Origin of the sequence: Neolewinella aurantiaca (assembly GCF_008014675.1) — a bacterium.
GTDB lineage: Bacteria > Bacteroidota > Bacteroidia > Chitinophagales > Saprospiraceae > Neolewinella > Neolewinella aurantiaca.
In genome coordinates, this window is record NZ_VOXD01000024.1 from 57,672 (window position 1) to 106,399 (window position 48,728).

The 48,728-nt window shown below is 52.9% G+C and carries 38 protein-coding genes (1 of these 38 only partly in view); 19 read left to right on the top strand and 19 right to left on the bottom strand.

Going from position 1 to position 48,728, the window contains the following annotated elements:
* On the bottom strand, positions 1-474 hold the 5' portion of the coding sequence (locus FUA23_RS15225; RefSeq protein WP_147931617.1) for a DUF2461 domain-containing protein. 219 nt of this gene lie to the left of the window's left edge; 474 of the gene's 693 nt are visible here — the first part of the coding sequence; the start codon lies at positions 472-474; its stop codon lies beyond the left edge, outside the window.
* Positions 475-676: 202 nt separating this feature from the next.
* Here FUA23_RS15225 and FUA23_RS15230 point away from each other — a divergent pair, with 202 nt between their 5' ends.
* The 4 genes from FUA23_RS15230 to FUA23_RS15245 all read left to right on the top strand — a co-directional run bounded on the left by FUA23_RS15230 (position 677) and on the right by FUA23_RS15245 (position 8,366).
* On the top strand, positions 677-2,554 hold the full coding sequence (locus FUA23_RS15230) for an ABC transporter ATP-binding protein (protein WP_147931618.1): 1,878 nt from the start codon (positions 677-679) through the stop codon (positions 2,552-2,554).
* A 318-nt stretch (positions 2,555-2,872) separates the two neighbouring features.
* Positions 2,873-5,737, top strand: a complete 2,865-nt coding sequence (locus FUA23_RS15235) for a DEAD/DEAH box helicase family protein (RefSeq protein WP_147931619.1) — start codon at positions 2,873-2,875, stop codon at positions 5,735-5,737.
* Between the two features lie 209 nt (positions 5,738-5,946).
* Positions 5,947-7,014 (top strand): ATP-grasp domain-containing protein, encoded by a 1,068-nt coding sequence (locus FUA23_RS15240; RefSeq protein ID WP_222707043.1) that lies wholly within the window; start codon positions 5,947-5,949, stop codon positions 7,012-7,014.
* Between the two features lie 179 nt (positions 7,015-7,193).
* Entirely contained in the window at positions 7,194-8,366 is a 1,173-nt protein-coding gene (locus FUA23_RS15245) for a M23 family metallopeptidase (RefSeq protein WP_147931620.1), read from the top strand.
* A 142-nt stretch (positions 8,367-8,508) separates the two neighbouring features.
* On the opposite strand, the gene FUA23_RS15250 is transcribed toward FUA23_RS15245, so the two are convergent.
* Both FUA23_RS15250 and FUA23_RS15255 read right to left on the bottom strand, forming a co-directional pair.
* Positions 8,509-10,293, bottom strand: coding sequence for an ABC transporter ATP-binding protein (locus FUA23_RS15250; RefSeq protein ID WP_147931621.1), 1,785 nt, complete (start codon positions 10,291-10,293; stop codon positions 8,509-8,511).
* 333 nt (positions 10,294-10,626) lie between these two features.
* Entirely contained in the window at positions 10,627-11,100 is a 474-nt protein-coding gene (locus FUA23_RS15255) for a DUF2059 domain-containing protein (protein WP_147931622.1), read from the bottom strand.
* A 374-nt stretch (positions 11,101-11,474) separates the two neighbouring features.
* Here FUA23_RS15255 and rfaE2 point away from each other — a divergent pair, with 374 nt between their 5' ends.
* From rfaE2 to FUA23_RS15285, 6 genes are all read left to right on the top strand, one after another.
* On the top strand, positions 11,475-11,963 hold the full coding sequence (gene rfaE2 / locus FUA23_RS15260; RefSeq protein WP_147931623.1) for a D-glycero-beta-D-manno-heptose 1-phosphate adenylyltransferase: 489 nt from the start codon (positions 11,475-11,477) through the stop codon (positions 11,961-11,963).
* 60 nt (positions 11,964-12,023) lie between these two features.
* Positions 12,024-12,686 carry a hypothetical protein gene (locus FUA23_RS15265; protein WP_147931624.1) on the top strand — a complete coding sequence of 221 codons (663 nt, stop codon included), beginning with the start codon at positions 12,024-12,026 and terminating at the stop codon, positions 12,684-12,686.
* 91 nt (positions 12,687-12,777) lie between these two features.
* A complete protein-coding gene (locus tag FUA23_RS15270) occupies positions 12,778-13,566 on the top strand; it encodes a Nif3-like dinuclear metal center hexameric protein (protein WP_147931625.1) in 789 nt (262 codons plus the stop codon).
* 211 nt (positions 13,567-13,777) lie between these two features.
* On the top strand, positions 13,778-14,530 hold the full coding sequence (locus FUA23_RS15275; RefSeq protein WP_147931626.1) for a zinc ribbon domain-containing protein: 753 nt from the start codon (positions 13,778-13,780) through the stop codon (positions 14,528-14,530).
* Positions 14,531-14,722: 192 nt separating this feature from the next.
* On the top strand, positions 14,723-16,057 hold the full coding sequence (locus tag FUA23_RS15280; protein WP_147931627.1) for a saccharopine dehydrogenase C-terminal domain-containing protein: 1,335 nt from the start codon (positions 14,723-14,725) through the stop codon (positions 16,055-16,057).
* 215 nt (positions 16,058-16,272) lie between these two features.
* A complete protein-coding gene (locus FUA23_RS15285) occupies positions 16,273-17,523 on the top strand; it encodes a polysaccharide biosynthesis protein (RefSeq protein ID WP_147931628.1) in 1,251 nt (416 codons plus the stop codon).
* Here the strand turns inward: FUA23_RS15285 and FUA23_RS15290 are convergent.
* The 6 genes from FUA23_RS15290 to FUA23_RS15315 all read right to left on the bottom strand — a co-directional run bounded on the left by FUA23_RS15290 (position 17,502) and on the right by FUA23_RS15315 (position 30,054).
* Positions 17,502-18,458: a class I SAM-dependent methyltransferase gene (locus FUA23_RS15290; RefSeq protein ID WP_147931629.1), complete on the bottom strand. Its 957-nt coding sequence runs from the start codon at positions 18,456-18,458 to the stop codon at positions 17,502-17,504. The genes FUA23_RS15285 and FUA23_RS15290 overlap by 22 nt on opposite strands.
* A gap of 135 nt (positions 18,459-18,593) precedes the next feature.
* Complete coding sequence (locus tag FUA23_RS15295; protein WP_147931630.1) at positions 18,594-20,171, bottom strand: FG-GAP repeat domain-containing protein; 1,578 nt, start codon at positions 20,169-20,171, stop codon at positions 18,594-18,596.
* A 304-nt stretch (positions 20,172-20,475) separates the two neighbouring features.
* Entirely contained in the window at positions 20,476-21,711 is a 1,236-nt protein-coding gene (locus tag FUA23_RS15300; RefSeq protein WP_147931631.1) for an acyl-CoA dehydrogenase family protein, read from the bottom strand.
* 892 nt (positions 21,712-22,603) lie between these two features.
* Positions 22,604-23,182: a DUF2911 domain-containing protein gene (locus FUA23_RS15305; RefSeq protein WP_147931632.1), complete on the bottom strand. Its 579-nt coding sequence runs from the start codon at positions 23,180-23,182 to the stop codon at positions 22,604-22,606.
* 302 nt (positions 23,183-23,484) lie between these two features.
* Positions 23,485-28,827: a choice-of-anchor I family protein gene (locus FUA23_RS15310; protein WP_147931633.1), complete on the bottom strand. Its 5,343-nt coding sequence runs from the start codon at positions 28,825-28,827 to the stop codon at positions 23,485-23,487.
* Between the two features lie 396 nt (positions 28,828-29,223).
* A complete protein-coding gene (locus tag FUA23_RS15315) occupies positions 29,224-30,054 on the bottom strand; it encodes an alpha/beta hydrolase (RefSeq protein ID WP_147931634.1) in 831 nt (276 codons plus the stop codon).
* Between the two features lie 179 nt (positions 30,055-30,233).
* Here FUA23_RS15315 and FUA23_RS15320 point away from each other — a divergent pair, with 179 nt between their 5' ends.
* Both FUA23_RS15320 and FUA23_RS15325 read left to right on the top strand, forming a co-directional pair.
* On the top strand, positions 30,234-30,935 hold the full coding sequence (locus FUA23_RS15320) for an alpha/beta hydrolase-fold protein (protein ID WP_147931635.1): 702 nt from the start codon (positions 30,234-30,236) through the stop codon (positions 30,933-30,935).
* Positions 30,936-31,064: 129 nt separating this feature from the next.
* On the top strand, positions 31,065-31,673 hold the full coding sequence (locus FUA23_RS15325) for a DinB family protein (RefSeq protein ID WP_147931636.1): 609 nt from the start codon (positions 31,065-31,067) through the stop codon (positions 31,671-31,673).
* Here FUA23_RS15325 and FUA23_RS15330 read toward each other — a convergent pair.
* Positions 31,670-32,440, bottom strand: a complete 771-nt coding sequence (locus tag FUA23_RS15330) for an SAM hydrolase/SAM-dependent halogenase family protein (RefSeq protein WP_187271082.1) — start codon at positions 32,438-32,440, stop codon at positions 31,670-31,672. The two genes, FUA23_RS15325 and FUA23_RS15330, sit on opposite strands and share 4 nt — an antisense overlap.
* A 282-nt stretch (positions 32,441-32,722) precedes the next feature.
* Between FUA23_RS15330 and FUA23_RS15335 the strand changes: the two genes are divergently transcribed.
* Entirely contained in the window at positions 32,723-33,358 is a 636-nt protein-coding gene (locus FUA23_RS15335; protein WP_147931638.1) for a porin family protein, read from the top strand.
* A gap of 195 nt (positions 33,359-33,553) precedes the next feature.
* On the opposite strand, the gene FUA23_RS15340 is transcribed toward FUA23_RS15335, so the two are convergent.
* The 4 genes from FUA23_RS15340 to FUA23_RS15355 all read right to left on the bottom strand — a co-directional run bounded on the left by FUA23_RS15340 (position 33,554) and on the right by FUA23_RS15355 (position 37,048).
* Positions 33,554-34,240, bottom strand: a complete 687-nt coding sequence (locus tag FUA23_RS15340; RefSeq protein WP_147931639.1) for a coiled-coil domain-containing protein — start codon at positions 34,238-34,240, stop codon at positions 33,554-33,556.
* Positions 34,241-34,413: 173 nt separating this feature from the next.
* Entirely contained in the window at positions 34,414-35,787 is a 1,374-nt protein-coding gene (locus FUA23_RS15345; protein WP_147931640.1) for a hypothetical protein, read from the bottom strand.
* Positions 35,788-35,789: 2 nt separating this feature from the next.
* On the bottom strand, positions 35,790-36,386 hold the full coding sequence (locus FUA23_RS15350) for an RNA polymerase sigma factor (protein WP_187271083.1): 597 nt from the start codon (positions 36,384-36,386) through the stop codon (positions 35,790-35,792).
* A 203-nt stretch (positions 36,387-36,589) separates the two neighbouring features.
* Positions 36,590-37,048, bottom strand: coding sequence for an SRPBCC family protein (locus tag FUA23_RS15355; RefSeq protein ID WP_147931642.1), 459 nt, complete (start codon positions 37,046-37,048; stop codon positions 36,590-36,592).
* A gap of 295 nt (positions 37,049-37,343) precedes the next feature.
* Between FUA23_RS15355 and FUA23_RS15360 the strand changes: the two genes are divergently transcribed.
* The 3 genes from FUA23_RS15360 to FUA23_RS15370 all read left to right on the top strand — a co-directional run bounded on the left by FUA23_RS15360 (position 37,344) and on the right by FUA23_RS15370 (position 39,622).
* On the top strand, positions 37,344-38,243 hold the full coding sequence (locus FUA23_RS15360; RefSeq protein WP_147931643.1) for a hypothetical protein: 900 nt from the start codon (positions 37,344-37,346) through the stop codon (positions 38,241-38,243).
* Between the two features lie 271 nt (positions 38,244-38,514).
* Positions 38,515-38,883, top strand: a complete 369-nt coding sequence (locus FUA23_RS15365) for a TraR/DksA family transcriptional regulator (RefSeq protein ID WP_147931644.1) — start codon at positions 38,515-38,517, stop codon at positions 38,881-38,883.
* A 97-nt stretch (positions 38,884-38,980) separates the two neighbouring features.
* Positions 38,981-39,622, top strand: coding sequence for a lipoprotein signal peptidase (locus FUA23_RS15370; RefSeq protein WP_147931645.1), 642 nt, complete (start codon positions 38,981-38,983; stop codon positions 39,620-39,622).
* Between the two features lie 37 nt (positions 39,623-39,659).
* On the opposite strand, the gene FUA23_RS15375 is transcribed toward FUA23_RS15370, so the two are convergent.
* Both FUA23_RS15375 and FUA23_RS15380 read right to left on the bottom strand, forming a co-directional pair.
* Positions 39,660-40,001 (bottom strand): ArsR/SmtB family transcription factor, encoded by a 342-nt coding sequence (locus tag FUA23_RS15375; RefSeq protein ID WP_147931646.1) that lies wholly within the window; start codon positions 39,999-40,001, stop codon positions 39,660-39,662.
* 234 nt (positions 40,002-40,235) lie between these two features.
* Positions 40,236-40,574: an ArsR/SmtB family transcription factor gene (locus FUA23_RS15380; protein ID WP_147931647.1), complete on the bottom strand. Its 339-nt coding sequence runs from the start codon at positions 40,572-40,574 to the stop codon at positions 40,236-40,238.
* A gap of 595 nt (positions 40,575-41,169) precedes the next feature.
* Between FUA23_RS15380 and FUA23_RS15385 the strand changes: the two genes are divergently transcribed.
* From FUA23_RS15385 to FUA23_RS15395, 3 genes are all read left to right on the top strand, one after another.
* Positions 41,170-42,069, top strand: a complete 900-nt coding sequence (locus FUA23_RS15385) for a hypothetical protein (RefSeq protein WP_147931648.1) — start codon at positions 41,170-41,172, stop codon at positions 42,067-42,069.
* Positions 42,070-42,075: 6 nt separating this feature from the next.
* Positions 42,076-42,324 carry a preprotein translocase subunit SecG gene (secG, locus tag FUA23_RS15390; protein ID WP_147931649.1) on the top strand — a complete coding sequence of 83 codons (249 nt, stop codon included), beginning with the start codon at positions 42,076-42,078 and terminating at the stop codon, positions 42,322-42,324.
* A gap of 257 nt (positions 42,325-42,581) precedes the next feature.
* Positions 42,582-45,437: an ATP-dependent Clp protease ATP-binding subunit gene (locus FUA23_RS15395; RefSeq protein ID WP_147931650.1), complete on the top strand. Its 2,856-nt coding sequence runs from the start codon at positions 42,582-42,584 to the stop codon at positions 45,435-45,437.
* Between the two features lie 28 nt (positions 45,438-45,465).
* Here FUA23_RS15395 and gldD read toward each other — a convergent pair whose 3' ends face one another.
* From gldD to FUA23_RS15410, 3 genes are all read right to left on the bottom strand, one after another.
* Positions 45,466-46,059 carry a gliding motility lipoprotein GldD gene (gene gldD, locus FUA23_RS15400; protein ID WP_147931651.1) on the bottom strand — a complete coding sequence of 198 codons (594 nt, stop codon included), beginning with the start codon at positions 46,057-46,059 and terminating at the stop codon, positions 45,466-45,468.
* 166 nt (positions 46,060-46,225) lie between these two features.
* Entirely contained in the window at positions 46,226-46,645 is a 420-nt protein-coding gene (locus FUA23_RS15405; RefSeq protein WP_147931652.1) for a hypothetical protein, read from the bottom strand.
* A 377-nt stretch (positions 46,646-47,022) separates the two neighbouring features.
* Positions 47,023-47,592 carry a UbiX family flavin prenyltransferase gene (locus tag FUA23_RS15410; protein WP_147931653.1) on the bottom strand — a complete coding sequence of 190 codons (570 nt, stop codon included), beginning with the start codon at positions 47,590-47,592 and terminating at the stop codon, positions 47,023-47,025.
* Between the last annotated feature and the right edge of the window lie 1,136 nt (positions 47,593-48,728).

Sequence of the window (48,728 nt, forward strand, 5' to 3'; positions counted from 1 at the left end):
TTCCCCCTGGAGCGTGCCGAAAATGCGGACGAAGTCTTTATCGTTGATAATCTCGCGAAGTTCCGTGGCATCGATGGCTAACTCTTCGCGCATTCGCTTGAGATCGTGCTTTTCCATGCCGTAAAATCCGCCGCCGATAAAACTGCGCCAGTCGCCTACGGGAGAGATGTTGTAGTAATAGCCGCCACGCCGCAGTTTGCCATCGCGGACAAACTGGCCGGCAAAGTTGGTTTTATACGGATCCTTATTCTTGCTGAAGCGGACATCGCGGTAAATCCTGAACATCGATTTTTTGCCGTTCTCGGTAGCCAGTACATCGGTTTCGGACAGGCGATCCAGCAGGGCCTGAGCAAATTCAGCTACGTTCTCGCGGCCGGCTTCGTACTTGTCTTTGTTCTCCTTGAACCATTCTCGGTCGTTGTTCTTCGCGAGTTGGTTGAGGAAGCTTAGGGTGGATTTTTTAATTATGGCCACTGGTTATTATTTTGGTTCGTTGGCAAAGTCTCTCTTAGGTCACCGTAACAAAGGTAGTACCTTTGCTACCTCTAATGTGCGGCAGGTGAAATCCCAACGAATCAAAAGACGAGAGCGTTCATTCAGGTGAGCCGGAGGCTATTCAAATACCAACGCTCCAAAACCCCAACGAACCAACGCTCCAACCGACCAAAGTAAAAATATGACTTCCTTTCGCCGCTTACTCGGCTATATGGCCAACTACCGCGGCCTCGTCGCGCTGGCTATTGTATCCAACATTCTTACGGCGGTATTCACGCTGGTGGCCGTGCCTTTGTTTCAGCCTTTTCTCAACCTTTTGTTCGAGCAGGTGGACCTGGTGAACACCGCTCCCGAGCGCATCAGTTCGATGGCCGATTTTGAGCACCAGATGAACTACATGCTCAGTCAGTGGATCATCGACCTGGGGAAGGAAACCGCGCTGGCGTACGTCTGTGGCTTCATCCTGTTGAGCTTTTTGCTGAAAAACCTTTTTCGCTACTTGGCCTTGTTCTTCATGTCGCCGGTGCGGAGCGGTGTTATCCGCGACCTGCGCAACGAGCTCTATGCCCACCTCTTACACTTGCCCCTCGGCTATTTTTCGGAAGAACGGAAGGGGAATTTGCTGAGCCGGATTACCTCTGATGTACAAGAGGTGGAGGCAAGCATTCTCAACGTCCTCGAAGCGATTTTCCGGGAGCCGTTTATCATCGTGGGAGCCCTCACGTATATGATCGTGCTCAGCCCGGGCCTGACGGTTTTCGTCTTCGGTCTGATGGTATTTACCGGCGTCGTGATCGGAGGTGTCGGTAAACGGCTGAAGCGGAGCAGCACGGTGGTTCAGGAAAACCTGGCTGACATTGTCAGCCGTACGGAGGAGAGCCTTGGTGGGCTGCGCATCATCAAAAGTTTTGGTGCCGAAAAATTTCAGGGCGAACGGTTCGCCGAACTCAACGATACCTATCGGCGTAGCCTGATTCGTTTGCTTTGGCGTCGTGATCTGTCGAGCCCGCTGACCGAATTCCTGGGCATAGCAACGGTCGCGCTTTTGCTCTGGTACGGCTCGCGGCAGGTGTTTGGCGGAGAGATGAGCGGGGGAGCTTTCCTCAGTTTCATTTTCGCTTTTTATATGGTTATCGATCCGGCCAAAAACCTCAGTAAGGCCTGGTACAATATCCAGAAAGGCCTGGGCGCACTGGGCCGGGTAGAGGAGGTACTGGACATCGAAAACCCGCTGCAGCCAACACTCAAACATTTCGAAGAACCAACAGCCCAGCGAAACAAAACTCCAACGAACCAACCAGCCAATACGGCGCGGACGCAGGATGCAATGCAGGTTGGACTGCGCATCGAAGACGTCAGCTTTCGCTACACACCCGACGCTCCGGATGTACTGAGAAACATCACCATCGATCTGCCGAAGGGCAAAGTGGTTGCCCTGGTGGGCAACTCCGGCGGCGGGAAATCCACCATCGCCGATTTACTCCCCCGCTTCTATGATCCTACCCTCGGCCGGATCACCCTCGATGGCAAAGACCTCCGGGAATACAGCCTCGAAAACGTCCGCAGGCACTTCGGCATCGTATCGCAGGAGGCGATCCTCTTCAACGATACCATCTACAACAACATCGTCTTCGGCCTGAAGAACATAACCGAGGTACAGGTACACGAAGCCGCCCGTATCGCCAACGCTCACGATTTCATCATTGAAACCCCGAATGGCTACCAGACCAACATCGGGGACCGGGGCAGCAAGCTCTCCGGTGGGCAACGCCAGCGCATCACGATTGCCCGTGCCATCCTCCGGAATCCCGACGTACTCATTCTCGACGAAGCCACCTCCGCCCTCGATTCCGAATCCGAACGCCTCGTTCAGGATGCGCTCCAAAAACTGATGAACGGCCGCACGGCCCTCGTTATCGCTCACCGACTGAGTACCATCCAGAAAGCCGACGAAATCGTTGTGCTCGATCACGGCCGCATCCTCGAACGGGGAACCCACGCCGAATTGCTGGCCCAAGACGGAGCCTACCGCAAACTGGTCGAATTACAGGAAGTGTAAGGATGGAAGGGGGGGCAGGGCTGACGCATAGGATTCGATTTTAAGCTTTCAGCTCGAGGTCATAGTCACCACCTAAGAGCTTGCAACCCAAAACGCGTAGCGTTTTCACTAGCCCATTCCCCGTGGGGAGGGGTTGAAGTGTAGGGTTAACACGGCTTAACTAGCCTATGCGTTAGCCCTGAAGGGGAGGCTGCCGACCTGTCTGTAGCCAGACTGTAAATTCTTCATTAAAAGGATCCGTGGAGTAAAACTCCTCCACCAGAATAGCGGTAGTGTTTTACTCCAATTAACAGATTCCTCCAGTATCTTGCCCGTACCATGGCAGCAAACTCCCCTCAGTTCCAATACCCCTGGCGGGCCTACCAGGCCCGGGTGCTGGAGAACCTGCACCTGTACAGCGAAGACCGGCGCGTTCACATCGTGGCTCCTCCGGGAGCAGGGAAAACGGTACTGGGGTTGGAGATCGTTCGTCGTATGGCGAAGCAATCGTTGATCCTGTCGCCCAGCCTCACCATCAGAGAGCAATGGGGACAGCGGTACCGCGACGATTTCTGCGCCGACGCAAGCCTGATCTCCAACGATCTCGATCAACCCGCAACCCTCACCATCGTAACCTATCAGGCCGTTTTCGAATACTTTAAGCGCAACGGTACTTCTGGCCTCGAATGGGTGGAAGTGCTCGTTGTTGACGAGTGTCATCACCTCCGGAACGAATGGTGGAAAGTGCTCGACGCATTGACGAAAACTTTCCAACCGGAACTCGTAGCGCTCACGGCTACCCCTCCTTACGATGTGAGCGGCATCGAATGGCGGCGCTACAACAATTTTTGCGGAGAAATAGACGAGGAAATCTCCATTCCGGAACTCGTCAATTCCGGAGACCTCTGTCCTCATCAGGATTATCTCTATCCCGTTCTGCCCCCCGTAGGCGAAGCAGGAAGGATCAAAGACTGGCAGGAACACAAAGCAGAACTACTCGCCGCAATGCATGAGCGTTCGGGCCTCGCGCTTCTCCTTCAGGAGCATCCCTGGCTGGCAAATCCGGAAGAGCACTACGCCGCTATCTTCGAGGAGCCGGAGTACTTCACCGCTCTCCTGAGTGTTATGAAAGCACAAGGATCTGAACCTCCTGCCTCCGCGCTCGGTGTCCTGCACGGTGAGGCTACCATCGCTCCGGACCTGGACGATCATTGGGTGAATATCTTTTTACAGAAGGCGCTGCGCAACGATGAATACTTCGACACCACACAGGGGAAGGATTGTCTGCGCCCCTACCGCCGCATCATCACAGCGATGGGAGCCTGGAGCCAGGGCAAACTCCTCTTTGAAGGAGATTTGCCACCCGGAGGTAAAACGAAAGCTGAACTCGAAAGTCCCGGTGCCAAGCTCGCCGCGCTCGTCGAAATTGCCAGGTTCGAGGCCGAAGACCTCGGCGCTGATCTCCGGATGGTAATGCTGACCGATTACATTGACCAGGAGTTCTTGCCCACTACGGAGCATGACCGGACGGAAATCAACAGGCTTGGCACCATCCCCGTCTTTGAAACCCTCCGCCGCCAAAACAATGAACTATACGATGAAGACCTTGCCGTCCTGACCGGAAGCCTGGTCATCATCCCAGCAAAGGCAGAAAGCCGCCTCCTCGAAATGGCTTATGATGAATTACCCGCCAAGCGGGTAATCCGAACGAAGCCTCTCTTCGAAAACAGCAAATACCTCTTGGTGAATACCGGAGGTTTAGCCAATAAGTATAGTGTAGGTTGGATCACCCAACTGTTCACCGAAGGGTTCATTCGCATCATCGTGGGTACCAAATCATTACTTGGCGAAGGGTGGGATGCTCCGGTAATCAACAGCCTGGTACTCGCTAATACGGTGGGTAGTTTTGTGCTCAGCAACCAGATGCGCGGCCGGGCCATCCGGACGGTCAGGGGGAATCCTGATAAAACGGCAAATATCTGGCATCCGGTGGTGGTCCATCCGGGCGTACGTCAGGGTGGCCCTGACGTTGATCGGCTGCGGAGAAGAATGCGGGCCTTTCCCGGCCCGCGCCTCGACGGTAAGCCCGTCATCCAGAACGGAATGGCCCGCTTCGGAATAAACTGGGACAAGACTTCGCAGCAGGCAATGGAACTCGTCAGGGACCAAACGCTCCGCTTAGCAACGAAGCGTAACGATCTGATCGAAAGCTGGAACACTGCGCTTGCGTCCGGTGCCCAGCTGGTGGAAGCCATCAAACCTCCCGAAGAGCAGTACTACGAAAAAAAAGACCGGCTTACGCTGCACTACAAAGAGAGTATTGCCCGCTATTTCAAAAACGACTACCGGTCTTCTTTGCGGCAAATCCGAAACGCTACAACTGTCGCTTTGGCTGGTGTTTATCTGCTGCTGATACTTTCCCCTGATAAAGTTGAATGGTTTGGCTTGGTCGCATCGTTGCTGGCGCTGATTCTTGGCGGGCTTACGCTGAGGCGGTTCATCCCGATGTACCAAAGATCGAAGAAGCAGCAGCTGGCTGCTCAGGATGAGCAGATCAGGGAACTGGAGTCGGGGATGCCCCGGTACCTGCTTTACTTTATGTTGCTGATTTTGATTCCGGTGATAAGCAACATCTGGGTTCTGTCGGCTTTCGGTTTCATCTTCTTTGGCTGGATGTTTGCCTTCCTGTTTCTGTATGCCGGCAAGGCAATGGCTGCTGCCGCCCGGAGTTACGAGTCACTGTCGGATACCGGCCTGCGCCTGAAAACCTACGGTCGTGCGCTGGCCGAAAGTATGCAGGCCGCCGGTTTGTTCCACAAGGCAACACCCGACCAACTACGCCTGGAAGAGGACGATGACGAGATGTACCTCTACCTCTCCGGAGCAGAACACCACGATACCCACCTGTTCGCCGCAGCACTGGCCGAAATGATGAGTCCCGTTGACAATCCGCGGTACCTGCTGCGCCTCAACCAACCGGAGGGCTGGGCCGAAGGTGAATATTACCTCGCAGTGCCGTCTGTACTGGGCAACAAAAAAAGAAGCGGAGATCTCGCCAGCCGAATCACCAAAGCGATGAAACACGATTTTCAGCCCGTCTATACCCGTGAACCCTCCGGCAGACTTCGGTTACTCACCGCCAGGTTGCAAGCCAGTGGCATGGGGGAGACTGCGATGGCTGAGCGTGACATGCTCTGGCGGTAGCCTCAGGACCGAACAGACCATAAGGGAGAAGCATTATACCTGAACCAAAGTGGTGCGGAATTATTTCATGCTGTCAGCGTAGTGGCTGGACAGATGCAATGAAAACGAGTGGTAAAATTCCCGATCACCTTGGTTCAGATATGATTTACTAATCATCCTTAAAGTGCTGATCGATCTGGCATACAAGGAGGCATCAAAAATTTGATACTGTGAAAACGCAAACAGCAATTCTCTACCAAAGTGGACCTCCGCCCGAAAAAGACGGGGTGCAGAAGCCAATGAAACCAGGAGGATATTCCGACAGTGGTGCTGATGTAGCCTACTGTCTTTTCTCAAATGAGCAAGAGGTCGTCGTTCCTGCGGCCTCTCCTGATCCGGCAAATGATTACGACTGGGTTTTTCCGGATTCCGAAGCAGGCATCACCGCTGCGCTAAGCGCAGGCGCAAACGTCTTTTGGTTGAATACGGTTTTGTATACCGGGCACCCAATAGAAACGTTTTTCTCTGAGGCAATCGAAATAATAGGCCAGCACCCGGACATGGTCGACCTTTTTGACGACAAGGTTTTTACGAATAAGCGGTTAGCGGAAAATAAAATCGACATACCCGAAAGCTACCTCATCGAGGAGAGCAATGACCTGGCGCTGCTGAAGGATAAGCTGCAATACCCTGTAGTAATAAAACCCATAAGAGGACGGGGGAGTCAGGGAGTTGCCCTGGTGAGGAATAAAGAGGAGTTATCGGTAAGAAGTGAAGAGCTGTTGACCAGCCAGAACTTCGGCAATGCTTTCTACCTGGAACGCTACCTCCCCGGGAAGGAAATCACCATTACGGTAATGCCGCCGGGGAAATACCGGATCAGAGAAGAAGAAGTTGTTTTTGAAAAGCACTGGTCGCTGCCGCCAGTCGAAAGGTTCAACCACGAAGACGGCATTGCGCCCTACAATGGCACCGTTGCGGTGGTCAACAACAGCAAGGTGTTGACGGGGGATGAGCTCAAAGATGAAGCAGTCGGCAGGGCAATGTCTCAATGCGAAGAGGCGGCCGCTTTGGTTGAAGCCAGGGCGCCCATCAGAATTGATTGCCGTGCGAGCGCTGCGGGGAAGTATTACCTGTTCGACCTGAACATGAAACCCAACCTTACAGGAGCATCCCGTAAACACCGGGCAGACCAGGACAGCCTCACCACAATTGCAGCGCGTGGCATAGGGTGGTCCTATTTCGACCTGCTGCGGAACATCGCTGCGCAGAAATGGACGCCGGTAGCAAAAAGCTAAGCACTCAGGCCAGCGGCGACTTCCCCGGAAAACCCGCGCTGCACCTGCGGCCCCGCCCCAATATTCTGATGTTGCAATACTGCGAATTGAGGAGGCGCGAACGCTGGTGCAAAGAAGGTTGAAGGAGCAACGAAGCGACCTGTCGACCTTATCTTGGCGGTGAACGTTCTCTTTACCCTATGCGCCTTTCTTCTCAATCCAGGTTTAATCTGTTCATCTTTATTGTATTTGGGCTTCTCATGACCTACGCCGGCTGTGGCGGACGGGACCTGATGGGAGACACGAAAACGTTCTTCGAGCGCCTGTTCGGCCCGAAGACCCCGCGCACGGCCTACCGGAAAACGATGCTGAAAGAAGGTTGGGCCACCGATCTGGAAGTTGAGGTGTGGGACGCAGCCTACGAGGTCGCTAAGTCAACTCCTCTGATGGTCGGTTTGCCTCATCGCGAGGCTGTTAGCCTCGATAGCCAGTTGACACTTTCCGCGCAATCATTTCGACTGAGGCTCCCTGCCGGACGGACGCTGGAGATCAATGCTCGTGGCTCCGGGCCTTTATTCGGCGAGCTTTTTCGCTTCAAGGGAGGGGAGCCCAACAGCCGCCCCGCCGAATATTTCCCCGAAGGCGGAGGGCCGATTACTTACGAAACGCCCTGGCTCCACGGCGAAGATCTCCTCTTTGTACTGCAAATACCCATTGGCGAACCGGTGGATTACGAACTGCAACTCACGACCAGGCCCGTTCTGCTTTTTCCCGTAGATGGCAAAGACGAAAGGGCTATCCAGTCTTTCTGGGGCGCTCCGCGCGACGGTGGCCGTCGTAAACACGAGGGCAACGACATCTTCGCCCCAAAAGGAACCAATCTCCTGGCCACCACCGATGGCGAAATTACCCGCCTGAACAATACCGGAATTGGGGGCAAAACGGTCTGGCTCTACGACCGGGAGCGGGGCCTGAGGTACTACTACGCTCACCTCGATCAGCAACTGGTTCGTAAAGGGCAGCGGGTACAGAAAGGAGAAATTGTCGGTACGGTAGGCAATACCGGAAACGCCCGGACGACACCACCGCACCTCCACTTCGGTATCTACGACAATGGCGCGATTGATCCTTTTCCTTTCCTGCAATCAGCGGATGAACTGCCTGCGGTTTCCCCCTTGTCTTTGTCCGGTCCCGCCGCCGCAATGAACGTGCCCACGCGTGGAAATCATTACCTCCGCTTTACACCCGCGCGGGATGGAGAGGTGATCCGGCAACTGGAAAACGGTGAAGCGGTTACCGGCCTGGCGGTTACCGGGCGGTTTTACCGGGTCAAGACGGAGCGGGGGGAAGTTGGGTATGTGAATTTTGACTGACCAAACCTCCCCGGACGACGCAGCCTCCGGCTGCGAGTTTTTTGACTTCCCACTGTGTTATACGGGCTACCCGGAAATGGTTAGGAGAAGAAGCAAAAAGAAGGCCGGTATCAAAACATCAACGAACCAAAACACCAACTTACTAATCCACCTCTTCGACCTGCCGCTCCACGATCTCAGAGTAGTACCCGCCATTGGCCAGCAACTCCTCGTGTGTTCCCATTTCCGCAACGTGACCGTCTTCGAGCACCATGATTTTGTCGAACTTGAGGTGGCCGTAAATACGGTGGGTGATGATCACCGCCGTTTTATCGCCGAGAGCTTCGTTGAAGTAACCCAGGATTTGCTGCTCGGTATTGGTGTCGACGGCGCTGAGGCAGTCGTCCAGCAAAATAATATCAGGTTTTTTGATGAGGGCGCGCGCGATGCTGACGCGCTGCTTCTGCCCGCCGGACAGCGTAACACCCCGTTCTCCAACCAGGGTGTCGAAGCCCAGGGCAAGACCCTCGATGTCTTCGCGGACGGCGGCGTAGCCGGCGAATTCCTCGATTTCGGCCCGGGTAGGGGTGGTGCTGGAGCCAAAAGCAATGTTATTGTGAATGTCGTCGCTGAACAGGAAGATGTCTTGCGGGACGTAGCCGATCTGCTGGCGCAAGTTCGCCAATCCCTGCTCCCTGATGTCTTTGCCATCAATCAGGATGCGACCTTCGGTAACGTCGTACATCCGGAGCAGAAGGTCCGCGATAGTGGTTTTACCCGACCCGGTCCGACCGATTATAGCCAGCTTCTCGCCCGGCTTGAGGTGGAAACTCACGTTGTCGATGGCTTTGATGCCCGTATCGGGGTAGACAAACGAGACATTCTCGAAGGTGATCTCCCCTTCGATGTCGTGGCGGTCTTCCGGTTTAGGGTCTACGATGCTGGTTTTAGTTTCCAGAAACTCGTTGATCCGCTTCTGGCTGGCCGCCGCCTGCTGCACGATGGAGGCGATCCAGCCGATGGCCGTTACCGGCCAGGTGAGCATGTTGACGTAGATGACGAACTCGGCGATGTTACCGGCCGAAATGCTGCCGTTTACCACCTGCAGGCCACCAACATAAACCGTCAGAATCGTTGAAGCACCAACCATGAAAACCATTAGGGGGAAGAACCAGGCGTCGATCTTGGCCAGGTCCATACTCATGTTTTTGTACTGGTCACTTTCTTTAGCGAAGTAATCTACCTGCTGCTTTTCGCGAACGTAAGACTTCACTACCCGTACACCGCTAAACACCTCCTGTGCCGTACTCGTGAGCTTAGACAGCTGCTGCTGAATGAAGGTGGATCGCGTATGGATGATGTTGCTGACGTAGTAAATACTGATGGCCAGCAGCGGTAGCGGAATCAGGGTGTAAAGGGTGAGGGTAGGGGATACGGCCAGCATGGCAAAGATTACCAGCGCGATGGTCGAGATCAGGTTGGCGAGATACATTACGGCGGGGCCGAGGTACATCCGGACCTTGTTCACATCTTCCGTGATCCGGTTCATCAGGTCACCGGTGTTGTTGCGCTTGTAAAAATCGAGGCTCAACTCCTGGTAATGATCGTAGATCAGTTCCCGAAGATCATACTCTATCAGGCGGCTCATCACGATGATCGTCTGCCGGGTCAGATAAAGGAAGAAACCCATCAGGATGGCCAGAAGCAAAACGATCGCCCCGAAAATCATGAGACTATGGCTCAGTACGCCGAAATACTCGTTGCCAAGCTCGAAGCCTTCGTACATCCGGTAGGTACTCACCTGTTCAACTACAAGATCGAGTGCCTCACGGATCACCTGCGGCTGCAGCACCCGAAAGTAATTGGATACGCAGATGAAGATGATGCCCAGAAGCAAACGCCACCGGTATTTCCAGAAGAAACGGTTGAGGAATTTTAGTTCGCGCAAGAGAAGATATTGGTCTTTTGGGTTTTGCGGATTTATTCCGCAGAGTTACAGGACAAACGTTTATGTGTAGTGGTAGTTTCGAATTGCGACGCTTTTCTAAGCGCAAACATCCGGCACAGGCATCAGGCCCAAACAAAACGGGCGCGTCTTCCCGTAAAACCAAAGGGCGCAACCCAAACGATGGCTCAGCTCCGACCCCGGTAATTTGTTGTGGGGTATGGGACTGAGCGACCTTTTGGGGTGCGCCCGAATGGCAATCAGTCGACCTGTCTGCCGGTGAGTTTTTTGCTGTTAAGACCGTTTATTGCCGGTCATGGAAACTATTGCGATAAATCAGTTGCGCTCTTCGAGCGCCTGTTGGAGTTTGTCGGTGATTTTTGCGGCTATTTCCTGCCCCCATTCTGCACCAACGCTCATACTGGCCTGCATAAGTGCAGGCTGCTTGGCTACAATCTTTTGGGTGAGTGGATTACTCATGTACGCAATCTGGTGGTCAAGTTCTTCTTCGGTGAAGTGTTCTTTGTATAGCTGGATCATGTCGGGTAGCAATGATTTATAACCCGTCTGGTGTACTTCTTTGGTGAACTCGTCCCAAAAATCTTTTGACAGCGCGTCACTGTACAAAGGGTTCATTTTCTGCATGTCTAGCATCTGATCGATGATGGTGGAAAACTGAGCCTCTGCACCGGACAGTTTCAGCAACTCGGTAATTTTAGCGTCGAGATCTGAATCGGATTGAGGCTTTGTGTCCTGGGCGTTCAGGCTCAGGAAAGAAAGGAATAAAAGGGGAAGGATGATGTGTTTCATAAGGTGAAGTTACGGCAAAATGTACCAGAAAAGAGATGCTTTCTTAATGGTCGTCTGACCGTTGATAGTACTATCTGTTTCGGGCAAGAGCTGCGTTGGCAGGATGAAAGGGAGGGGATTGCTTCAGGGGGTTAAATTGTTAGTATACAGGGCGCGAACGCAGGATGCAAAGAAAGTTTTTGGTGAAGTAAGCTTGCGCAAAATCCGTCTGGTTATTTAGCGAAAGCTTTACTATTAAGCAGGTTTTCAGGAGGTTAGGAACTGTAATTAGAGTAGCGAAAATTCGCTGATTAACAGTAGGTTAGCGGTGCATTCAACATATTGCTCGCCCCATATTGGATTTAGCGAAAACAGGACCTACCTTCGGCCCTGATATGACCCCTACCGAACTTGTACAGGAGCGATTACTCTCCCTTGAAGACCTGAGCCGCCGGCGTTGTGGCTGGCGCACGTATTCACAGAAGACTGTGTTTACCAACGGTGTATTCGATCTCATTCACCCGGGCCACCTGACTTACCTGGCCGAAGCGGCCGGTTTGGGGCAACGCCTCATCGTTGGGGTCAATTCCGACGAGAGCGTCAAACGCCTGAAAGGAGATGGGCGCCCCGTAATGCCCCTGGCCGCGCGGATGCAACTGCTGGCCGGCCTCTTCTACGTGGACGGAGTAATTGCTTTCGACGAGGACACTCCGCTCGAGTTAATCAAGGCGCTCAAGCCCGACGTGCTCGTTAAGGGTGGAGATTACACCGAAGACACCATCGTTGGCGCACCCGAGGTGCGCAGCTGGGGTGGGGAAGTGGAGGTGCTCACTTTCGTTGACGGGTACAGTTCTACCGGAATTATTGAGCGTTTGCGCGGCTGATCAGCCGAACCCCGACCGGATTATGCTGTTTCATTGCCGGAACGAAACTCTTCTTTCAGCATGAACCGCAACCAACTTTTTTACACTGCCGTTTTCTTCCTCGCCGTTGCCTTCTCTGCTTGCCAGGATGCACCCGCAGCAACAGACACGGACGAGACCGCCGCCCCGGCTACGTATGCCGAAACGGCTTCGCCCGCAGCCCCCGAACCTGCTGCACCTGCAGCTGCGCAGCCAGCCGCCGGGGCCAAATCAGCAACAACCAAAGAAGCATTAGCTGCCGATGATCCCTTCGTGATCAGTGGAGGTGCGGTACTGGGCATTCGTCCGGGAGACCCAATCGCTGGGGTCAACAACACCAAAAAGTCTACTGTAAAGACAGCAGAGGGGCGCCTCACAATCTATGAACTGGTGGATGAAGGAGATGAGAAACTAGGTTACCTGCAACCCGATCCGCGTGATGCTGAAAAAATAGGTAGCATCCATATTTCATCCGGGATGTTCTCTACCCCGGAGGGGATTGCGGTAGGTGACACCTACGCTGAGCTCGAGAAGGCGCTGGGGAACATCACGCCCCATGGCAGTGAAGTCACAAATAAGACGTGGGTTCAGGTGGGACAAACGCGGTTTATCCTCAATCAGGCGAATCGTACTTACGAGCTCGGTAAAGGCAGCGTTAAACCGGACGCGAAGATTGAGGAGATCGTTGTGGTAGATCCCGGTTAGAAAGGATGTTTGCTCCGGCAACTACAACTTAACGGGAAAGCCCTTGTTTTTAAACCCCTCTTTGCACCTGCGTAAGCGCCAAAAAATCAGAATGACAATACAAGACATCACTTCTTACCTCGAATCCATCGCTCCCGCTCACCTGCAGGAGAGTTACGATAACGCCGGTCTGATTGTCGGCCACTCGGATACCGAGGTGACCGGCGTCCTTACCAGTCTGGATTGTACCGAAGAAATCATCGCCGAAGCAAAAGCGCGCGGCTGTAATATGGTAGTAGCTCACCACCCGATTGTGTTTCGTGGCCTGAAGCGGTTCAACGGCAATGACTACGTGGAGCGCACGGTGATTAAGGCCATCAAAGAGAATGTGGCGATCTACGCCATCCACACCAACCTCGATAACGTTCGCCACCAGGGCGTGAACGAACGCATCGCTCAGCGCCTTGGGCTCGAAAACCTGCGCATCCTTAGCCCCAAAAATGAGGAGGAAACCATCGGATCGGGGATGGTAGGAGAGCTCCCTGCCGCAATGAGTGAGCTAGAGTTTTTGCGCCACCTGAAAACAAGTATGGAGGCTTCGGTGGTAAAACATACGCGTCTTGCGGGCAAAGACGTGAAGACCGTAGCGCTTTGCGGCGGTGCCGGAGGCTTCCTGCTGGGACAGGCAAAGAAAGCTGGCGCGGAAGTATTCGTTACTTCCGATTATAAATACCACGAATTTTTCGACGCCGATGGCGAGATTATTATCTGTGATATTGGGCATTACGAAAGCGAACAGTTTACAACCCAATTACTTGCGGAGTTGTTAACAAAGAAATTCCCTACCTTTGCGGTTCTTTGCACGGAGCTAACGACCAATCCGGTCAGTTACTTTGTGTAGAGGCCCAAACAAATGTGAGGAGCTCGGCGTAAAGAACTGTACCTTCTGATTATTAACAGGTTCGAAGTCAGGTCTCAGTATTCGGGATGCGGAATGTTACCGCTACTGCATTCTGACCTCTGTTTTCTGCAGTCTGAACAACCTTCAGTCGTGGTAATCAGTTATTTATCTTGCAAGCTTCACCTAATAAACTAAAATTAATCCCCCCCGCATGGCAGTTGCAACCGAAAAAACGGTAGAAGAAAAAATGCGTGAGCTGTTCCGCCTTCAGCAGATCGACTCTCAGATCGACGCAATTGAAATTCTGAAGGGCGAGCTTCCGATGGAAGTAAGCGACCTCGAAGACGAGATCGTGGGCCTCAATACCCGCGTAACCCGCCTCGAAGGCCAGGTGAAGGACCTTAAGCAGGAAATCGCCCGCCACGACAATAACATCAAGGAGTCCGAGCAACTCATCCTCCGTTACGAGGAGCAGATGAACAACGTGAAGAACAACCGTGAGTACGAGGCCCTGATGAAGGAGACCGAAATGCAGCGTTTGGAAATTCAGCTTTCCGACAAGAAGGCCGGATCAAGCCACCGTGAACTGGAGACCAAACAGGCTGCTCTGGACATGACGCTCGGTAAGCAGGCTGAAAAGAAAGAACTCCTCGGCGTAAAGCAGGAGGAACTAAAAGCCATCATCGCCAAGACGGAAAAAGAAGAGAAGAAACTTCGTCGGGCATCCGATAAACAGCGCAAGGAAATCTCTGAGCGCCTCCTGAAGGGCTACGACCGCATCCGCAATACTTACCGCAACGGTCTTGGTGTGGTAACCGTAGAACGTAACGCCTGTGGTGGTTGCTTCAACGCCATCCCGCCCCAGCAGCAACTCGAAATCAGCCAGCGCAAGCGGGTGATGATTTGTGAGCACTGCAACCGGATTCTGGTAGATCACAACATCGAAGAAGAAATGGCCGACTAAACGCGCTTAGTGCGTTTTAAAGCATTCTCCTTTCCTAAAACGACCCTTAGCTCTGATGCTAAGGGTCGTTTTTTGTTTGGCCTGATTCCGGAGGTCTTTTGTTCGCCGTAAAGGGGATCGTTGGGGGCTTAGAGTAAAAAGCGCGAAGCGCGTCTTACATTTGCCCTTAGCCACTAACCAAGCCAAACAAACATGTCCGCAAGAATTCTCATTATCGGTGCCGGCCGATCATCCGCAGCCCTCATCAAATATTGCCTCGATAAAAGCGAGGAGTTGTCCTGGACTGTAACCGTCGCCGATGCCGACCCCGCCGCCGCCGCCGCTAAAATTGGTGACCACCCGCGCGGAACAAGCGCCTGGTTAGACGTAACCAAAACAAACGACCGTAGTGACCTCATCAGCCGGGCCGATATTGTCGTCTCTTTGCTGCCCGCTCACCTTCACCTTGAGGTCGCCCACGATTGTATCCGGCTCAAGAAACATCTGATTACGGCGAGCTACGTTAGTCAGGAACTCTACCGTCTGGGCGACGAAGCCCGCGACCGCGAACTGATCTTTATGGGGGAAATGGGGCTCGATCCCGGCATTGATCATATGACAGCTATGCAGCGGCTCGACACGATCCGGGCCAAGGGAGCCAAAATCACGGCCTTTCGCTCGTTCACCGGAGGGCTCGTCGCACCGGAGAGCAACGATAATCCCTGGGGCTATAAATTCACCTGGAACCCCCGCAACGTTGTACTGGCTGGCCAGGGAACAGCGCAGTACCTTCAGGACGGGAAACTCAAGTTTATCCCTTATCAACGACTGTTCAGCACGGTATGGAACATCAATGTTCCCGGGCAAGGCGCATTCGAGGCGTACGCCAACCGAGACAGTCTGCTGTACCGTGAACAGTACAACCTCGATGACATCCCTACTATTTTGCGGGGAACTCTCCGCTACCCGGGATATGCTGCTGCCTGGAATGCATTGGTTCAGGTCGGCCTCACCGATGCCGACTTCCCAATCCTCGATAGCGGGAAAATAACCTACCATGAACTGATGGAGGCATTGGCGCCTTCAGGCTCAGGATCGGTCAAAGACCGTATTGCCGGTATGCTGGACGTGCCACCCAACGGAGAAGTGATGGACCGGCTCGTATGGCTGGGGCTCTTCACCAAAAAACGCATCAGACTACGCGACGCAACACCTGCATTGATCCTCGAGAGACTCCTCCTTGACAAGTGGAAACTCTCACCGGACGATAAAGACCTCATCGTTATGCAACACCAGATCGATTACGAGCTGGACGGCAAAACCTTCCGTGACGTCAGTAACCTCACGATGAAAGGGGAGGATGCTGAAGATACGGCCATGTCGCGCCTCGTTGGCCTGCCGATGGGTATCTTTGTCCGGCTCATCAGCCAGGGTTCCATCAAAGCAACCGGCGTACACATCCCCACCATGAAGGAAGTCTACGAGCCCGTTTTGGAGGAAATGAAATCCTTCGGGATGGAGCTTACGCATACGACGGAGGAAATTTAGAGGTCAGAGTACAGAAGTCAGTGTACGGAAATATGATACGGAGCTATATTTTTGCTTCGGATTCGAGGTTTCACTAGTTTAGCCTTATTCTCTGCACTCTGCACTCCAATTTCTGAACTCTGAACGCTAAAATCTTAATCCGCGCCGGCCAGTTCGCTCAGGCTGCCCGCCAGGGAGCGATAATCGTGGTGGCTCTTGCTCTCCCACGGCTTGGCATGAGCCGGGAAGTAATTGGTGACTGGGAGAGTTTACTCTATGTAGGCTATATGCTGGGCTTCGGCTGGTTAACAGGTTTGTTGCAAGCCTATTTGGTGCAGGTCCGGACGATCAGACCTGCGGAAGCAGCGGCGTTCTCACGAGTAGCCATCGTGGGGGTTGGTTTGTTTTCTGTGTGTTTACTTGGTTTTGCTGGCGGGATGCACGAGTTGTTGTTTCGTGTACTCAGTATAGGAGATGGGCCGCCCGGCTGGTGGTACTACTTTCTCTTTTTACTGACCCAGTGGCCAGGTCTCTTCTTTGAGCAGGTACTTACCATCCGGGAGAAACCACTCGTGTTGGTGCTGTTTAGCGGGTTGTCGGCACTAGGGTTCATGCTTGCGCTGTTACTTCCGATCTATTACGGTTCCGGCCTTACCGATGCACTGTTCGTTCTGGCCACCTTTGCGGGGGTGAAGGGGCTGATTATTGGAGGCTGGCTGATTTATGATCGCTTCTCCTTACGTGGCAAAGAGGGAGAGAAGAGCCAGGCATTAAATGGTGAAAAACCTTCCTTCCCTTTCTCTGCTATTACCAGTTTGCTCTCTACGGCCTGGCCTTTGATCCTTTATGCTTCTGTAGGCGCTTTAGTAACTGCCTTCGATCTTTGGTTTGTAAACTATTGGTATGAGGGAGACGAGTCTGTTTTCGCCACCTTCCGCTACGGTGCACGGGAATTACCGCTGCTGGCAGCGATAATCAACGGCGCAATGGTAGTCGTCCTGCCCCGGCTTACGGAAGCGCCTTCGGCAGGATTAGACTTGCTGAAAGAAACCTCCCGCCGGCTCTTTCACTGGATTTTCGGAGGTGCGATTTTTCTGATGGCTACTTCCGGTGTATGGTGGACGTTTGTATTTACAGACTTGTTTGTGGAGAGTCTGCCCTTGTTTCAGGCCTATCTGTTTGTAGTTGTCAGCAGGCTCTTATTTCCAATGCCAGTAATGATAGCAATGGGGAGAACCAAAGGGTTGTACTTATTCAGCTTGTCAGAATTGCTGGTGAAAATCGTGGTTTGCTCGATTGCCGCCTATTATTTCGGACTTGTGGGGATAATTCTGTCGATCGTATTCGCTGACGTGTCTAACAAGCTCATTTTAATGTTGTACGTCCACTATTACATGAAGATCCATCCACGCAGATATATGGACGTGCGGTTTTTTTTAGGCTACCTGGCTCTGATGATATTAACTTATGCCTTTGTGATTATGTAGATAAGCCGGAAAGGCTTAGGTACAACTCTATTCGCAAGGTTGTCAACAAAGGTCCAGAGGCCGTGAGGAAGATGCTGTAGCAGTCTGTAGCCTCTCAAAAAAAGAAGTGCTTTATTAGAGAGAGTACGGGTTTTCAACTGAGCTTCCTGATGAGAAGCAAGTATATCGTCAAGTGAGTTTTCTTTGAACGAATGGATGTGCGCATTGTGTGGCGTCATGCGGTTGCAATGAATACACAGCGAATGTTGTCGCTTTTCGTTGTAGGGCGTTGAAATGATGATTTTCCCTCCGGGCTTAGTCACTCGCAGTAAGTTGTCGATGTAAGCCTTGGTGTCAGTAACGTGCTCAATAACTTCAGCAGATATTACGACGTCGAAAAAAGCCTCTTTGAAAGGAAGATTCAGCACATCCCCGTTTACCGCAAAATGGTTGGGGGAAGGATGACGGGCCAGGATCTTAATGCAATTGCTCAATGCTATATCAAAGGATACCACCTTGCGTTTAAGCGGAAGTAGGCTTTTAGCCACCCAGCCGCCGCCACAGCCTACATCTAAAATTCGTGCCGCAGATTGAGGGGTTTCTTTCAAAATAGCTTCGTGGAGTCTTCTGTTTTCATCTTGGGTAGCCTCATCTTCATATTCTCCGAAATAGTCAAATTCTACTGCGTCTACTTCATAATGTTCTGCATAGTCGAAGCCTTCGTGTTTATCGGAATTAAGTGAGCGATCCAGAAAAACGGGGACGTTGTTTACAACTCGGAAGGATTGAGGAGTGTCGGGTGTCTGTTCAATTAAATTGTCTTGTCCGGAGTCAAAATTCAAGCCAAGGTGACGCTGGGGAGAAACTACGAAATCTGTTATTTTAAGCATCTTTGTAAGGATGAAAAAGCGCCAGCGGAAGAACCCGATGATGGGCGAAGTTAATTGAATTTGCATTCATTGTTCAGCGTTATGCTCGTTTCTGCTTTCGGTCTGTTGGGGCAATTGGGGCGCGGCCGCAGGTGCAATATGAGTTAATGGCTCGGTTACAGACAAATCTATTGCTGCTGCTCAATTACAGGTTCTCCGCGCCTATTGTCCGGAGGTGATCGCTGTGTTCTTCAGAAACAGGTAGGCGGGTAAGGGCGCTCCTTGCTTTACGTCAGAAACGATCCCGTTTGGGAGGTAAGCCGCAAAGTTGCCCAGCAGAAGATCAACGTCTCCATCCTGGTCAACATCTCCCTGGACCATAGTGAGGTAGTGCACTCCGTCGGGTTTCCGGAAACCGGCTGGTTTGAAGTTGTAACCGTGCAAGCTCCAACTTCTGCGCAGATAAACGAAACTGTGGGTGGGCCGGAGGTGATCGGGCACGAAATAGGCAACTGCCGCAAGGTCCATATCGCCGTCGCTATCGAAGTCTGCAACTTCTACGTTGTAAGCTCCGTCAAGATGAAAGAACATCTCCTCCGTGAAACTTCCCTCGCCGTCGTTCTCGTAAATCCTGATACCGTGGTAGTTTTTAGGAAAAGGCGGGTAATCAAAATTATCCCCGTTGGTACAGATCAGGTCCGGGTGGCCGTCGTCGTTCATGTCCGCTATCTCCAGGTCCGACGACCCGTAGCTCGGGGGGAACCGCAAGAGGATTTTTCGCTCCACGCCTCCGGGCCGGGAGAAATAGGCTACCACAGATTCGTCGCCCTGTCCGAACAGGGCTACCAGGTCTGTCCAGCCGTCCTGGTCCAGGTCCGTAGCTCGCAACCTGATGGCACCGGAACGCCCGCTCAGCGTGCGCTTCAACCTGTAAACTCCGGCTTCGTCGGGGAGGTAAACATTGAGTGCTCCCGCCATATTGCCGAATTCTGCCACTATGAGTTCGGCGGTGCCGTCCCGGTCCAGGTCTAAACGTTCCATTGCTACGGGACGGGCAAGGGTATCCAAAAGGATTCGCAGAGAATCCGATGAGTACGAACTGACTTTACCCCGTGGCAGGTCGGAAGGCACCAAACTACCCATCGTAAGAATTGTCCCGGTTGCGGGGTCAATATCAACCGGCGCAGAGTCTACCTCCCGCTCGCCGATCAAGGTGTGCTTATGATCGAAGGTCCGCAACCGCCCACCGCGCTGACCGGCGGCTCCAACAATTATTTCCTTACGTAGGTCGTCAAATTTGAGCAGCGTGGTGTAGGGCGCATCGGTTTTCTCATCGGGTAAGGTTACCGGGTTAACCGAGAACTGACGCAACTTCCTGATCGGAGCGGGTTCGGGAGTGAGGGGTGGGGTAGGCGGAGCCGCCGTGAGGTAGTAGTCCTGCAGTAGCGCCCAGTCCAAAGAATCGATCGTTGCTTTTATGGGGTACAGCGATTCCAGGTAAGGAGCCGTTTGGGTATTCTCGAGGTAGAACCTGCGGCTTCTGCTACCGTATTTACCCAGGAAAGCACCCATCTTTGGCAGCACTTCTTCTTCCCAGATGTTGTGCGGGAGGTCCTGGGGGGCGGGGACCAGATGGCAGCTGCCGCAGTAGGACAAGGCGACCTCCGCACCGGGATGATCCGAAACTGGTGGCTCTGAGGAACAATTGACCAGCATGATCCACAGCAGTCCAATGGCCAGGGCAATGCCCGGCCGTTTGATGTTGATGTGGTGGCTGTAAGTCAAATACTGGTCTTCCAAAATATTGAGAGATTTAGTTGGGACGTAACCCCACGAAAGTACCAGAATAACACGGGGTATTCCGGCTCCAAAGGAGCATTAAGGTAACTTCATATTTGCATTGCATGGGTTTGCCGCAAAAAAAAGCGTTCAGTATTCAAACTGCCGCTTAGGGCAGAATGAATACTGAACGCCGTGTTGCCCGGTCGTGAGCGAAAAGGTTGAACCGGATCCTACTGAATTTTACAATGCTCAGTACGAGCCGCGGCATATTCCCTGAAGCCGAGACAACTGACGTTTGTCGTACCGGTCTCAGATCATATTTCTAGGCGAACCCATTGAATCCTGTAACATCCATTCCCGTAATCAGGAGGTGAATGTCGTGGGTGCCTTCGTAGGTAACGACCGACTCCAGATTGGCCATGTGGCGCATGATCGGGTATTCAGACGTGATGCCCATGCCGCCGTGGATTTGCCGGGCTTCGCGCGCGATTTCCAGGGCCATATTCACATTGTTGCGTTTTCCCATACTAATTTGAGCGGGGCTGGCTTCGCCTTTGTTAGCGAGGGTGCCAAGGCGCCACGCCAACAGCTGAGCTTTGGTGATCTCGGTGATCATCTCCGCCAGCTTCTTCTGCGTGAGCTGGAACTGGCCAATCGGCTTACCAAACTGTGTCCGCTCCTGGCTATAGCGCAGGGCCGAGTCGTAGCAGTCAAGTGCCGCACCAATGGCTCCCCAGGCGATACCGTAGCGAGCTTTGCTGAGGCAACTCAACGGACCACGTAAGCTCTTGATGTCGGGGAAGACGTTCTCCTTCGGCACCTTTACGTTGTCAAACACCAGTTCGCCGGTAACGGAAGCCCGGAGGCTCCACTTACCTTTGATCTCGGGAGCACTGAAGCCTTCCCACTGGCTTTCCACGACCATGCCGCGTACTTTGCCGTCTTCGTCCTTTGCCCACACAACCGCTAGGTCAGCAACGGGGCTGTTGGTGATCCACATCTTAGCTCCGTTCAGGACGTAGTGGTCGCCGGCATCCTTGATGTTGGTAATCATACTGCTCGGGTCAGAGCCCGAGTCGGGCTCGGTAAGACCGAAACAGCCGATGAATTCTCCCGCGCCGAGCTTGGGCAGGTATTTCTTCTTTGTCTCTTCGTTCGCGTACTTGTAAATCGGGTACATCACCAGGCTACCCTGTACGGATGCCATCGAGCGCAGACCGGAGTCGCAACGCTCCAGCTCCTGCATGATCACACCGTAAGCTATCTCGTCCATTCCGCCGCCGCCGTATTCAACGGGGAGCGAAGGGCCGAAAGCTCCGATCTCAGCGAGGCCTTTGAACAAATGAGTTGGACAAACGCCGCGCATCGCGGCGTCGTCAATGATGGGCGCAACTTCGGCTTTGACCCAGTCACGGACCGCATCACGGGCCATTTTGTGCTCGTCGGTAAGTAATTCGTCAACTCCGAAGTAGTCGTGGTGCTGAAAGCGGTCCGGGCTGCTGGATTGCTGAAAGTCGGACTTGGTGGTGAAGGCTTTTTTCTTGGTGGTGGTGGGCATGATCAGTTTAATTTGGTCAGGCAAATATAAGGAAGATTGAAGTCGGAGAATTTGAGTCGGGAGTCATGAGTCTGGAGTCATGAGTCGCTGCCGCAAGTACCGTTCGCGGCGCTGCGCTTGCTCACCTCACCGGATCAGCCAAAGCGAAATGAATGATGCTCCCGACTCAAGACTCCCGACTCAAGACTCCCGACTCCCAAGCTCCTCCCTCGCACAAGGCGATTGAGCAAAGCGAAAAGAGCAGTTGCTCGCGGCAGCGACTCCCGACTCCCGACTCCCGACTCCCAAGCTCCTCCCTCGCACAAGGTGATTGAGCAAAGCGAAAAGAGCGGTTGCTCGCGGTAGCGACTCCCGACTCCGGACTCCAGACTCCCAGACTCCTCCCTCGTACAAGGCGATTGAGCAAAGCGAAAAGAGCAGTTGCTCGCGGCAGCGACTCCCGACTCCCGACTCCCGACTCCAGACTCATGAGTCGCTGCCGCAAGTACCGTTCGCGGCGCTGCGCTTGCTCACCTCACCGGATCAGCCAAAGCGAAATGAATGATGCCCGCGACTCCCGACTCAAGACTCCCGACTCCCAAGCTCCTCCCTCGTACAAGGCGATTGAGCAAAGCGAAAAGAGCAGTTGCTCGCGGTAGCGACTCCCGACTCCCGACTCCCGACTCCCAAGCTCCTCCCTCGTACAAGGCGATTGAGCAAAGCGAAAAGAGCAGTTGCTCGCGGCAGCGACTCCCGACTCCGGACTCCCGACTCAAGACTCCCGACTCCCAAGCTCCTCCCTCGCACAAGGCGATTGAGCAAAGCGAAAAGAGCGGTTGCTCGCGGTAGCGACTCCCGACTCCCGACTCCCGACTCAAGACTCCCGACTCCAGACTCTCGACTCCCGACCAGCCTATTTCACCAGTACAATAGGAACTTCGACTACTGTCTTGTCCCATCCCATTTTGAGGTGGACAGTTCCAGGTGCTGCTTCGTAGAGAGAGATGGAAAAATTCTCAATTACCTCATCCGCTTTGGCCGTAGGTACGGTGATGGTCGCAACGTTGAACTCAGGCTTGTAGGCGTACACTCCCCAGCCATCGACATCGAGGCTGAAGAAAACCTCCCATTTGTTGGCGTTAGGAATGGCCCCCATCGTGTAGCGGCCGGCAGGTACTACCTGCTCGCCAATTTTTACAGGAGCGAAGAACGTAATCTCTGTGGTTTCGTTGGCACCAAGACGGTAGGGCTCGCCGTAGGGAGCTAAGTCGCCGCCCCATACTTCACGGCCCTTCTTGTAAGGTCGGCTGTAAAGAACTCTGATCTTGGGCTCCATAGCCATTGCAGCGCTATCCGTTTTTGCGAATGCGCGGAAAGCCGCACGTGCAGGATAGTAAGCTGCATCGAGTGGAGATTTGTCTATGTCTGCAAAGTCTTGAGCAGACAGGAATACTGACGACAGGGTGAGAAGGGTAAAGAGAAAGTAACGCATAATTGGTTTTTATTGATTTAGGTTATTTGTTGTGGTTAAATCCCCCCCAGAAATATCGGTCTCTCCTGTTCTGATTGGTCCGATAAAGCGGACTGCAGAATATTCGTACTGCCTGCAGTACTGTGCAAAGCAGCACAAAACGAAGTGATAAACCGGAAGTCAGAAAAGTCCGCCAGCGGGATTCAGGCAAAGATAAAGTCTCCGGATTGGAACATTGACAAAGAAAAAGGAGAGTCGGCGCAAGCCGACTCCCCCAGGAAAATATTTGAGTAGTTTGAATCTCAAAAATCTAAAAATAAGCATTAATTTTTTACTATTCGCAATGCACCAACCCGTTCACCGATGCGGAAGCGGAGGAAGTACATACCCGCAGGTAAACCAGTAGTAGAAACCTCCAGTGTCCGTGTACCGGTTGGTTGATATCCATCAACAAGCGTACGTAACTTACGACCATTGACGTCTACAAGCGAAACACTGATATCGCCAGCAACCGGTAGATCATAACTCAGGTTGAAGTTTGTGCTGAATGGGTTCGGTGCCTGACTGACCTCGTAAACTGCAAGGTCAAGCACGTCGGTGCTGACGGGGAAGCGGTGCATGATGCGCCCTTCTCCACCTTCGGGGTAATCCTGTGCAGTAATGACTCCGTTGAGCCCGTCTTCCGCAATCAGGTAGTCGTAAAGGGCCTGTTGGTAACTCGGGCCAATATTGGTGAAGCTTACCGCGGCGAATTCATCGTAACCGTCTCCGCCTCCGGCCGAGAAGCTGTTGGTAACAACGTAAACGCTCGGGGCTCCTTCCACTACTTCGTAATCCTGAACCAGGTAAGTACCGTTGTCGAGCCTTACTTCAAAAACCCGACTTTCATCAGCAACACCCATCGTGTCATATTTCACCTCAAAGCCACCAATCTGGCTGAAGCGACCGTCTACGTTCTCAATGTTGCTAAAGCTGTTTTCCAGCGCAGATTTCAACTCTGCCGGTGTCAGTGGTTCCAGAACTGAAACGAAATTGCTGAACGGAAGGATATCGAAAGTTTTCCCTTCGCTAATGTCACTGTTGGCAGGGATGAGCTCATCGTTACGAATTCCTCCTCCGTTCTGCATGGCTACTACTGGGATTCCTGCATCGAAACCGAACTCCTCGCGGCGCTGATCAAACATGTAGAGGTAAGCATCCGCAATCAGGTTGCCCTCGTTGGTTTCCCTGGTCCGTACGCTGCTGCGGAGCCCGTCAAGTTCTACTTCTGTACGGGCAATGATGTTGGCGTTCAACTCTGCGTTGTACGCCATAATGCTGTCTTCTGTCATTGCAATGGTTGCATCGCGCGGAGCGTCTCCCAGAACTGCAATAACATCGGAGGATTCGTCGATCATGCTTACCCGACCCATATCATCGAACTGAACAACCAGGTTACCTACGTACCGGTATTCACCGGGAGTAGTTACGATGTAAACAGTATCCATATTGGCGTCGACGGTCTTAATCGGGTACTCGTCGTATACGGTAAGGCCTCCAAGTGCATTTGCAGGGTCGTTGGTCAGTAGTTCGTCTCCACCACCGGCAATGATTACATCAACGTCGGTCAGTTCGCTGGCAAGCATCAGCTCTTCATTGATGCTTTGAAGGTGAGAAATCAGAATGATTTTGTTGATGCCTTCAGCGAGGAGCAGGTCGATTTCCTGCTGGGCAATGCCCATCAGGTTACTGTCTACTTCGACACCACGGGGCGTGGATACGGTGGGCAGGCTCGGAGTGGTAAGCCCTACCAGGCCAATACGCTCACCGTCACGCTCTACGATGGTACGGGTAGCGATGCGGCCGGTATTAACGAGGTCCTGAAGGCCAGACTCTCCGGTAAAGTCGAGGTTAGCGGAAAGGAAAGTCGCCATAGAAGGAGCTGTTTCCGAAATCACGCGTTGTAGCATATCCGGGCCAAAGTCAAAGTCGTGATTACCGATCACGAGAGCGTCGTAGCCGATAGCGTTCAGGACCTCAGAATCGTAAAGCAGACTGCCTTCCGGACGTGCGAGGCTGGCGTTGAAGGCCGGCCCGGGAAGGTAGTTGTCTCCCGAAGACAGAGTGATTGTTGGCACATCATCCATGCGAAGGTCTTCGACTACGGATACAAAACGTGCGGCACCGCCAAACGCCGTTCCGTCGGTAAGGGTGTCTGCAATGATTTTTGATTCACCATCATTGTTGTGCAGGATGCGTAGTGAGAATGGTTCAGTAGCAAAGCGGTTTACTCCAAACAGAGAGATTGTCCCGCTGATTTCGTTCGATGTCACCACCAGATCCATGCCGTCGGGGCTTTGGTCTGCGGGAATGTAGATCACATCTTCCAGACCGAGGTCTCCGGCAGCAGGGTTGCTGGAGTCGTCGTCCATTTGTACGTCGACGCTGAAGTCGCGGTGGTTGGCGTAGCTGACAAACCTCGGCGCGCGCGGATCGGTAATGTCGTAAACCATGAGGCCGCCGATGCGCTCGAGACCAATCAAAGCGTATGTTTTGTCTCCTTTAGTGACTACCTCTACGGCTTCGGGCTCGGGGCCTTTGTCGTCCGAACGATTGTCAAAGCTGTCGTTTTCATCGTTGGTGCTGTTGAAGTCGGCAGGAAGGACGTCTCCCAGAATTCGCTCGAATTCATTGCCACTGTCAAAAACAAGATTGCCGTAGCGATCCCAGATTGAGAACGAACGGGCGCCATAGCTGTATATCTGATCGATGTCACCGTCGCCGTCGAGGTCGCCGGTTGCCGTGGTGGTCTGGAGGCGTCCCAGGTTCTCATCGGCCTGAAGCGCAGCTGCGTCAGGGTAGGCCACGGGGTCCAGGTTAAGGTCTCCTACGCGGGATTCTTCGCTAAAGCCATCGTAATCACGGGAGTCGCCCTCGTTGGCCGAAACGATGTAAGTGGCACCATCTACAGCATAGCTGGCAATGGCATCTGGCATGTACATGCCCAGGGTTGGGTGGTTCACGATGTTGATCGCATCGTCGCGGTTGCTGGCGTCGAAGCCGTTGTCGTCGCAGAAGTTGATAATGCCCAGGGTGCTGTTGTCCGAAACGCCCGCACCGGCAAGACCGAAGTCGTTATCGTTCAGTACTGCAATAGCGCCACCGGGGAGCACGGCGATACCTTCCGGCTTGTCGCTGGGCAGGTAGCCAATACTCGGCAGGTTGAGTACTTTCGTCTTGTGGAGGGGTTGTACACCGGCAGCAACAAGTTCGTCGGCTGTCATCTCTTCAAGGGCGCGGCCGCTGGTGCCGTCCTCGGTTGAAATGGGCAAAGAGAGTATGTTGGTCGCGCCCGTAAGCGTGATCTCGAATACGTACTTCTTGCCTTCGTTCTGGCCGGGTACACTGCTGTCGCGTTCCAGTGCCATAAATTTGCCGTTACCTGCGTAAACGACGTCACCGATCTTGTCGACACGGCCAATGTCGTAGGCGCGGTTTGCGTTGTTTTCCAAAAGGTAAACGTACTCGGCTGCCGGTACACCTTCCTGAGTTACGGCAAGTACCCTGATCACGTTGCTGGCGTTGCGTACACTGCCGCTGTTAGGGTTCTCGATCGGGCTCTGGATGAAGGCGTAAAGCAGGCCGTCGTCGGTGTTCAGGGCCATACCTTCGAAGCCACGGTTTGCGCGGCGCTTGGCGTAAACGGCAGGCAGGGTCTCGCTGCCGTAGGTGCCAACGGGCTGAGGCGTCAGGCCCAGCACGCTCGTTCCCTGAGGAACGAAACGATTGATCAGAACACCGTCAGGAGAGAAAGCGTAGATAGCCGGACGGTATTCGTCACACATCCAAAAGTTACCCGCATCATCGCGAACAATGCTCTCGAAGTCTCCGCCGAATTCATCGAATTCAAGTGCGTCGTAGGTGTTCCCGGCGTTATCGACAAAATCATTCGTCAACACGTCTGCGGTAACTACGATGTTGTCCAGTTGCCAAACCTTGCCGTCTCCGGAACCAGTACCTGTGCTGATGTACTGGAAGGCGAGGTAGATCACCTGTCCTTCAAAATCGCTCAGGTCTACGTCACCGCTCTGGGTATCTTCGAAGTTCCCGGCGCTAAGGGTCGCATCGGCAGTAATGTCTGTCCAGGTCGCAGCGTTGGGGTCGGCAGTGGCAGGGTTGTAATCCGAGGAAACCAGGACCTTGATGTCAGGACCACCAAAATTAGCCGTCGACTCGAAATTGAGCGTCGTTGACGTTGCACGGACCAGGTCGATCGCGGGGCTGATCAACCAGTCATCACTGGCCGCATCGGCTCCAAAACCATTCATCTCCGCGTAGTTGTCGGAGCCGCTAAAATTATTGATGATCCAGAAGCTGGTGCTGGACAAGTCAACTGCGGTAAAGGGAAGAAGACTTCCGTTCTCGAAATCAGCGTTGAGAAGCTCAGTCGGGGTGCTCATGGCGTCCGCAGGAACAACGGGAGTCTCATCTACGCCGGGAATATTGCCCCGCCCACTGATCGGGGTAACTCCATCCTGACGGGTAAGCATGATTTGCTCGTCGAGAGTAATGGCTCCACTGGTAGTGTTGAGCGTAAACCGGGCAATGCGTCCCTGGTAGTTCGGAAGCTTGAAGGGCCGCAGGTTGGTTGGGTTACCGCCAACAACATTGCTGCTGCTAACGGGAGCATCGTTGGGGCCACGGTCAGGAACCGCGTAGAAAACATACTCGCTTTCAGTGCTGGCCGCGGCGTCGAAGTACATCCCCGAAAAGCCACCCAGTTTCACCGGTGGCTGCCCGCCACCGTAAGTTGGCGTGCCCAGCTCGGGCATGTCAATCAGTTCGTTGATCACGTACTCTGTAAGCTTAGGTTGTCCCGTAGCGTGGTTCTTATACCCAAGGCCCTGAATGTCGACAATGGTTCCGGAGTTGATGTTGATCAACGCAAAAGCGTTGTTCTCCTGAAGCGCAACGTAAGCGATGCTGTCGTCCGCTACGGTTACGTATTCCGGTTCCAGGTCCTGCCCCACAGATGCGCCGGGGCCGAAAAACCGGATGCCTTTATTGATCAGTTCCTGACGGCGGTTGTCGTAGGCCGTAAAGTCTACCGTTGTTACCGTTGGGTTGGCGGTGCCGCCCGCAAGGTCGATGATAGACACGCTCCCGAGTGGGTCCGTCATGTAGTCATCGCTCGGCTCCCCTTCGTTGGCTGTGATCAGTTTTGTGCCGCCCTGAGCGAAGGTGATCATGTCGGGCAGAACACCCACGCTTACCGTGGAGATGACCGTACCGCTGGCGTCGAACAGGACAACGGTGCCGGCGCCGTCCACATCCTCAGCCTGAACCGCTGCTGCGATCAAGCCTTCATGTACGGCTACACTGTTTACGCCACCACCGTAGACGCTCATGTCCAGGTCCATCACTTTAGTGGGGTTGGCTGGGTTTGCGATGGAAAGTATCGTGACACTGTTTGCGTCAGCGTTGGTGAAAAATAATTGCTGGCTGGCTGCATCATAAGCAACAATTTCTGCAGCAGCTCCGTCAAAAACTCCGGTGGCGAAAGAGCTCAAATGGCTCAGGGTAAATTCATCTGAACCTGCAGGTAGCGGCGTTTCTTCGCAAGCAATCTGAGCTTGTAACGGAATGGATAATAAGATGCAAAGCATCCCCAGGTAAAGTGCTCTCATGGTATGGACTTAATGGTGTGAAACTATTAGGGGCCAAAAGAAAACATTGCCTGGAGAAGAGGAGTCTTATGCGTGTTTATTAATGCGATAATAAATAGTTACGCAAATGTTTGCTGTGTTAAGTAATTGTTTTCTATTTGCGGATAATTGTGTAAGGTAAAGGTGTACAGTCACTTACGTGTAGAAGTGAACTGGTGGAGGTAATGTTAACTGTATGTTTTTTAATCCATTCACTGCACCTGCGTCAGCGCCCATAGTCGCTCGCGGGTAATGGATGTTAACTGTCGCTTCAGTACCGGGCCGCAGCCGGGCTGTCTCAGTAAGTCCTCCTTTTTTCGCTTTTGTGTAGCGTAAAGTCTCCGCTGCAATTTTGCCGGAGTCCGCGCCAGGAGACCATTAGGCCCACCTGAGAAAATCCATAACGACCTTGCCCCAGGTCTCGGGTTCATGCCGTCCGCCCTCTACTTCCACGTAGGTGAAGTCTTCCTCTTCTTTCTGTCCTTTCTCTTTCAGGATCTGGAGGAGCTGCAGGGTGTCGTCGATGGCGTCGATGATGCCGTTATTGTTGCGGTCCGAATCTTCGTCTTCGGTGCCGGCCATAAACCAGAACCGTACTTTAGGTGCCTTTTTTGCACGTCGTACATAGTTGTGTACAATAAGGTCGGCGTCGGGCTGGTCCTGCCGGAAAGCTTTGGACCTCCACCATAATGAACCGCTGAACACGCCCGCAACGCCGAATTCGCCGGGGTTACGCCAGGCTACATCGAAGGCATTCAACCCGCCAAGGCTGAAACCTGCAATGGCCCTGCGGGCGGGCAATTGGTATACGTTGTAGAATTTTTCGATCCACGGGATCAGTTCTTCGGTCAAAAAGAGTTCGTAGGCACCGGCCTGGTCTCCGCGTCCCTGGTAATCAGGGCGCCCGGTGGTACCGTATTCGCGCAGCCGGTCGCCGGCATGGACCCCGATCACAACGGTAGGGGAGAGGGTCCGCTCCTTAAAGGCGGTCTGGAGTTGCTCTTTCATGTTCATCCGCTCCAAGTCCTGTCCGTCGTTAAAAACGGCAAGGTTCAATAGCCGCCAGGGGGGCAGCGCGGGCCGGTACACATCCACCATCACATCCCGGCCAAGGTGCTCACTTGGCATCAGGTAAGAGCGCACGAGCAGTTTTTGCTTGCGCGATGCAATGCTGCCGAGCAGCTGACGGACGTAACGGAAAATGTACATGGTCCTCAAAGGTAAGCGCAATACCGCTATTACAAGGCGGCGCAAACGCAGGTGCAGAAAAAAGTTTTCGAAGCACTGGCTCTAAAGGCCTGAAAAATTGAGTTATTCCGTTACCTTTCTTCCTTTAATCCGGCATATTGCCCGTCCACCCGTTCTCTGCCGTTAAACAAAACCTACCTATGCACGAGTCTTTGATAAATTTTTACAGCCACCACCTCGGTCACGACGTTAAAATTCACGTCACTGGTACCCGGGGGTACCCCCTGGTCATTTTCCCGACAACCCTTGGCAATTACACCGAAGCCAAAGACCGCGGCATGATCGAAAGTATTCGTTGGTTCGTTGAGCGTGGCTTTATTCAGGTCTTTTGCCCCGATAGTATTAACCACAGCAGTTGGTACGGAGACATTCACCCCAAACACCGCGTAGAGCGCCACATTCAGTATGATCGCTTCCTGGCCGAAGAGTGGATCCCTCAAATCCGACACAACGGCGGAACAGGACGCATCGCCTGCGCCGGTATCAGTTTTGGTGGCTTTAGTGCCAGCAACTTCGCCTTCCGTCATCCCGAAATGGTGAGCCACCTGTTCAACCTAAGCGGAGCCTTCGACATCAAATCGTTCATGCATGGCTATTACGACGACAATGTCTACTTCAACAACCCGGTCGACTTTATGCCAAACGCCAATAACCCCGACCTGTGGAATATGAAGATTGTTCTCGGTACTTCGAATTGGGACATCTGCCTCGACGGTAACCTCAAATTCAGCGAAATTCTCCGCCGTAAAAACATCGCGCACTGGCTTGATGTACGCGGAGACGTAGAACATGACTGGCCACTCTGGCTCGAAATGCTGCCGCATTACGTAAGCATGATTTAAACACCAGGGTGCAGAATTCAATTCACACATTTGGTTATCCCCAATAATGTGATTTTTTTCTGCACTCTGCACTCTGCACTCTGCACTCTGCACTCTGCACTCTGCACTCTGCACTCTGCACTCCTCCCAATGAATACCGTCCTGTTATCCTCCTACCGTAAGCAATTTGCCTACTACCGCCACCTCGGCGAAGGCGCGATGCAACAGCTTACCGACGAAGAATTATTCAAGGATGATGAAGCGGAATCCAACTCGATAGCTGTCATCGTGAAGCACCTCTCAGGCAACATGAAAAGCCGTTGGACGGATTTTCTGACCACCGACGGCGAAAAGCCCTGGCGGAATCGCGATGATGAGTTTAGCGCTGACTTTCCCGATCGGGCTGCGCTGGACTTAGCCTGGGCCCAGGGCTGGGCTGTACTTGAAGGAGCAATCAACGACCTGCGGCCGGAGCAGCTGGCCGACATCGTCTACATCCGCAACGAAGGTCATACGGTCGCCGAAGCCCTGAACCGGCAGTTGGCGCACTATAGCTACCACATTGGGCAGATTGTACTTTTGGGCAAACAAATGAAAGGGAATGAGTGGAAGCCTCTGTCCATCCCGAAAGGCCAGTCCGTTGCTTACAACGAGGGCAAATTTGCGGAAGATAAGGGTGTCCGAAACTTTATTGACGGACTGATGAAGGAGTCTCCGAACCAAAGTTCTAACGCTCCGACGAACCCAAATTCCAACTAGTAAAACTCCACCTGTACCATATCCTCGACCCGGATACCAAGTAACGTGGATGCTTTACCCAGATTAACGGCAACTTCGAGCAAACCATCTGAATTGAAGCGGCAAAGCGGCTCGCCCTCAGGTACGTCATGGTACCGGAAACTGAGCCCGTCAATGGGCTCCATGCGTTTAATCAGGAGCTTGAAACCCCGTCCCCGGCCCACTTCCTCAAAACGTTCACGGGTAATATTGGTGGTTACGTTGTCGAACCGGTCAATAAAGACCACCGCTCCGCGGATGTAGTTTGGCCCTATTACCGGTTGGAAGGCCAGGCGCTCGGTGAACCGCGTAGCGGGCAGGCCTATCTCCAGAAATGGCTTGTTGCGGGCAACGTGGGCTACGGCTCTGGCGTAGATGGTGGATAGGGCGTCGGTCTTCTTGTAACCATCGAGCACGAAGGTCTCCGTAGGCATCCGGGAGAAAATGAGACTGAAAATGCCGTTGTCTGGCCCGATGAAGTACTGCCGCTCGTGCCTGATGGCCAGAAACCGCCCCCGTGGCTGGTAATAATCGTTGACGCTGATGAGGTGGATCGTCCCCTCCGGATAATGGCGCCACACCCGATTGAAGATGAAAGCCGCGCGTACAATGTCATAAGTAGGTACGTCGTGACTCACGTCAATGATCTGAAGATCACGGTGAGCAGCAAAGAGATGAGCTTTCAGGCGCGGCAAATGAAAATCTTCGCGGCCAAAGTCAGTAGTGAGGGTAAGGAGTGGAGTGGGCAAGAGATGAGCTTTTGTAGAAGGGCAAAGATAGCAGATGGAGGTGGATGGAAACCCACTACTCCTCGGGATCCGGTTTGCAGAACGCATAAAAAGAAAAAACAGAGCACTCTGTCAGAAAAGAAAAACGATTTCCCCGCTCAAAGAAAGGTAACGAACAGGCGGGCCAAAACATTAAGGAGCAAATAACAAGGGCCTTAACTCAATTTAACAGCCCAAACGCAATTCACCCCCCAACTTTGCCGCTACTTAACCATACTGGCTAATCCCACAACCCTTTTTGATATGACACGCTCCTTCTTTTCTGTTCTTGCTGTTCTGTTTTTTTTCTCCGCCACAGCTTCTGCTCAGGTCGAATTCGGTCTGAAGGCCGGCCTGGGTACCGAAGCCCTGCAGGAGGAACGCTTTGACCTGTCTCGCACCGGTCGCGAAGACCTTGCACTTGCGCTTAGCGATGCTTCTTATGGTTTCCAATTCGGTGCATTTTTGCGCGTCCCTCTCTCCGATCGGTTTGGGGTGCAAACCGAGGTGACGCTCAATACCGCTAGCAACGAGTTTCGCTTCGACGACCCCAACCAGAACGGAACCCAGATTTTCCGCGAACGGTACACCGGTGTACAGGTTCCGGTATTAGCCAGCTGGAAGCTGGCTTTTCTCAGCCTGAACGTCGGCCCCGTAGGTCACTTTAAAGTAGAAAGCGCCAGCGACCTGATGGACTCCGATGGTCGCGAACGTGCCTTCGATTCCTTTAACCTTGGCTACGCGGTCGGTGGGGCCATCGACATTGGCCCACTGACTTTCGATCTGCGCTACGATGGCAACTTCGCCCGCTACGGCGAAGACTTCTCCATTGCCGGCGAAGACTTCCGGGTAGACCAGGCTGCAAAGCGTTGGGTCGGATCGGTTGGCTACCGATTCTAACGAAAGAACTAACGGCCCAAAGAACCCGTACCGCAGCAATTTGCTGCGGGGGTAAATGAAAAAGCATTCAGTATTCAACGTTCCGTCTCTGAATTACAGACGAAACTGTGAACACTGAATGCTTTTCTTTTGGGCAGCCAGAAATCAGGACTGGAAGCCGGAGGAGTAGTTCTCTGACCAGTCGGACCTCAGAATCTAGAAGTCTTTCAACTTACGCTTGGTAGCTTCGATTCTTTCGATCTGAGCCTCGATTTCGACGCCTTTATTGTCCTGGTCGACAAGGTTCTTCTCGATGCTGTCCTTGGCTTCCTGAATCTTACGCTCGGCGTCGGCAATGTCTTTTTCATAGTTGTCCTTGTCTTTGCGCAAGCGGTCAAGTTCTTTTTCAAGATCCTTAAGCTCTTTTTCCTGGTCTTCGATTTCGAGTTCAATTTGCGCGCGGCTAACGGCAAGAGCAAAGCGCATGAGCATCTTTTCTGCCTCAACATAGCGTGAGCTGCCAAGCTCCGGGCTCACGTATCCGTCGGTTGTAGCAATCCACGCCATTACTTCAGAGCCACTGCCGGAAGCGCGGATGCTGCTGTACATGTCTACGTTACCCCCCGTGCTCACACCCGGGATGGAGAAGTTCAGGGACTGCAGTTCGTCCTTGGTTTTCTTCACTTTTTTCGTTTTTACGTCGTAGTTTTCTTTTAGCCAGTCGGTCCAGAGTTTACTCACCAGCTTGTCGTCAGCGGTCGGGAGTTCAAGGATCAGGGCATCATTGTTGCCACGGCTCATGGCCATGCGCTGGCTGCTCACCTGTGCGGTAAGTACTTCGTTTCCGGCAAAGACAAGCAGGACCAGAAAAGATAGGGAGAAAAGCAAATCTTTCAGTTTCATAACAGGTTGGTTTAGATCTGAATAATGTATTGGTTTGTAAGTAAATACGCTATTTAGACGCATCAGAAGTAATACGTCACTAAATCAGTATTGGTTTGTGGATACGGCTTCGCGTAAGCACAATGTTCGGCCGGTCAGAGTAAAGGCTGTTTGAACAGTGCGTTAGGTTAAGCTCAAAATACAACCTTAAAGTAAACCCTGACGGGTTCTTTGCCCTGGGTAATTTCCCACACTGAAGTCTTTACGATCGTTTCGCCGATGTAGTCCATCGTTGCGCGGTCCGGTTTTCCGCGAAACTCGAAATCGGTCAGGGTACCATCGGTATTCACCGTAAAGCTGAATTTCACTTTGCCCTCCGGTACGTCGTCGGGCCGCCCTTCTTCGATGCGCTGGCGGAGACTTCTGTAGCCCTCCAGCGGAGCGGCGTAGCCGGTTTTTTTGTCGAGGATGATCAGCGAGCGGGCGCCATCCTGAATAAGTCCGGGCCGGTTGTCGGCTTGCCAGTCTTTGCGGTCGAGACTGATCTGGAGGCTTTCAGGACGGCCGTTCAGGTTTACCGTCTCTTCTTCGTAATCGGGATGACTGATTGCCAGCAACGAGGCTGTGGCGTCGAAGGGAAGGCGGAAGTAGCCATTGCTGTCGGTTCGTTCGCCGAGCGGCAAGCCCGGGAAACGGACAAGAGCCCCGGGTACAGGATAACCATTCTCATTGGTGATGTGGCCGGAAGTGCTGAGTTCCAGGCTGGGAGCATTCCCTCCGGAAGAAGCACTTACGACATCCTGACTTGTGGGCAAAACAACCGGCTGACTGGCGGCAACGGACGGTTCGGGCAGGGTTGCCGGCGCGGTCGTAACGGTCGGTGCGGCAGGGGGAGCATCCGCGGAAAACGTCATTTCTTCCACAATCTCTGCATCATCGGCTTGTTCCATCTTGCGGGTGGTAGCGACGCGTTCTTTAGGGGCGACCTTGCGGCGGGCAGACTGCTCACGTTCTGCTTCAATCCGTGCCCGTGCTTCCGCCTGTGCGTCGGCTTGGGTAGGCACGCCTTCATTTGGGCGCGAACGCGGGTTCCGGGCAGGGGATGAAGGAGCAGGGGGCGCCAACTCCGGCTCCGGCGCTGCGGCCGGAGGAACTTGTTCTTTTGTAGCTGGTACGGTTGGTTTGGCTGCGGAGGGGATTTCTTTTGGTGCTTCCATCGCCATCTCTTCGGTTCCGCTATCCAAAAGTCGGGGAAGGAACCAAAGCGCAGACACAACGAAAAGAACGATGACCGAAGCCGCCGCCGCAAGGCGGGCGTAGTTTTTGCGAAGCGGTTTGATCCTTGCTCCTCCGGCTTTTCTTTGCACCTGCGACCGCGCCCTTGCTATCATTTTCTCTACGTGTTCCCCGTGATCTGCCTCCGGATGCGCCTGCAGGCCAGTCAGCGCCTGGGCCAGAGACTCGTCCGTCAGGGCACGCCGCTCCAGCTCAGCCTCCTCGGGGGCTGTGATCGTGCCACTGATGTAGCGGCGCAGCAGGTTATCGGTAGAGTGGTTATGTGGTGACACGATTATTCGGTTGAGTTGGCCCGCCCTTCCAGACAGATTTTCAGGTTACGACGACCATTCTGTAAATGAGAACGTACCCGGCCGACGGATAGATTCATTGTTTCGGCAATGCTTTGATAGCTCTCTCCGTCGGTTAAGTAAAACAGCTGAACGCAACGGCGTTGTTCTTCCTTCAACTGCTTAATACAATGGTAAAGAGGGCGGGTGTCCTCCTCCTGATGGTTTGGTTCATCCTTTAGATGCAGCAACCGGTCGGATTGCATAAACGCTCCGTCCGCTTGTTGCAAAGGGTCTCGTTTTTCGCGGCGGAGTTGCATAAGGCAGTGATTGCGAACGGTGGTTTGCAGCCAGGAGCGGAAGTTACTGATGTCGTGCTTAGGCAATTTGTCGATCAGGACAGCCCAGATTTCCATCCCTGCATCTTCGGCACGCTGGGGGCTGCCGAGATAGCGGAGGCACAGGGCGTAAATGAGCTCCGCGTGGCGTTCGTAAAGCGGCAACAACTCTTCTGCTTTGCCGCTGCGCTGAAAGCGGGCAAGAAGGTCTGCATCGGAGACGTCCTTTTTTTTATCGGGCTTGTTGCGGAGGAGGCGTAGCATCTGGCGGTAAGATACTAAGGCAGATCGGTAATGCAGAGGGTCAGAGCAACGGTATGTATCGAGCTGTATACGGATTCTCCTTCTCCCGGGAGAGGAAGAGGTGATAGCGGTAAACCCGTGACAGTCGTGCATTTGTTGGTGCATACTGCCAGCTCCGGCCGGGGCAGCGGGTGGCTCCTGAAAAAGAAACTACCCGCCAGAAATCAGAAGAGTTGTTTGATCGCATTTTCCCGCGCCTCGAAAATACCTTCTACCTGCCTGCGCACGAAGAGCCAGTCGGCAATAGTGCCCAGCGGCCCCAGCGGGGCCTGGTAGTGCAGGATGTCGGTCATTTCGGTGCGTCCGTCGCCGAGGTCCTTAAACCAGTGCTGGTGGTGCCAGAGCGCGAACGGTCCGACCCTTTGGTCATCGATGAAATGACTGTGCTCGACTATCTGGGTGATTTCGGTAAGCCAGTCGAAGCCGATGCCGGCGAACGGGCTGATGCGATACTGAATTACCATGCCTTCGTACATCTCTACGCCTGCCACCGGAGATTTTATATCGAAGTTGACTTCGGGGGGCGTCAGTTTATTCAGGTTCTCCGGCCGGCTGAAGAAAGCCCAGGTCTCTGCGAGGGGAAGGGGAACAATGGTGGTTTTCTCTAGTCGACGGGGAGTCATCTCAGCGTTACTTTTTTAGTGGGCATCCGTTCAAAGGGTATCCGAAACGGTGGAGCCCCGGGAATGGCGGCTCCTGACCGGAACCCTCAGTCTGGAACGGGGCGTAAATGAAGTGGAAACAAGACTTCGAAAAAGAGGTTGTTTAAATCAAACGATAAGTAGACGATTTAGACGGCTATGCCGTTTAATAATTGAAATCTACCGTTTTCTCACTTTGTTGCACGTTTCTTATCTTTGTGAGAACGATTTAGTATTCCACTCCGAGAAACTAATGCTGCGTTTGGGCAGCAAAACTATGAAACGACGTCATTTCCGAAATCTTCAATGGTGCCTTGCTGTTGCTCTGACTCTTTTTTCAGGGGGGATTTCTGTTATGGCACAGGCCGGAGGAGATGCCATTATTTCTGGATCTGCTGACCTGGACGATGACTATCTTTATTTCGATCTCGCTTGTAATGCGGGACCCTTCAGCGGGTATTTTGAACCGGAACGCTGGGACCGGCCCGAAGACAATGCGTACGAGATGTCGTCGGCCATCGAAGGAAAGGACAGGGCGGGGCGTACCATAGAGATGACCGGTATCGTGTTTTCGGCACCCCGGTCAGTACCCGAGACCTGGTCTATAGAAGTACCGGCGTCAGGCTATTTGTCTTTCCGGATTCGTCCGCAGCCTCAGGAAGACAGTTCGCCGGATTTTATTCAGATAAACGGAGAGAACACCAATTATCAGGTGCGTTCCGACGGGTTGTATTACAGCCCCTTCCTGCAGAAGGGCGACCGGTTTTCGCTGCGGATTCCGGCGGGAGATGAGTTGTTTCATTGGAGCGAGTTGGTGTTTCATACCAACTTTTCTGCTGTGATTGTGCGCCCCGAAGCCTCTACGGTAGCTTTGCGCTACGTCCCCATCGAGACTGGGAAAATCCAAAGGGTATTCTTTCCGGCAGACGAGCCGGGAACATGGCCTCTTTTCGATCAGGACGGAGACCGTACTACTACAATTGATCAGGTAGAGTTGCGGTCGTCTACTGATGTTTTTGACGTGGAATACGTTGATAATGAGGTGGTTAAAGACGGAGAGTACGTGCTTCAGCGGACTTTTACCATCAGAGAGAAATGCCGAAGAGCCAATCGTATGCAATTGCGAAGAGACTGGTCAAGGCTTCCCCTTATCGTAACGACGGAGTGTCAGAAATGAGACTAATCTATAGTACTGGCTGTTGCCAAATTATATTTTGAAGCCGTATTGATTGGTGGGGCATTCTATCCTTGGATGTGAAAAAATCATTCAGAAATACTATAACAAGGAAGATAGGTTTGTTATATTTGCCGGGCATTTATAGTCAGGTCTCTTAACTCTAATGATATCTGACCTGATTGTAGCATGTCTCTCAGAACCATTTTTTTACAATTGAAGGGATTGCTTTTTACTTGTCTAATAGCCTTCCAAGAAGCACAATCTACATATCATGCATACTACTGAACAAACGCGCTACAGCGATGCTGAACTTGCTGAGTTTCGTGCCATCATCGAAGCCAAACTTGCGACTGCGCGCGAACAGCTTGATTTTTACCTTCAGCGTCTTGCGGAGCAGACCAACAGCGAAGATGGTAAAGTACGTGGCCTGGACGACGGAACTTCCTCGATGACTAACGAGGATACCCACAATCTGGCTAACCGGCAGCGTAAGTTGGTGCAGCACCTCGAGAATGCACTACTTCGCATCGAAAACAAAGTTTACGGCATCTGCCGCGTAACGGGAAAATTGATATCCAAAGAACGCCTCCGGATTGTACCCCACACGACCCTGAGCATTCACGCAAAACAAAACAGGTAATAAAGTATTACCTTATAAAATCTACAAGTCGATTATACAATTATCCGGCCTTTCCACTTGTGTGGAAGGGCCGTTTTAGATTTATACCTTTGCTGTCATGAACCGAAAGCTACTCGTTGGTCTAACATTGTTTGTTGTGCTCTTGCTGGACCAGGCGCTGAAAATATGGGTGAAAACCCATCTGGCTTACGGCGAAGAGATTCAGTTGTTCGGCTGCGACGGAGCGCTTATTCACTTTGTTGAGAACAATGGAATGGCCTTTGGCATTACGCTTGGTCCGGATTACGGAAAGCTGCTACTGACGCTTTTCCGAATTGCGGCGGTAGGGCTCCTGTTTGTATACCTCATCCGGCTGATCCGGGAAAAGGCGGAAAGAAAGCTCCTGCTGGGCTTTTCGCTTATCCTGGCGGGAGCTTTGGGGAACATCATTGACAGTGTCTTTTACGGCTATATCTTTTCAGAATCCTCCTTTCACGGAGGGGTAGCCCGGCTGTTCCCCGAAGAAGGAGGCTACGCTCCTTTGCTCTACGGCAGGGTGGTGGATATGTTTTACTTTCCGCTGTTTTACGGAACCTACCCTGAGTGGATGCCACTGCTGGGAGGGCGTGCCTATCTTTTCTTCCGGCCGGTATTCAACCTGGCCGACGTTGCTATCTCAGCGGGAGTAGTAGTCTTGCTCTACTTTTACTTTACCCGCGTTCTTCGCCCTAAAAAAAATGTGGCTAATGAAGAAGAATAACGTTGTTGCGGGTAGAAAAGGGAAAAGATGGCCTCGATTAAGAGGCTTTAACGGACGGAAGCTCGTCAGCAATTGCCGCCTGGTAAGTCTTGATGGCCGCCACGGTATTGTGTAACCGGTCGTAGTTGAGCTTGTAGTGAATGAATTTTCCTTCACGCTCCGTTGCCACCAGTCCCGTCTGACGTAAAATCCGAAGGTGCTGAGAAGTTATGGATTGCTCTAAGTTGAGAGAACTGTAGATCTTATTAACATTGATCAGCTTGTTCTGATCGATGAATTCAAGGATGCGCATACGCAAAGGGTGGGCTAAAGCCCGAAGGATTTCCGAGGAAACATCCAGATCGCGCTGCTTGATCTGGGGGGGATTTGAAAGCTCCATCTCTATTACTTGTTCAAAATACAGTGTTGGCGGACGATGGTGCTAGTGTGTGAGTTAAGATTAATGAAAATGGGATGCGAAAGCCCGGCCAACGGTTAAAATAGAATAACAAGCAACGGGACAATGCTTCGTCACTCTGGGACAAAGATCGTATAAATATTTGATTAATACAAGTGTTTTGGCTGTAAGCGGTGCTTTTTTGGAGGAAAGCGGTTGGTTTGTGGGCGGGAGCGGTTAGTTTGAGAGCGTAGTGACCAGGTCCGCAATTTGTGAAAGGCGGTTCTTCTCCAGGCTGTAATAAATGAACTTACCCTCACGATGGGGCTGTACGATGCCGGCTTTACGCAAAATAGCCAGGTGCTGAGACGCTACGGATTGTTCGATGCGGAGTTTGATGTAAATCTGAGTTACGGTCATCCGTTCTTCCTTCTCGAGTAGGTTGACGATGCTGCGCCTCAACTCATGGTTGATGGCACGAAGTACCAACACGGCACTGCGCAAACTGTCGTAACTGATGTTGATCTCTTCATCTCCCTGGTGAAGGACGATGCGCTCTTTTTTATGTTTAGCCATGATCATAAGGTCTTTTTACAAGGAAAGTTCCGCAAGCATAATCAAGCCGAACACAGACAAAAATAAATAATATATCCGGAACGGGGCCAAACCGTTGGGAAGAGACATAAAAAAAGCCTTCGACTTTTAAGGTCAAAGGCTACATAACAAACACTATGAACAACACAAAATTCTTTACGCTTACAAACAACTTTGTCATAAAAGCGTACTGTAAAGATAAGTAACTCGTGCTTTTAATGCAAGGACATTTTTACACAGATTGCAATTATTTCGACGGGTTTATGCGTTTTTCTACGGCAGGTAGCCGTTTTTCCGCCTTTTTGAACCCTGGTTGCTCCAGATTACAATGATTCTGAGAATCAAAGGTTCACGAACTGGGGGAGACGGCTTTTTCCGTAGGCATGGGTCGGGCTTTGTTCCTCGGTCGTCCGGTGTGATCGGCGTCTTGCTGTGGATGTCTTAGAGCTTAAGATGCCGGAAATTGTCTCTCCGACGACGGGAATAATCCGCCGGTGGGGACAAGAAATGCATTTCAATTTGAGCCCGTTTGCATTCCCGAAAGTATATCCCGACCTTTGGCGGCAGACCACGGAGAATGAACGCTAAAGATTTTCAGCTTTACCTTGAGCAACCACAGCTATTGTATGCGCTGCCTTTGGCAGAACTGCAGGGCCTGGCTATGGAGTATCCTTATTCCTCCAACCTTCGTTTATTGTTGTTACTCAAGACTCATCTGGAGGGGCATCCGGAGGAGCAGGACTATCTCAACCGCTGTGCCGCTGCCTCCTTTGATCGTGCGTTTATCTACGACCTCCTGCAGGATGCCCGCTTATTTGCCTGGCAGGAAGAAGCCAGAGAAGAGACTGAGGTGCTGGAACTCCGTACCCTCGACGAGATCGCCCTCGAGGATGCTGCGCTGCTGGCGGGCATCGATGAGGACGAAGAGCTGCCAGCCCCGGCAGCACTGAGCTATCAGAGTATCTTCCCGGAGCCCGACGTATTGTTTGAAGAAGAGCCGGAGCCGGAACCAAAACCGGATCTGCCGGTAACAGAACCGGCGGAGGTGACACCTCCTCCTTTTTCAATGCCGGCTCAGTGGGTTGACGCGGCTGCAGACTTCATCAGTGTCCTGCCGGTGTGGCCTGTGGATCCGCTGACGGAGCCCTCCGCGCCAGAAGAGTTTGCCCCCGAACCGGTTTCCAGTTTCTCCGAAGGGAAACGCCCCGATCACGGACACTCGTTCAAAGACCGTTTGCGTCGCATCCGCCGCAGGCAAAGCGAAAAACTGGCCGACGAGCAGGAAGAGGTACGTAAAATTGCCCGCCGTAGCCTGGTTGCTCAGGAAGACGTAGCCAGCGAAACCCTTGCCCGGTTGCTTGTCCAGCAGGGCCAGTACCAGCACGCAATAAAAATGTACCGTCGCCTGGAGTTGCTTTATCCGGATAAAAAGACGATCTTTGCGGGCCTCATAAAAGATTTGCAGGAAAAATTATAATCCCCAATGGTTAACCTTCTTACCATCCTGACCGGCCTCGTTTGCCTTCTCCTCATGCTGGTTGTTCTGATCCAAAACCCAAAGGGTGGCGGTATCGACTCTACTTTCGGCGGCTCACAGGCCAACCAAATGCTCGGTGCTTCGCGCTCTACAGACATGATCGAAAAGATCACCTGGGGCCTCGCCGCAGCGCTTTTCGCACTTTGCGTGCTCACGGCCCTGGCCGTAGCTGGTTCCGGAACTCCCGGGCTCTAAAACTAGTCTGACCTTTTCCAAAGGCTAAATGAAAGGCCGAAGCTCATACCAGAGCTTCGGCCTTTCGGCGTTGGTGTTTTCTGGCGGGGCCGCAGGTGCACAGTTCGGTTCAACCGGGCTCTGCACCTGCGGCCCCGCCTGGATAACCCGCTGGGAAGAGTGTTTCCGTCGTTAAGAATCAAGCGGCGGTCGTAAAAAACGAACCTCCGGGCGACTCCCTTACTCCTTTCCCTTCCCGACCCTTATCTTGCGTCCCTATGACGTACGAAAACTTTACCACCAAAGCCCAGGAGGCCATCATTCAGGCCCAAAAGATTGCTAAGGAAATGGACCAGCAACAAGTGGATACTCCCCACCTGCTGGCCGGGATCATGACTGTTGATGAATCCGTCGCCGATTTTATTTTTAAGAAGGTAGGCCTCAACGTCGATGCTGTTCGCCGGGAGATCAAAGAAGCTCTCGTCGATTATCCGAAAGTGAAAGGGGCCACCAAACAGTACCTCACTAACGACGCCAACCGTGCCCTGAGCCGCTCCAAAAAGATGCTCAAGGACTTTGGCGATCAGTATATTTCGATTGAACTGATGCTGCTCGGTATCATTCAGGGCGCCAGCGATAAAGGTGCACGGATTATGAAAGAGCTTGGGGCTACCAATGATGGTATCCGCAGCGCCATCGAAGAATTACGCAAAGGGAAAACTGTTTCTGATCCGGGAGACGATAATACCTATAACCTCCTCGAAAAATATACGATTAACCTCAATCAGCGAGCCGAAGACGGTAAGCTTGACCCCATTGTGGGCCGCGACGAAGAGATTCGTCGCCTTCTTCAAATTCTGAGTCGGCGTAAGAAAAACAACCCTCTCCTGATTGGTGAGCCCGGTGTTGGTAAAACCGCCATCGTGGAAGGAATCGCCTGGAGAATCGTTAAAGGAGACGTACCGGAAAGCCTCCTGGAAAAACGCATTTTTGTGCTCGATATCGCCGGCATGCTGGCTGGTGCAAAGTATAAAGGCGATTTCGAAGAACGCCTGAAGGGTATCATCAAAGAGGTTTCCAACAGCAACGGCCGTTACGTCCTGTTCGTCGACGAAATCCACACCCTGATTGGCGCCGGCGGTGGCAACGGTGCCATGGATGCAGCCAATATCCTCAAGCCCGCCCTCGCCCGCGGAGACCTCCGTACCATCGGAGCAACCACGCTGGATGAATACCAGAAGTACTTCGAGAAAGACAAAGCACTCGTTCGCCGGTTCCAGACCGTCCGCATCGAAGAGCCAAGTGTAGAGGACACCGTTTCCATCCTGCGCGGCCTGCAGGAGCGGTATGAAGTTTACCACAAAATTGAAATCCTCGACGAAGCACTCGTCGCCGCAGCAGAGCTGAGTAACCGCTACATCGCCGATCGTTTCCTGCCGGACAAAGCCATCGACCTGATCGACGAGTCGGCCGCCCGGCTCCGCCTGGAGCTCGACAGCGTCCCCGAAGAAATAGACGAGGCCGACCGCAGGGTACGACAGTTGGAAATCGAACGCGAAGCCATCAAGCGGGAGAACTCCGCCCCGAAACTGAAAATCATCGAAGAGCAAATCGCCAATGCGCGCGAATCGCGCGACTCGCTGCGCGCACGCTGGACGATGGAAAAGGATCTGGTGGACAACAGCCAGGGCCTCAAAAAACAAATGGAAGAACTGGAACACCTAGCCGACCAGGCCGAGCGTGCCAGCGACTTCGAGACCGTTGCCAAAATCCGCTACGGACAGCTCGCCGACCTCCAAAAGCAGATCGACGAAGCCGAAAAAGAACTGGAAGAACTCCCCGACGAAAAACGCTTCACTAACGAAGAGGTAACCGCCAACGACATCGCCGAGGTGGTGGCCCGCTGGACCGGAATCCCCGTTACCCGCATGCTTCAGAGTGAGCGCGACAAGCTGCTCAAGCTGGAAGAAGAACTGCACAAGCGGCTTATCGGGCAAGACGAAGCCGTCCGCGCCGTCTCCGACGCCGTCCGCCGCTCCCGCGCCGGCCTGCAGGACGAGAATCGCCCCATCGGATCGTTCATTTTCCTCGGTCCCACGGGTGTCGGTAAAACGGAACTCGCCAAAGCCCTCGCTGAAGTGCTCTTCAATGATGAAAACGCGATCACCCGCATCGATATGTCGGAATACCAGGAACGCCATACAGTGAGCCGCCTGGTGGGCGCACCTCCCGGATACGTAGGTTACGACGAAGGTGGTCAGCTGACCGAAGCCGTCCGCCAGCGCCCGTACTCCATCGTTCTGCTCGACGAGATCGAGAAGGCACACCCCGATACCTTCAATATCCTCCTTCAGGTACTCGACGACGGGCGCCTGACCGATAACCGTGGCCGGGTGGCAAGTTTCAAAAACACGCTCATCATCATGACGTCCAACATGGGCGCAGACAAAATCCTGGAAAACTTCGAGGACCTCGCCAGTGTAGGACCCGAGCACCGCGATGACATCATCAGTACGACTAAAGAGGAAGTCTTTGACTTCCTGAAGGATGAACTTCGCCCTGAATTCCTTAACCGGATCGACGAGCGGATCATGTTCCTCCCGCTGAATCTCAGCGAAATCAAGCAAATTGCCCGTCTGCTGTTACGTAAGACCGAAAAAATGCTCGCCCGTCAGGGGATGATGCTGAAAATCAGCGACCGTGCACTCGACTGGCTGGCCGAGCGGGGGTATGACCCTCAGTTCGGCGCGCGGCCAATGAAGCGTGTCCTCCAGGCCGATCTGGCCGACGAGCTGTCTAAAGACCTGATCTCCGGCAAGTTCGTTGCGGGTGATACGATCTACACCGACTTGGGAGACGACGAACTGACCTTCAGCAAAAAGCCCTTTCCGCCCAAGGCCAAAGCCGCCGAAGTAGACGAAGAGGCCGCCGCTGAAGCCAAGGCCGTGCTCGAGGAAAAAGCAAAAGCCGCCGCTAAAGAGGAGGCCGAAGTTAAGCCCAAGCGCAAGCGCAGCCGTTCCAAGGCAAAACCCAAAACGAAAACCGTTGCGGAAGCCGAAGATGATGTTGCAGAGCTGAAAAAGGCTACGCAGGATTTGTTGGACGCCACCGAAAAAGCCAAAGGAGAGGAATAACAGAAACCGTAGCAAAAAACGACCTGGCTTATTTCCACTCAAAGCTTTCCACTAACCGGAAAATATCTTCCTTGGCGTACGCTACGACGGGGGCGATAGAGTCCGGATTGACCTTTGCGTCAAAGTAAAGCGCGCCGCGTAGGAAATGGCTCGTCGAATCCGTAAGGTAGAACTGGAAAGGACTGGCCGCAGGGCCGGATACGTCGAAAGCGATACCGTGAACGTCAACTTCAGACCGGCTGATAACAACTTCCTCGATGTTGCTGGCGCGCTCAATGTGCTTGCTGGTAAGTTTGAAGGCCTGGTCGCGGTACGCCTCAAAGTCGGAATACGTACTGATGGGGTAGTAAGAAAAGTGAATGCTGCCGTTGAGTGCCTCGTCGAGCCGAACGTCAAACCAACATTCGTGCGGAGGGGTGTCCTCAAAATAGGTTTCTTCCTTATTGATCGTTGCCGAAACCGGCTTGTCGAAACTGAACGGACAATAATCCGCAGTAAAGTTTTCGTACTCCTGAACGGGATACATCACCCGTGGGTAAGAACGGGGCTTGGGAATGGGGATTTCGTCGGAGCCGCAGGAAAATAAAATTAAAGCTGAAACGAGTAGTAAGCAGTAACGCACGGAAGAATTTTAACTATTAGCGTTTGTCACGCTGCATTTAGTGCGCAGAAGAGCATAGTAAATGCCAAATCGTACGGGGTACAAACCAAATTTTCGTGATCGCCCCCGGTTGTGAGAGGTGTGTACACGATAAATCGGTTTGTACCCATGGTACGCGGTCAAAATCTTACTTCCACGCGCTGCACGTAATTCCGGATTTTTTAACGAGCAAAACCTGCTTACGAACCTCTTTGCCTTTCGTGACGGAGAGTACGTAGCGGCCAGGCTTCAACTCATCCATATTCAGGTTGTAGCTGTAGCCATTGTGGTTACGTACCTGGTCGGTAAAAACCTCGCGGTTCGTTTGAAGGCTGGTAATGGAGATGGTGGTTTTGCTTTGCTCCAGATTGGCGATGAGGAGTTCCATGCCTCCTTCCACCAGTTTGCTGCGTACGATGAGTGGCTCATCGATGACCGGAATAGTTTTGGCCGTTGCGCTGTTTTCGGTGAGCGCCGGCACTATTTGCGGGGCAGCACTCAGGGGCGCGGCCGCAGGTGCAATGGAGAGGATGAAAAGAGCAAAAAGGGGATAAATCAGGTTTTTCATTATGAATGGTTTTATGGTTAAATACTTAATCGAGCCGTTTTTATTTCCGAAACTGACCGTAAACTTCCTGTTTGTTGCATACACCTGCCGAAGCTGCGAAGCAACTTTAACGGGAGAGTAGCCGTGAAAAAAGAATGTTTAAAGGTCTAATCGAAATTTAAGCTGGGCCGTTTTCAGGCTTTGTTTAATAGACGGCGAAGGTGGGGCAGGGGTTGCAAATTTTTAGCTTTTTAAGACGAATGGGGTCTTTTGTTCGGCAGTTCGGTTGCCACAAGGCAGGCAAATGGCCGAAGAGCTATTTATTCTGTGTGCCAAGTACGTTTGTATCTGGAGTCAGTTCCTGCTCAGGTGGGGAGCGGAGTGTCCATAGAGCCGGCTTATTCTCCCCAGCGGTAGCTGTCGAGTTCAAAACCGGCAAGGTCAAGCACCCGGTCCACCACCGTCCCCGCAATCTCCTCCTTGCTCTCCGCTCCAGAATAAAAGCTCGGGATGGCGGGGCAAATAATGCCTCCCGCTTCGGTGATCGTTGTCATATTACGCAGGTGGATGAGGCTGAGCGGTGTCTCACGCGGAACGACGATCAGTCGCCGCCGTTCTTTCAGGACAACGTCGGCGGCCCGGGTGATCAGGTCTTCGCTTACGCCGGTAGCCATGCGGGCCAGCAAGCCCATGCTGCAGGGGCAAACAATCATAGTGCCGTATTTCGCGGAGCCGGAGGCGAAGGGGGCGTGGAAGTTCCGCTTTTCGTAATAGTCGAAATCAGGATAGGCTGCGGCATCGAAGGGCTCCCCCAACTCCAGTTCCCAGTTGTACTTTCCGTTGTCGGTCAGCACTACACCCACGGCTTCCCACTGATCGGACAAACCGGCCAGGCGGTCGAGTAGTAGTTTGGCGTAGAGGCTGCCGGAGGAGCCGCCGATGGCAATGACGAGTTTGTACTTCTGCATGGTGGTTTGAACGGTGTTCCGCAGCAATGGTTGCTACAACGGGCGAGACTTTTTAGCGGAGTCGCACGCTCGGGTAAAGAGGTCTCGGCTATTGGCGTATTTCTTGAAAGAAGAAATAAGAGGTTACTGACGCCCACACAAGCAAGTTGATCAGGTAGGGCCATTCAGCTGCACTGTGCTTTTGCGTAGCTCTTTGAAAGGAGTGTCCCATTTTCCGACGAGTACGGCGTATAGGCGAAAGCCTGGCCAGAGGAACAATCTCCATTGGATTCCACGATCAGCCGGTGGCACAGCCTTGATTTTTTGGTTCGTTTTTTATCAAGAAAAAATGAACGGGCAAAACGGGTAGAAGCGCAGTCCTCAAGCACCGGAGGAGGGAGGCATTCCGATAGAACCCCTACGCGCCAGTTACGAGATCAGAGGTCCCTCATCCTGCTATTCACCGGAGGTGAAGGCGGCCGGGCAAAGCTTTACTTCAATGCTCCAACTTTCGTAATTTAAAGCAAAGCACAGAGCTCCGACACTCCGCCTTCGGCCTTGGCACCGGCAGTGGAATCCGGTTTTTGAAGCCGTAAAAAATGGAAACTGTCTGAGCGTTCCCGAAGCCCCAGGATCAGCACCACAGATTTCGACGGACTGACAAGCCAGGAAACAACCCGACCAACGCCGACGCGAGTTTTTCCATTTTAGGCTTCAGAAACTGGATTCCACGATCAGCCGGTGGCACAGCCTTGATTTTTTTGGTTCGTTTTTTTATCAAGAAAAAAATGAACGGGAAAAACGAGAGGGAACGTAGTCCTCGGGCACCGGTAGATAAGTTCTACTCCGATTGAGCCCGCGCTACATCCCGTCTAATCTTGCCTGCCGGCGGCCTTCTTTGTCAGGGCAAAGAAGCAAACCCCTCAGGCTGTGTCCCCGGCTGATCACTAATACGGTCACTGCTGGCCTAAAAAGCAAAAACTCGCCTCAAACTGATCCTTCGAAGTCTGGAACTGTCGGGAGTCGAAGCCCTTCGGAAATGCAGCAACTCTGTGTTGGCTCATACAACTTGCTTTTCTTAACGGCCACCAGCAACCGCATTAGTGGCCGGGGCCAAGGCCGAAGTAGCTGCGCAATGAAAATAGTCGAAGGCATCG

What these genes read in the sequence shown, in the direction of transcription:
- FUA23_RS15310 (WP_147931633.1), bottom strand. Translation starts at nt 28,827, where the DNA reads ATGAGAGCACTTTACCTGGGGATGCTTTGCATCTTATTATCCATTCCG.
- FUA23_RS15315 (WP_147931634.1), bottom strand. Translation starts at nt 30,054, where the DNA reads ATGTACATTTTCCGTTACGTCCGTCAGCTGCTCGGCAGCATTGCATCG.
- FUA23_RS15305 (WP_147931632.1), bottom strand. Translation starts at nt 23,182, where the DNA reads ATGCGTTACTTTCTCTTTACCCTTCTCACCCTGTCGTCAGTATTCCTG.
- FUA23_RS15275 (WP_147931626.1), top strand. Translation starts at nt 13,778, where the DNA reads ATGGCAGTTGCAACCGAAAAAACGGTAGAAGAAAAAATGCGTGAGCTG.
- FUA23_RS15280 (WP_147931627.1), top strand. Translation starts at nt 14,723, where the DNA reads ATGTCCGCAAGAATTCTCATTATCGGTGCCGGCCGATCATCCGCAGCC.
- FUA23_RS15385 (WP_147931648.1), top strand. Translation starts at nt 41,170, where the DNA reads ATGAACGCTAAAGATTTTCAGCTTTACCTTGAGCAACCACAGCTATTG.
- FUA23_RS15405 (WP_147931652.1), bottom strand. Translation starts at nt 46,645, where the DNA reads ATGAAAAACCTGATTTATCCCCTTTTTGCTCTTTTCATCCTCTCCATT.
- FUA23_RS15335 (WP_147931638.1), top strand. Translation starts at nt 32,723, where the DNA reads ATGACACGCTCCTTCTTTTCTGTTCTTGCTGTTCTGTTTTTTTTCTCC.
- FUA23_RS15350 (WP_187271083.1), bottom strand. Translation starts at nt 36,386, where the DNA reads ATGCTACGCCTCCTCCGCAACAAGCCCGATAAAAAAAAGGACGTCTCC.
- FUA23_RS15320 (WP_147931635.1), top strand. Translation starts at nt 30,234, where the DNA reads ATGCACGAGTCTTTGATAAATTTTTACAGCCACCACCTCGGTCACGAC.
- rfaE2 (WP_147931623.1), top strand. Translation starts at nt 11,475, where the DNA reads ATGACCCCTACCGAACTTGTACAGGAGCGATTACTCTCCCTTGAAGAC.
- FUA23_RS15355 (WP_147931642.1), bottom strand. Translation starts at nt 37,048, where the DNA reads ATGACTCCCCGTCGACTAGAGAAAACCACCATTGTTCCCCTTCCCCTC.
- FUA23_RS15270 (WP_147931625.1), top strand. Translation starts at nt 12,778, where the DNA reads ATGACAATACAAGACATCACTTCTTACCTCGAATCCATCGCTCCCGCT.
- FUA23_RS15265 (WP_147931624.1), top strand. Translation starts at nt 12,024, where the DNA reads ATGAACCGCAACCAACTTTTTTACACTGCCGTTTTCTTCCTCGCCGTT.
- FUA23_RS15340 (WP_147931639.1), bottom strand. Translation starts at nt 34,240, where the DNA reads ATGAAACTGAAAGATTTGCTTTTCTCCCTATCTTTTCTGGTCCTGCTT.
- FUA23_RS15380 (WP_147931647.1), bottom strand. Translation starts at nt 40,574, where the DNA reads ATGGCTAAACATAAAAAAGAGCGCATCGTCCTTCACCAGGGAGATGAA.
- FUA23_RS15235 (WP_147931619.1), top strand. Translation starts at nt 2,873, where the DNA reads ATGGCAGCAAACTCCCCTCAGTTCCAATACCCCTGGCGGGCCTACCAG.
- FUA23_RS15245 (WP_147931620.1), top strand. Translation starts at nt 7,194, where the DNA reads ATGCGCCTTTCTTCTCAATCCAGGTTTAATCTGTTCATCTTTATTGTA.
- FUA23_RS15365 (WP_147931644.1), top strand. Translation starts at nt 38,515, where the DNA reads ATGCATACTACTGAACAAACGCGCTACAGCGATGCTGAACTTGCTGAG.
- FUA23_RS15410 (WP_147931653.1), bottom strand. Translation starts at nt 47,592, where the DNA reads ATGCAGAAGTACAAACTCGTCATTGCCATCGGCGGCTCCTCCGGCAGC.
- FUA23_RS15230 (WP_147931618.1), top strand. Translation starts at nt 677, where the DNA reads ATGACTTCCTTTCGCCGCTTACTCGGCTATATGGCCAACTACCGCGGC.
- FUA23_RS15300 (WP_147931631.1), bottom strand. Translation starts at nt 21,711, where the DNA reads ATGCCCACCACCACCAAGAAAAAAGCCTTCACCACCAAGTCCGACTTT.
- secG (WP_147931649.1), top strand. Translation starts at nt 42,076, where the DNA reads ATGGTTAACCTTCTTACCATCCTGACCGGCCTCGTTTGCCTTCTCCTC.
- FUA23_RS15255 (WP_147931622.1), bottom strand. Translation starts at nt 11,100, where the DNA reads ATGAAACACATCATCCTTCCCCTTTTATTCCTTTCTTTCCTGAGCCTG.
- FUA23_RS15395 (WP_147931650.1), top strand. Translation starts at nt 42,582, where the DNA reads ATGACGTACGAAAACTTTACCACCAAAGCCCAGGAGGCCATCATTCAG.
- FUA23_RS15370 (WP_147931645.1), top strand. Translation starts at nt 38,981, where the DNA reads ATGAACCGAAAGCTACTCGTTGGTCTAACATTGTTTGTTGTGCTCTTG.
- FUA23_RS15375 (WP_147931646.1), bottom strand. Translation starts at nt 40,001, where the DNA reads ATGGAGCTTTCAAATCCCCCCCAGATCAAGCAGCGCGATCTGGATGTT.
- FUA23_RS15285 (WP_147931628.1), top strand. Translation starts at nt 16,273, where the DNA reads ATGAGCCGGGAAGTAATTGGTGACTGGGAGAGTTTACTCTATGTAGGC.
- FUA23_RS15290 (WP_147931629.1), bottom strand. Translation starts at nt 18,458, where the DNA reads ATGCAAATTCAATTAACTTCGCCCATCATCGGGTTCTTCCGCTGGCGC.
- FUA23_RS15325 (WP_147931636.1), top strand. Translation starts at nt 31,065, where the DNA reads ATGAATACCGTCCTGTTATCCTCCTACCGTAAGCAATTTGCCTACTAC.
- FUA23_RS15360 (WP_147931643.1), top strand. Translation starts at nt 37,344, where the DNA reads ATGAAACGACGTCATTTCCGAAATCTTCAATGGTGCCTTGCTGTTGCT.